General features: G+C 67.7%; 54 protein-coding genes and 1 tRNA gene (1 of these 55 only partly in view). 32 read left to right on the top strand and 23 right to left on the bottom strand.

Annotated features, from left to right (window positions below; translation table 11 throughout):
• The first annotated feature begins 24 nt into the window (after positions 1–24).
• Positions 25–1,317 carry a serine hydrolase domain-containing protein gene (locus QU603_RS15000; RefSeq protein WP_308492180.1) on the top strand — a complete coding sequence of 431 codons (1,293 nt, stop codon included), beginning with the start codon at positions 25–27 and terminating at the stop codon, positions 1,315–1,317.
• Positions 1,318–1,446: 129 nt separating this feature from the next.
• On the opposite strand, the gene QU603_RS14995 is transcribed toward QU603_RS15000, so the two are convergent.
• Genes QU603_RS14995 through QU603_RS14985 form a run of 3 tightly spaced genes read right to left on the bottom strand, consistent with a single transcriptional unit; the run spans position 1,447 to position 3,229 of the window.
• On the bottom strand, positions 1,447–2,202 hold the full coding sequence (locus QU603_RS14995; protein WP_308492179.1) for a hypothetical protein: 756 nt from the start codon (positions 2,200–2,202) through the stop codon (positions 1,447–1,449).
• Entirely contained in the window at positions 2,199–2,642 is a 444-nt protein-coding gene (locus QU603_RS14990) for a DUF6114 domain-containing protein (protein ID WP_308492178.1), read from the bottom strand. Before QU603_RS14990 ends, QU603_RS14995 begins: the two co-directional genes overlap by 4 nt.
• Positions 2,633–3,229 carry a DUF6230 family protein gene (locus QU603_RS14985; protein WP_308492177.1) on the bottom strand — a complete coding sequence of 199 codons (597 nt, stop codon included), beginning with the start codon at positions 3,227–3,229 and terminating at the stop codon, positions 2,633–2,635. The genes QU603_RS14990 and QU603_RS14985 overlap by 10 nt, the downstream gene beginning before the upstream one ends.
• A gap of 99 nt (positions 3,230–3,328) precedes the next feature.
• Here QU603_RS14985 and QU603_RS14980 point away from each other — a divergent pair, with 99 nt between their 5' ends.
• From QU603_RS14980 to QU603_RS14960, 5 genes are all read left to right on the top strand, one after another.
• Positions 3,329–3,931, top strand: a complete 603-nt coding sequence (locus QU603_RS14980; RefSeq protein ID WP_308492176.1) for a TetR/AcrR family transcriptional regulator — start codon at positions 3,329–3,331, stop codon at positions 3,929–3,931.
• A 75-nt stretch (positions 3,932–4,006) separates the two neighbouring features.
• Positions 4,007–4,213: a hypothetical protein gene (locus QU603_RS14975; protein ID WP_308492175.1), complete on the top strand. Its 207-nt coding sequence runs from the start codon at positions 4,007–4,009 to the stop codon at positions 4,211–4,213.
• Between the two features lie 87 nt (positions 4,214–4,300).
• Positions 4,301–4,819: a universal stress protein gene (locus QU603_RS14970; protein ID WP_308492174.1), complete on the top strand. Its 519-nt coding sequence runs from the start codon at positions 4,301–4,303 to the stop codon at positions 4,817–4,819.
• A 44-nt stretch (positions 4,820–4,863) separates the two neighbouring features.
• On the top strand, positions 4,864–5,235 hold the full coding sequence (locus QU603_RS14965; protein ID WP_308492173.1) for a fluoride efflux transporter FluC: 372 nt from the start codon (positions 4,864–4,866) through the stop codon (positions 5,233–5,235).
• On the top strand, positions 5,232–5,606 hold the full coding sequence (locus QU603_RS14960; protein WP_308492172.1) for a fluoride efflux transporter FluC: 375 nt from the start codon (positions 5,232–5,234) through the stop codon (positions 5,604–5,606). The genes QU603_RS14965 and QU603_RS14960 overlap by 4 nt, the downstream gene beginning before the upstream one ends.
• A 30-nt stretch (positions 5,607–5,636) precedes the next feature.
• Here the strand turns inward: QU603_RS14960 and QU603_RS14955 are convergent, their stop codons facing one another.
• The 6 genes from QU603_RS14955 to QU603_RS14930 form a co-directional block, all read right to left on the bottom strand.
• Positions 5,637–6,713: a carboxylate-amine ligase gene (locus QU603_RS14955; RefSeq protein ID WP_308492171.1), complete on the bottom strand. Its 1,077-nt coding sequence runs from the start codon at positions 6,711–6,713 to the stop codon at positions 5,637–5,639.
• Positions 6,714–6,797: 84 nt separating this feature from the next.
• Positions 6,798–6,995, bottom strand: coding sequence for a CDGSH iron-sulfur domain-containing protein (locus tag QU603_RS14950; RefSeq protein ID WP_308492170.1), 198 nt, complete (start codon positions 6,993–6,995; stop codon positions 6,798–6,800).
• Positions 6,992–8,041 (bottom strand): iron-containing redox enzyme family protein, encoded by a 1,050-nt coding sequence (locus QU603_RS14945; protein ID WP_308492169.1) that lies wholly within the window; start codon positions 8,039–8,041, stop codon positions 6,992–6,994. Before QU603_RS14945 ends, QU603_RS14950 begins: the two co-directional genes overlap by 4 nt.
• Positions 8,042–8,205: 164 nt before the next feature.
• Positions 8,206–8,691 carry a YciE/YciF ferroxidase family protein gene (locus tag QU603_RS14940; RefSeq protein ID WP_308492168.1) on the bottom strand — a complete coding sequence of 162 codons (486 nt, stop codon included), beginning with the start codon at positions 8,689–8,691 and terminating at the stop codon, positions 8,206–8,208.
• Positions 8,692–9,014: 323 nt separating this feature from the next.
• Positions 9,015–9,677, bottom strand: a complete 663-nt coding sequence (locus tag QU603_RS14935; protein WP_308492167.1) for a hypothetical protein — start codon at positions 9,675–9,677, stop codon at positions 9,015–9,017.
• A gap of 94 nt (positions 9,678–9,771) precedes the next feature.
• Positions 9,772–10,674, bottom strand: coding sequence for a DMT family transporter (locus QU603_RS14930; RefSeq protein WP_308492166.1), 903 nt, complete (start codon positions 10,672–10,674; stop codon positions 9,772–9,774).
• Between the two features lie 249 nt (positions 10,675–10,923).
• On the opposite strand from QU603_RS14930, the gene QU603_RS14925 reads away from it, so the two are divergent.
• Complete coding sequence (locus QU603_RS14925) at positions 10,924–11,745, top strand: LysR family transcriptional regulator (RefSeq protein ID WP_308492165.1); 822 nt, start codon at positions 10,924–10,926, stop codon at positions 11,743–11,745.
• Between the two features lie 124 nt (positions 11,746–11,869).
• Here QU603_RS14925 and QU603_RS14920 read toward each other — a convergent pair whose 3' ends face one another.
• From QU603_RS14920 to QU603_RS14910, 3 genes are read right to left on the bottom strand one after another with little or no spacing between them, the layout of a single operon-like run.
• Positions 11,870–12,127, bottom strand: a complete 258-nt coding sequence (locus QU603_RS14920; protein ID WP_308492164.1) for a DUF2249 domain-containing protein — start codon at positions 12,125–12,127, stop codon at positions 11,870–11,872.
• Complete coding sequence (locus QU603_RS14915; protein WP_308492163.1) at positions 12,124–12,990, bottom strand: class I SAM-dependent methyltransferase; 867 nt, start codon at positions 12,988–12,990, stop codon at positions 12,124–12,126. The genes QU603_RS14920 and QU603_RS14915 overlap by 4 nt, the downstream gene beginning before the upstream one ends.
• Before the next feature lie 9 nt (positions 12,991–12,999).
• Positions 13,000–14,241, bottom strand: coding sequence for an MFS transporter (locus tag QU603_RS14910; protein ID WP_308492162.1), 1,242 nt, complete (start codon positions 14,239–14,241; stop codon positions 13,000–13,002).
• A gap of 103 nt (positions 14,242–14,344) precedes the next feature.
• On the opposite strand from QU603_RS14910, the gene QU603_RS14905 reads away from it, so the two are divergent.
• Positions 14,345–14,938, top strand: coding sequence for a YdcF family protein (locus QU603_RS14905; RefSeq protein WP_308492161.1), 594 nt, complete (start codon positions 14,345–14,347; stop codon positions 14,936–14,938).
• 275 nt (positions 14,939–15,213) lie between these two features.
• On the opposite strand, the gene QU603_RS14900 is transcribed toward QU603_RS14905, so the two are convergent.
• Positions 15,214–18,285: a PxKF domain-containing protein gene (locus QU603_RS14900; protein ID WP_308492160.1), complete on the bottom strand. Its 3,072-nt coding sequence runs from the start codon at positions 18,283–18,285 to the stop codon at positions 15,214–15,216.
• A 420-nt stretch (positions 18,286–18,705) separates the two neighbouring features.
• On the opposite strand from QU603_RS14900, the gene QU603_RS14895 reads away from it, so the two are divergent.
• The 6 genes from QU603_RS14895 to QU603_RS14870 all read left to right on the top strand — a co-directional run bounded on the left by QU603_RS14895 (position 18,706) and on the right by QU603_RS14870 (position 25,717).
• On the top strand, positions 18,706–19,725 hold the full coding sequence (locus tag QU603_RS14895; protein WP_308492159.1) for a LacI family DNA-binding transcriptional regulator: 1,020 nt from the start codon (positions 18,706–18,708) through the stop codon (positions 19,723–19,725).
• A gap of 131 nt (positions 19,726–19,856) precedes the next feature.
• Positions 19,857–20,861, top strand: a complete 1,005-nt coding sequence (locus QU603_RS14890) for a LacI family DNA-binding transcriptional regulator (protein ID WP_308492157.1) — start codon at positions 19,857–19,859, stop codon at positions 20,859–20,861.
• A 66-nt stretch (positions 20,862–20,927) separates the two neighbouring features.
• On the top strand, positions 20,928–22,166 hold the full coding sequence (locus QU603_RS14885; RefSeq protein WP_308492155.1) for a sugar ABC transporter substrate-binding protein: 1,239 nt from the start codon (positions 20,928–20,930) through the stop codon (positions 22,164–22,166).
• Positions 22,167–22,310: 144 nt separating this feature from the next.
• Positions 22,311–23,189 (top strand): carbohydrate ABC transporter permease, encoded by an 879-nt coding sequence (locus QU603_RS14880; protein WP_308492154.1) that lies wholly within the window; start codon positions 22,311–22,313, stop codon positions 23,187–23,189.
• The gene (locus tag QU603_RS14875; RefSeq protein ID WP_308492153.1) at positions 23,186–24,001 is read left to right on the top strand and encodes a carbohydrate ABC transporter permease; all 816 of its coding nucleotides are present in this window, start codon (positions 23,186–23,188) and stop codon (positions 23,999–24,001) included. Before QU603_RS14880 ends, QU603_RS14875 begins: the two co-directional genes overlap by 4 nt.
• Positions 24,002–24,004: 3 nt before the next feature.
• On the top strand, positions 24,005–25,717 hold the full coding sequence (locus tag QU603_RS14870) for an amylo-alpha-1,6-glucosidase (protein WP_308492152.1): 1,713 nt from the start codon (positions 24,005–24,007) through the stop codon (positions 25,715–25,717).
• A 133-nt stretch (positions 25,718–25,850) separates the two neighbouring features.
• Here QU603_RS14870 and QU603_RS14865 read toward each other — a convergent pair.
• Positions 25,851–25,921: transfer RNA gene (locus QU603_RS14865), tRNA-Gly, on the bottom strand.
• Between the two features lie 113 nt (positions 25,922–26,034).
• Here QU603_RS14865 and QU603_RS14860 point away from each other — a divergent pair.
• Together QU603_RS14860 and dcd are read left to right on the top strand one after the other, a co-directional pair.
• Complete coding sequence (locus QU603_RS14860; RefSeq protein WP_308492151.1) at positions 26,035–26,928, top strand: SDR family NAD(P)-dependent oxidoreductase; 894 nt, start codon at positions 26,035–26,037, stop codon at positions 26,926–26,928.
• Positions 26,929–26,937: 9 nt separating this feature from the next.
• Complete coding sequence (gene dcd, locus QU603_RS14855; protein WP_308492150.1) at positions 26,938–27,543, top strand: dCTP deaminase; 606 nt, start codon at positions 26,938–26,940, stop codon at positions 27,541–27,543.
• A 78-nt stretch (positions 27,544–27,621) separates the two neighbouring features.
• Here the strand turns inward: dcd and QU603_RS14850 are convergent, their stop codons facing one another.
• Entirely contained in the window at positions 27,622–28,464 is an 843-nt protein-coding gene (locus tag QU603_RS14850) for a winged helix DNA-binding protein (protein WP_308492149.1), read from the bottom strand.
• Between the two features lie 106 nt (positions 28,465–28,570).
• On the opposite strand from QU603_RS14850, the gene QU603_RS14845 reads away from it, so the two are divergent.
• Complete coding sequence (locus QU603_RS14845; RefSeq protein ID WP_308492148.1) at positions 28,571–29,170, top strand: MarR family winged helix-turn-helix transcriptional regulator; 600 nt, start codon at positions 28,571–28,573, stop codon at positions 29,168–29,170.
• A 143-nt stretch (positions 29,171–29,313) separates the two neighbouring features.
• Here the strand turns inward: QU603_RS14845 and QU603_RS14840 are convergent, their stop codons facing one another.
• From QU603_RS14840 to QU603_RS14830, 3 genes are read right to left on the bottom strand one after another with little or no spacing between them, the layout of a single operon-like run.
• The gene (locus tag QU603_RS14840; protein ID WP_441295474.1) at positions 29,314–31,266 is read right to left on the bottom strand and encodes a primary-amine oxidase; all 1,953 of its coding nucleotides are present in this window, start codon (positions 31,264–31,266) and stop codon (positions 29,314–29,316) included.
• A gap of 28 nt (positions 31,267–31,294) precedes the next feature.
• Positions 31,295–32,749, bottom strand: a complete 1,455-nt coding sequence (locus QU603_RS14835; RefSeq protein ID WP_308492146.1) for an APC family permease — start codon at positions 32,747–32,749, stop codon at positions 31,295–31,297.
• Positions 32,750–32,756: 7 nt separating this feature from the next.
• Complete coding sequence (locus tag QU603_RS14830; RefSeq protein WP_308492145.1) at positions 32,757–34,175, bottom strand: aldehyde dehydrogenase family protein; 1,419 nt, start codon at positions 34,173–34,175, stop codon at positions 32,757–32,759.
• A 299-nt stretch (positions 34,176–34,474) separates the two neighbouring features.
• Between QU603_RS14830 and QU603_RS14825 the strand changes: the two genes are divergently transcribed.
• Entirely contained in the window at positions 34,475–35,449 is a 975-nt protein-coding gene (locus QU603_RS14825) for an AraC-like ligand-binding domain-containing protein (protein WP_308492144.1), read from the top strand.
• Positions 35,450–35,560: 111 nt separating this feature from the next.
• Here QU603_RS14825 and QU603_RS14820 read toward each other — a convergent pair whose 3' ends face one another.
• On the bottom strand, positions 35,561–36,898 hold the full coding sequence (locus QU603_RS14820; protein WP_370655361.1) for an MFS transporter: 1,338 nt from the start codon (positions 36,896–36,898) through the stop codon (positions 35,561–35,563).
• A gap of 258 nt (positions 36,899–37,156) precedes the next feature.
• Between QU603_RS14820 and dnaK the strand changes: the two genes are divergently transcribed.
• The 9 genes from dnaK (at position 37,157) to QU603_RS14775 (ending at position 46,631) form a co-directional block, all read left to right on the top strand.
• A complete protein-coding gene (gene dnaK, locus QU603_RS14815; RefSeq protein ID WP_308492142.1) occupies positions 37,157–39,025 on the top strand; it encodes a molecular chaperone DnaK in 1,869 nt (622 codons plus the stop codon).
• A gap of 2 nt (positions 39,026–39,027) precedes the next feature.
• On the top strand, positions 39,028–39,636 hold the full coding sequence (locus tag QU603_RS14810) for a nucleotide exchange factor GrpE (RefSeq protein ID WP_308492141.1): 609 nt from the start codon (positions 39,028–39,030) through the stop codon (positions 39,634–39,636).
• Positions 39,637–39,648: 12 nt separating this feature from the next.
• A complete protein-coding gene (locus tag QU603_RS14805) occupies positions 39,649–40,638 on the top strand; it encodes a DnaJ C-terminal domain-containing protein (protein ID WP_308492140.1) in 990 nt (329 codons plus the stop codon).
• A gap of 87 nt (positions 40,639–40,725) precedes the next feature.
• Positions 40,726–41,178 (top strand): heat shock protein transcriptional repressor HspR, encoded by a 453-nt coding sequence (locus QU603_RS14800; protein ID WP_308492139.1) that lies wholly within the window; start codon positions 40,726–40,728, stop codon positions 41,176–41,178.
• Positions 41,179–41,288: 110 nt separating this feature from the next.
• Positions 41,289–41,759, top strand: a complete 471-nt coding sequence (locus QU603_RS14795; RefSeq protein WP_308492138.1) for a DUF1348 family protein — start codon at positions 41,289–41,291, stop codon at positions 41,757–41,759.
• Between the two features lie 163 nt (positions 41,760–41,922).
• Positions 41,923–43,077, top strand: a complete 1,155-nt coding sequence (locus tag QU603_RS14790; RefSeq protein ID WP_308492137.1) for a glycoside hydrolase family 183 protein — start codon at positions 41,923–41,925, stop codon at positions 43,075–43,077.
• 309 nt (positions 43,078–43,386) lie between these two features.
• Positions 43,387–44,733: an ABC transporter substrate-binding protein gene (locus QU603_RS14785; protein ID WP_308492136.1), complete on the top strand. Its 1,347-nt coding sequence runs from the start codon at positions 43,387–43,389 to the stop codon at positions 44,731–44,733.
• A gap of 64 nt (positions 44,734–44,797) precedes the next feature.
• Positions 44,798–45,754, top strand: a complete 957-nt coding sequence (locus QU603_RS14780) for a carbohydrate ABC transporter permease (RefSeq protein WP_308492135.1) — start codon at positions 44,798–44,800, stop codon at positions 45,752–45,754.
• Between the two features lies 1 nt (position 45,755).
• Positions 45,756–46,631, top strand: a complete 876-nt coding sequence (locus tag QU603_RS14775) for a carbohydrate ABC transporter permease (protein WP_308492134.1) — start codon at positions 45,756–45,758, stop codon at positions 46,629–46,631.
• A 38-nt stretch (positions 46,632–46,669) separates the two neighbouring features.
• On the opposite strand, the gene QU603_RS14770 is transcribed toward QU603_RS14775, so the two are convergent.
• From QU603_RS14770 to QU603_RS14760, 3 genes are read right to left on the bottom strand one after another with little or no spacing between them, the layout of a single operon-like run.
• Complete coding sequence (locus QU603_RS14770) at positions 46,670–47,281, bottom strand: energy-coupling factor transporter transmembrane component T family protein (RefSeq protein ID WP_308492133.1); 612 nt, start codon at positions 47,279–47,281, stop codon at positions 46,670–46,672.
• The gene (locus QU603_RS14765) at positions 47,275–47,982 is read right to left on the bottom strand and encodes an energy-coupling factor ABC transporter ATP-binding protein (RefSeq protein ID WP_308492132.1); all 708 of its coding nucleotides are present in this window, start codon (positions 47,980–47,982) and stop codon (positions 47,275–47,277) included. Before QU603_RS14765 ends, QU603_RS14770 begins: the two co-directional genes overlap by 7 nt.
• A gap of 13 nt (positions 47,983–47,995) precedes the next feature.
• A complete protein-coding gene (locus QU603_RS14760) occupies positions 47,996–48,592 on the bottom strand; it encodes a biotin transporter BioY (protein ID WP_308492131.1) in 597 nt (198 codons plus the stop codon).
• 57 nt (positions 48,593–48,649) lie between these two features.
• On the opposite strand from QU603_RS14760, the gene QU603_RS14755 reads away from it, so the two are divergent.
• Positions 48,650–49,231 (top strand): TetR/AcrR family transcriptional regulator C-terminal domain-containing protein, encoded by a 582-nt coding sequence (locus tag QU603_RS14755; protein WP_308492130.1) that lies wholly within the window; start codon positions 48,650–48,652, stop codon positions 49,229–49,231.
• Positions 49,232–49,294: 63 nt separating this feature from the next.
• Here QU603_RS14755 and QU603_RS14750 read toward each other — a convergent pair whose 3' ends face one another.
• Positions 49,295–50,428 carry a glycoside hydrolase family 172 protein gene (locus tag QU603_RS14750; RefSeq protein WP_308492129.1) on the bottom strand — a complete coding sequence of 378 codons (1,134 nt, stop codon included), beginning with the start codon at positions 50,426–50,428 and terminating at the stop codon, positions 49,295–49,297.
• 153 nt (positions 50,429–50,581) lie between these two features.
• Between QU603_RS14750 and QU603_RS14745 the strand changes: the two genes are divergently transcribed.
• The 4 genes from QU603_RS14745 to QU603_RS14730 all read left to right on the top strand — a co-directional run.
• A complete protein-coding gene (locus QU603_RS14745; protein WP_308492128.1) occupies positions 50,582–51,571 on the top strand; it encodes a LacI family DNA-binding transcriptional regulator in 990 nt (329 codons plus the stop codon).
• Between the two features lie 106 nt (positions 51,572–51,677).
• On the top strand, positions 51,678–53,168 hold the full coding sequence (locus tag QU603_RS14740; protein ID WP_308492127.1) for an FGGY-family carbohydrate kinase: 1,491 nt from the start codon (positions 51,678–51,680) through the stop codon (positions 53,166–53,168).
• Entirely contained in the window at positions 53,165–55,759 is a 2,595-nt protein-coding gene (locus QU603_RS14735) for a GH116 family glycosyl hydrolase (protein WP_308492126.1), read from the top strand. Before QU603_RS14740 ends, QU603_RS14735 begins: the two co-directional genes overlap by 4 nt.
• Positions 55,756–56,893 carry the 5' portion of a fucose isomerase gene (locus QU603_RS14730; protein WP_308492125.1) on the top strand. The gene runs 494 nt beyond the window's last position, so 1,138 of the gene's 1,632 nt are visible here — the first part of the coding sequence; the start codon lies at positions 55,756–55,758; its stop codon lies off the right edge, out of view. The genes QU603_RS14735 and QU603_RS14730 overlap by 4 nt, the downstream gene beginning before the upstream one ends.

Below are 56,893 nucleotides of genomic sequence, written 5' to 3'. Positions count from 1 at the left end.
TGGACAGTCACCGGGGGGTGAGGGATGCCGATTCGTTCGAGGATCGCACGTGCCGTGGTCGCATCCCTCGGCGCGCTCGCCCTGGTGCTGACCGTCGTCGCATGCTCCTCGCCGGCCCACCCCAATGTGGTGGCTTCGCTCGCGCCTCACTCGCAGCTGCCCGACGCCACCCGACAGCAGCTGTCTGCAGCGGTCACCGATGCGATGGCCGCCACCGGGTCATCCGGCGCGATCGCCGGCGTGTGGGCCCCGTGGAGCGGCACGTGGGTGCAGGGCCTGGGATCGACGACGTGGGGCGGCAAGACGCCGGTCGACCCCGACATGACGTTTCGCGCCGGTCCCGTCACCCGCGCGATGACGTGCGATGTGCTCTATGAGGTGGCCGATCGAGGCACCGTCAGGCTCACCGACAGTGTCACGAAGTACGTCAGCGGCATCCCCAAGCTGTCGGAGGTGACGCTGCAGCAGCTGTGCGACGGCACCAGCGGGATCGGCTCGTATCGCGGCGTGCTCGAACCGCTGCTGCGCATGACGCCGGGCCGCACGTGGGATCCGCGCGAACTGGTGGGCTACGGCATCGGGCAGGTCGGCGAAGACCTGCAACCGGGTGTGGGCTTCCGCGACTCCGATGCGGGCTATGTGCTTCTGGGCCTGGCGCTGGAACGCGCGACGGGGAAGAGCGCGTCGGCGCTGCTCAGCGAGTACGTGTTCGACCCACTGGGCCTGTCGTCCTCGAAGCTTCCCGGGGCGACGGCGTCCGAACCCGTCGTCGGGTCATCGCAGCCGCTGCCGGGCTACTACCTGGCGTCCAGGACCAAGAGCGGCGCGTACGTCTGCGACAAGCAGACGGACATCACCGAGCAGTCGGCCAGTTTCGGGTTCACCGACTCGGGGGTCGTGTCTGACATCGAAGACGTGGCCGCGTACGCGCATGCGCTGGCCGAAGGCACGCTGGTCCCGACGAAGAAGCGCCTCGCCGCGCCGCTGGCGGTCGCACCCACCGCGCCGGCCTGGTTCACGACCGCGGGCGGCGTCGTGAAGGTCGGACCCCTGATCGGTCAGTACGGCCAGGCGTCGGGGTACCTTACAGCGGCGTTCGCCGATCCCGCCAGCGACCTGGTGGTCGCCGTGGTGCTCAACGACTCCACCGCAGGCCAAGGGCCGATCATCGACCTCGTGCGCGAACTGGCAGCCATCGCGTCGATGGCACCGGGCGTCGGGGGCAAAGCTGCGCCGGCTCTGGGATTGCCGTGGACCGCCGATCAGTTCCACGCCACGATCGCCAAGAACGCGATCTGCCCCGTCCCGCGCTCCTAGGGTGCAGGTCGACGCTCCTGGGGTGCAGGTCGGCGCTCCTGGGGTGCAGGTCGGGGCTCCTGGGGTGCAGGTCGGTGCTCCTGGGGTGCAGGTCGGCGCCGCTGGGGTGCAGGTCGGCGCCGCGACGGATCAGTCGGTCAGGCGCTGGTTCGTGTTCGTGTAGGAGATCTGGTCGGCGCGCGTGCCCACCATGCCCAGGGTGACCCGCAGCAGCCCGGGCTCGATGCCATCGGCCGGCGGGGGAGTGTGCGCGCCGAGCGTGTAGGACGTGCCATCCCGCGTGGTCGCGGTGAGTGAGTTCAGGTACACCTCGACGTGTCCGCTCAAGGTCATGCGATCGGCGGTGGTCGCCAGGATCGGCCCGGTGTCTTTGCGCACCGTCAGGGCGAAGCCGTCGATCGTGATGCGATCGGCGCGCAGGCGCAGGGCGGCGACGTGCGAGCCGTCGGCCAGGCGGACCTTGACGAGAGCGAGGCCCTGCAGGCCCGAGAATGACAGCGCGGCGGCCGACAGCTGCGCGGACGGCTGCGTGAACACCATGCTGTCATCGGCGGGAAGAAGCGCGAGGTCGATCGGCTCCGCGGCCTGCTTCGGCGCGCCGCCGTCGGTTCCGGGGGCGCCGGCGATCGGGGAGGTGCGTGCGCCGGGAGCGCCGGGCACGGTGCCCGGACCCGGCGTCGTGCCCGGATCGGGCGCGGTCGCGCTGCCGCCGGGCGTTGCCGTGGGGGTGGGCGTCGGGGTCGGCGATGGGCTCGGGCACGGCAGCAGGAGCGGAATGCACAGCTGCGCGGATGCCGCGGGGGCGGCGACCAGGCCGGCACCGGCGGTGACGCACGCCACGACGGCCGCAGCCGCGATCGTGCGTCGCGTGCGTCGAGGGGTCATGCGCCCCTGCCCGCCGTCTCGGCTGCGGCATCGATGTCGTCTGCTGCCGTGGCCCGCGACCCGGCTGCGGCTTCGTCTGCCACGGGGGCCCGCGGCATCCACGCCACCACCAGGACCCCGCCGATGCAGCCCAGCAGCATGCCCAGCACGAACCCGCCGAGGTTCACGCCGATCAGCGAGTACACCGCGACGGCGAGCGTGATCACGCCATAGAAGATGTGGTGGGCGGGCATGACCATCGCGAGCACGCCGAGGAGCACGAGAGCGATCGGGATCACCGTCGCCTGCAGTCCCTCGATGCCCAGCTGCACGCGGATGTCACCGAGGTCGAGCTGACTCGACAAGAAGATCTCGACCCCGGCCAGCACCGTGAGCAGACCGCCCAGAGCAGGTCGGCTGCGGTACCAGGCCGCGATGCGGTGTCTTTCGGTCAGAAGCACTGCTTCGATCCGTCGGTCAGCTGCAGCTTCATGCCGGTGAGCGTGAACACGGAGGCCTGCGTGCTCCACGCCGTCTGCTGCAGGTTCGTGATCTTCACCGTGTCGGCATCCTGCGCGAAGTCGCCCGCCATGCCCTTGGCCTGCGTGTTCACGGTCGAGGCATCCACGCCGATGCGGATGTGCTCGAACGACGAGTCGCCCTTCAGCCCCGTCATCCCGATCTGCAGGTCGGATGCCGACGCCGGCCGGTCTCCGCCTCCTGCCGTGATCAGCACTCCCACCTTGCCCAGCGGGGTCTCGCTCACCACGGACTGGCACAGATCGTGCAGCGTCGCCGATGCGATGTTCGCGATCGCGACGGGGTGGGACTTTCCTGCGGTGTCTTTGGCGACGCCGGCGTACTGCGAGAACCCGGTGCCCTCCAGGCTCGAGGCGGCGATCTGGAACTGGCTGCCCGACACCGAGAACGAGACGGGCACGGCGCCCTGTGCGACACCGGCGCCCAGCAGCGACACGGCGAGGGCGACGGGGATCGCGGTGAGGGTGACGCGGCCTGCATGAGAGCGGACGAAGGAACGGAACGACATCGGGCCTCCTGGGGTGTTGGCGCGACGTCGTCGACGCGCCGGGTCGAGCCTACAACCAATTGACTGCCGGTCAATAAGGCCGCGGATTAGGCTTCTTTCATGACAGGCGACCACCGACGACGGATGACGCCGGACGAGCGCCGCGCACAGCTGGTCGCCCTCGGCGTCAACTTCCTTGCCGATCGTTCGCTCGATGAGCTCTCGGTGGAATGGGTGGCCGATCATGCCGAGGTTTCGCGGGCCCTCGTCTTCCACTACTTCGGCACACGTCAGGGTCTGCACCGCGAAGTCATGCGCACCGCCGGCGACAGTCTGCTGCGCGCGGGTGAACCGCGGCCCGAACTGCCGCCGGCTGAACGGCTGCGCGACACACTGACCCGTATCGTGGTGTTCGTGCGCGAGCATCGCGGCACGTTCTATTCGCTCGTGCGCGGCGTCGCCAGCGGTGACACCGCCGTGCGCGTGGTCACCGACGAGTCACGGGCCGAGAATGCCCGGCGTCTGCTCGAGGTGTTCCTCGAACTGGGTGTGCCCGACAGCGACCTGCTGCGGGTCGCCCTGCGTTCGTGGGTCGGATTCGCCGAAGAGGTCCTGGTCGAACTCGCCGTCGACGCGGGCCGTCCGGTCGAGGAGATCGTCGCCTTCCTCGAGCGCACGGTGCACGGTGTGGTGTCGGCGGTGGGAGCCCGCGACGCCGGCTGAGCCGGTCGTGTCGTACCCGTTGCCGGCGCCGCCGGCGCCGGCATCGGGCTGGCTGAGACTGCCGAGTCGGCGCTGGTGGCCGGCATCCTGCCCGACCGGCTGCGCGGCAGCGGCTACGGCATGCTCGGGGGCATCCAGGCGGTGGGGGATGTCGTGGCCACTGTCGTCGCCGGGTTCCTCTACGCGTTCGTGGGTGCGGCGGCCGCGTTCGGCTACGCCGCCGGGTGGATGCTGCTGGCGCTTCTGACATCCGTCCTCATCGGCTCGCACGCGGCGGCATAGCGTGGCACGCGGGTGCGCTGTGTGCGGCGGCGCGGGCGAGCACAATGGAATGTGACGGTGGAACGTGACGGTGGAGGAGGGCGCGACATGGCTGCGAACGACGATCCGGTGCCGGGCGTGATCCTGGTCGGGGTGCAGAAGGGGTTGCCCGACGCGGTGCTGCACGAGGCGGCGCGGCTGGCCCGGGACCTCGGCGAAGACCTGGTCTGCGCGCACGTCGATCTGGAGCGCTACACCGTGGGTGAGAAGCTCGACGGCGGCGTGACGTCGGCGTCGATCGATCCCGACACCGATACCGACGACGATGTCGAAGGCGACTTCGACGCCGCTCTGGCCGCGCACATCGACAACGTACTGGCCGGCACCGGCGTCGAATGGACCGGTCGGGAACTGGCGGGCGATCCCGCCCGCGCGCTGGGCCGGCTCGCCGACGTCGTGCACGCCCGGTACATCGTCGTGGGGACGCGCGAGGCATCCGTGCGTGAGACCCTGCGCGAATTCTTCCAGGGCTCGGTGGCCAGCCACCTCGCTCACCGGCAGCATCGACCCGTGCTGGTCGTGCCGTTGAGCCCCGTGACCGACGGTCGGGCGCTGCCGTGGGAGTGAGTGCGCACAGACCTCTTCATCTGCGTTGGCAAGCGATCGCGCTCGTGATCGCCGGCGGTGCCGTGGGCACCCTGATCCGTTACGTGCTGCTGCTCGTGCTGCCCGAATGGGGTGGGATGCCGTGGCCCGTCTTCCTGATCAACCTCGCCGGTGCCTTCATTCTGGGATGGCTGCTGGAGGCCCTCGCCCGCAGGGGGCCCGATGCGGGGCGGCGGCGCGTGGTGCGCCTGTTCGCCGGCACCGGCATGCTCGGCGGCTTCACCACGTATTCGACGTTCGCCGTCGGCACCGACGGACTGTTCCTGACCGACGCTCCATGGGTCGGGATCGCCTATGCCGTGGCGACGGTGCTCGTCGGGGCCGCGGCATCCATCGCCGGAATCGTGCTGGCCGCACGGCGCGGAGTGCGCGCATGACCGGGGTGTGGCTCGCGCTGGCGGTCGCACTCGCCGGCGGTGTGGGTGCGGCGGGTCGCATGGTGCTGGACGGCGTCGTCAAAGCGCGGGTGAACATCCCCTATCCACTGGGGACGACGGTGATCAACGTGACCGGATCGTTCCTGCTGGGGGTGGTGACGGGCCTTGCCGCAGGCCTCGGGCCGTGGGCGGCGGTGCTGGGCACGGGCCTGCTCGGCGGGTACACGACGTTCTCGACCGCCAGCTACGAGACCGTGCGCCTCGCGCAGGCCGGCCGGTGGCGCGCCGCAGTCGTCAATGGATTCGGGATGCTGGTGGCCGCGCTGCTGGCCGCGCTGCTCGGCCTGTGGGTCGGCGGGCTCGGGCACTGAGCCAGCACTCGCGCCGTCGAAGAGCAGTGGTCAACCTGCCGTCGCACCCTCCCGCAGAGTTGTGAGGCTCTCCCCGAAGAGAAGAGCAAGGGCAGGGGTGCCGGATGCCGCGGCTCGGCGCTGGAAGGCGGCTCCGTTCACGGCCCGACGGAGGAACGCGTCGACGGCGGCGCGCTCGTTGTCTTCGCGCAGCAACGGGGCTGTGCGGTCATGAAGCACTCGGAGCACTTCGCGGGATGGTGCCGGTCGTCCGGTGAGCGGATGCACCAAGGTCGTGCCGAGACCGAAGCGAGCAGCGTGCCACAGCGCCGCATCCGCGGGCGCGTCGGGTGTTCGATCCGGCTCATGCATCGCCGCGGTGCCGACGAGTGCGCGGATGATCGCCGCGAGCGCCACCGACGCCGATGGGTCGAGCTGAGCGTCGCAGACCCGCACTTCGAGCGTCGGGTATTTGCTGGAGAGCCGGACGGTCCAGTTGATCGTGCCCTCATCGGACGTCGCGCCTACGCCGATCAACTTCGCCACCGTCCGGTCGTAGTCGTCCGCATCACGGAACCGAGGCGGGACACCGTAGGTGGTCCACCGCCGCGAGTGGATGGCCCGCCAGCTGTCGTACCCTGTTTCGGCCCCATCCCAGAATGGCGAGTTGGCCGAGAGCGCGAGCAGCACCGGCAACCAGGGGCGGAGCGTGTTCGATGCCTGGACTCCCGTGTCCCGATCCGGGATCCCAACGTGGACGTGGAGTCCGTTGATCTGGTGGTCGTCGGCCAGCGCGCCGACATCCGTCGCGACCCGCGCGTATCTCTCGCCGGAGCTGACTGCCGGATGCCGGGCGGCCTGGATCGGTGTCCCTGTCCCTGCGGCCACCACGCCGGCGTCGGCAGCCCATTGCGCGAGACGCCGACGGAAGCCCAGGAGCGCGTCCTCCGCGTCAGCGACCGTCTCGCAGACAGGGGTGGCGTATTCGATCTGCGAGCAGAAGAACTCTCGCGCAACCTCCCCTGCGCCATCGCCGCGTAGGTCGTCGACGACTCGACGACCCAGGTCTACCGGGGTGAGACGGCGGGGATCGAGAAGCATGAACTCCTCTTCGATTCCGAATGTCACCGGCACGCTGTACCTCCCGCGCTCATGATGGGGCCGTGCGGCTGCCGGGAGCATCCCCTGCTGTCAGTGTTGACGCTGACTGAGTCAGTCTGCTCTGAACCCTGTCGCCTTGTGGGTTCCATCGCAGAATGGCTTGATCGTCGACAGCCCGCATCGGCACAGTGCCATCGTGCGTCTGCGGGACGGGATCACCTTGCCGTCGGCGGTGACGAGTTCCACGTCACCGCGCACGATCAACGGGCCGTCAGGGTAGGGGCTGATGGTGGTGGGCCGGTCGTTCATCGCCGAGCTCCGGTCAGGGTTGTCAGCAGCGCGGAGCGGTCATCCTGCCAGCAGTCGAGCACGTGCTCCGCGATAAGGCCGTCGACGGCGAGGCAGGCGGCCGCGCCGAAGATGATGTCGGGGAGTAGCTCGGGATGGTCCTCCGCGAGCGTGCCCGCGAGGTCTCGCCCGGCGATCTGCTCGTGCACGGCGTCCGCCTCGACATGCTCATCGAAGTAGTCGGTGACATCCTCCCCGAACCCCAGGCGGCGCAGCCCGTCTCCGTAGAGGCGGTTCGGAATCGATGAGGTCATCTCGAACGCGGCGAGGTGGCCGACGATCGCCCCGACCAGCCGACGGTTCAGCCCGAACATCGACATCATGTTCAGAGCCGTCAGGGTGACGGCGGGCACGACGTCCGCGTACGCCCCGTAGCCATCGTTCAGGCCTGCTCCACGCATCGACTTCGCGAAGATCTCCGCGTGGATACGGTCTGCGCGTCCGCCGCCGTATTCGTCTGCTTGGATCTCCACCAGGGCGGCCTTGGCTCGCCCGGTCAAGCGGGGGATCGCCCATGAGTGCGGGTCGGCCTCGCGCAGCGTGTAGATCGACCGCAGGATCAGGAACTCCAGTGCCTGTTCCCGTGTCGCCTTCTTCGCCAGGAATCGAGTGAGGCTCGGTCCGCCGTCCCCGGCGGTCAGAGCGAACAGCGTGGTCGCGACGCCCCGAACTGATGGCTCCGGCAGAGGGTGGTGCGGGACGATGCTGCGGATCGCCGTCTCAAATGGACGCTCCAGGGTGGAACGAACAGCGAGCAGATCCGCGTCCCATTCGCGTCGCGGATCGAGCCCTGACAGCGACCCGTACGCGAGCGCATACAGGACGAACAGCGCGAGCTGGATATCACCCTCAACGAGGATCTCGTCGGTATCGGCGATCGACCGCTTCGCGGCCGCCACAAGGTCGACGTCATTCCGTCCGCTGAGGTTCTGAAGGATCGCAGAACTCAGCGGCCCTCGTGGCCGGAGCAGTCTGAAATCGACGGGGCCGGATCGTGTCGTGTCCATTTCGGTCCTTTCAACTCAGCGCGAACATGGCAGGAGCCAGGGGAGAACAGCAGGCCCTTGACGCGAACCTCCGCACGGGCTATCGCGGCAAGCGACCGGGATCGATGGGGGAGAGAGCCAGATCGGAGGCCCTGCCGAGCGGGTGCTGGGCAGGGCCCGGGCGATCAGGCTGCGGCCGCGAATTGCTTCGCCTTGGCGACGAGCTCCTCGCTGGTGTGCTTCTCCTGGTCGAGGTTGGCACGGAGGAGATTCACCACCATCGGGTGGCCCATGCCCTCGGCAGCCGCGATGAGAGCCTCGTATGTGGCGATCTCGTAATGCTCGGTCCCGAGAGCAGCCGCGACGGCGACCGAGTCGAGGAGTCCATCGGCGCTCTTGCGCAGCAGCGAGCTGCTCTCCTTCGCGATTCCCTTGGTCGTCTGGCTGGGCTCCCTGTCCGTGGACAGGCCCAGCTCTGCACACACGGTATGCAGATTCTCGATCTGCTGACGCGTCTCGCCCGCGTGGTGCCGGAACATCTCCTTCAGCTCCGGCGATCGTGCTGCCGACTCGAGCTCGCCCAGCATCTGGAGAGAGTCGTCCTCCATGCTCAGTGCGGATCCGAGACGGTACTCGAACAGTTCCTGTGGGGTATCGAAGTGCTCGAACATTCAACCGCCGCCTTTCTTGTTGAGTTCGGGTACTGTGACATGCCGCGCAGGGATGATCTTCCCCCTTGACAAGTCGCGATCCGCGCCGTTGTCGCCGGCTCAGCTTCGGGATGCTGCTGGCCGCGCTGCTCGGCCTGTGGGTCGGCGGGCTCGGGCACTGAGCCAGCCGCGGTGCGCCGGGTCCGCGCGCGATCGCTGGTATCGCCGCGCGCGTCGGATCAGGCGGGGAAGTGCTCTCAGCGACCCTCGGAGATCATGTCGACGCACCCCGTCAGACAACGATCAGGAGCGCCGACCGCGGGTCGCGGATGGTCGTGTCGCTCTCATGCCGGCGTCTGCTCGGTGCGCGTCGCGGCCGTGCCCCGTCGCCGCAGGTGCTGAACCGCGCGGATGATCACTCCCATCGCAAGACCCAGGAGGATCGCAGGGCCGTGCTCATTGCCGAGCACCGTCAGCGCGATGCCGATCAGGGTGAGCAGACCGAAGCCGATCACCGTCGACGGGCGCGGGCGGCGCGCGAGCACGAGAACGACGGTGGCCGCCAGCAGCGCGAGGGTCGCCATCGAGTTGCCGGCACCGGGATGAGAAAGCTGCAGCATCATGCTGCCGATGCCTCCGACGATGTAGATCGGCACGGCGAGAGCCGCCGACAGCGCCCGCCCGACGATCAGCAGCGTGACCGCCAGGATCGACAGGTTGCTCAGTGTGCCGGCGACTCCGCCGTCCTGCAGCACGTTCGCCGTGGCGAGGCGCCACCATTGGCCGTGCTCGAGGATGGCGTCGTCGCGCATGCCGAGTTCGAGAAGGTCGGGGACGGCCATCTGAACCAGCGACGGGATCGCCACGATGAGCCAGAGGATCAGCCCCCACCAGGTGAAGCGCACCGGTGCGCGCGACGGTTCACGCATCAGCATTGCGCTGGCGATCGCCAGCCACCCGGCGGCGAACGCGACCCAGAGCACGAGCGACTCGGTCACAGGGTTCATGTCGAAGACCTCCTGACGTCTCCCGTGGACAGGATGCGGCATCCCGCCTCTCTTCATCCTCTCGACCGACCGCGTCAGCCGGCTACGACGAACGTCATGTTCTCGAGGTGACGATCGCCACCTGCGCGGCCGTGAATCGTGCGGCCTTGACCTGTGCGAGGCATGCCAGCGCGCCGAAGGCGAGTCCGATCAGCGTCGACACTCCCAGGTCGGTGCCCAGCAGTGCCCACGAGCCCACGGCCGCAACCGCGGGGATCACCGCGAAGAGCGCCGACGCCTGTCGCGCGCCGGACCGCTGCACGCAGGCGGCGTAGAAGACGGTGCCCAGGGCCGATGTGACCACGAGCACGACCAGGAGCGTGAGGGCTTCGCGCACATCGGACACGTGCTCCGGCTCGGTGAGCGCGAGGATGATCGCGGGCGGGATCGATGCCGTCGTGCCGATGGCAGTGAACGCGGCCGGTGTGACGCCGGTCAGGTGCCGGCTCTGCAGGAAGGAGCCGACGGCCAGCCCGGCGAGGGCCAGCAGCACGGCGAGCAGACCCGGACCCAGTCGCGGGTCGGACAGCACCATCGGCAGGCATGCGCTCACGACTCCGACCACACCCGCCGCCAGCGCGAGATAGCCCCAGCGGTTCTCGCTCCTGCCGCCCAGAAGTCGGGCCAGGCCGGCCGTGGCGACGGGGTTCATCGCAATCACCAGGGCGCACATTCCCGGACTCACGCCGTGGGCGATCGCCCAGTATGCGGCCAGGATCTGCACCCCCTGCACCAGGATGCCTGCCGTCACAGCCCACCACCACTGCACGCCGCGGGGCAGAAGCGCGCGCTGCGGACACGCCAGGTGCTGCAGCAGCAGCCCGCACCACAGCAGGACGGCGATGACCGTGAAGCGCAACGCGATCGGCAGGAACGGGCTGACCACCGACATGGCGAGCGCACCGATCGGGAAGCTGATCGCGACGAAGAAGACGGCGCCGAGGGAGATGAATCTCATTTCAGTGGCCCATTCGAAGCGAAGGCGTGCAGCGGCGCGCGCACCCCCGTACGAAGGCGAGCAGGCGGCGGTGTTCGGCCTCGCACAGCAGCTCGGCCCGCTTGGCCTGAACGAGTTCGCGTGCGAGCGGTGAAGACAACAGCATGAAGTGACCTCCCTTTTGTGGCTCTGCCAGCCTCGGCGCGCGCGTAGGCTGAAGGCTTGATCGATCACCGAACGTGATCGATTATGGGAGGAGGTGAGGGCGGCGTGACAACCCTCGACATCACCGCACTGCGGAGTCTGATCGCGGTCGCCTCGCTGGCCGGGGTGCGCCGGGCGGCCGACGCGCTGCATCTGTCGCAGCCGGCCGTGAGCGGACATCTGCGCAAGCTCGAAGACGAGTTGGGCTTCGAGATCGTCTTCCGTCAGGGGCGGTCGATCGCCTTCACTGCGCGGGGTGAGGACCTGCTGCGCGAGGCGTACGCGCTCGTGGCCGCGCACGATGCCGCGCTTGCACGCCTGGGCGGTGGGTACGACCACGACATCGTGGTCGCCTCGACCGAGCATGCGTCGGCGCCGATGCTGCAGGCCGTGGCGCGCCTGTTGCGTGAGGAGTTCCCGCACCGCGGCATCCGGTTCGAGTTCCATCGCAGCGCACGGCTGCGGGAGTTCGTGCACAAGCGCACCGCGACCGTCGCGATCGGCTTCGGCGATCTGGGCCGTGGCGTCGAACATGTCGCCGACGTTCCCCTGGAGTGGATCGGCTCCGATCGCGCACCCGTGGCTGCGCATCGGCTCGTGGCATTCGCGCGCCCGTGCGTCATCCGCGATCGCATGCTCGCACTCGGTGAGGACTTCTCGATCGAACGGGAATGCGTCGACATGGCGAGTCTCGTGAACGCGGTGCGATCAGGGGTGGGGGTCACCGCCCTGCCGTCACGCACTCGGCTCGCGCCGGGCCTGCACCCGCTGCAGGGGCTGCCCGCCCTTGGCACAGTGCCCATGACCGTCGTCGTGGGCGCCGAGGTCACGGACCGGGTGCGCCAGGGCATCCATCAGGAGCTTCGAGAGGTGTGGGCGGCTCTGTGAGCGCGGCACGACCTTCGCGGTGACCGCGATCGTTCGCCGGATGCGCATGACAATCGACACCACGGTTGCGATGTCGTGACGTCGTTTTCCGCGCGCGCAGCGCCTGCGGGTCAGGCGGTGCGGGTCAGGCGGTGCGGGTCACGCGCGCCTGCCATACCTCGGGGCCGGACTCCAGCTCATCCCAGGCAGACGCGCCGGGGCGCTCGGCCTGCAGCATGTAGCGGATGCCGCGCGGGTCGTGGTCGGCCACGAGCACGAAGCTCGCCTTGTCCGCGAGCGCATCGAACGCGCCCATGGCCATGTCGGCGCAGCTCATCGTGCCGCGCTCGCGCGCGTCGACGACCTGCTCGCCGGAGTGGTTCTGCACGGTGCTCTCGGTCATGATGACTCCTCGGGGGTGGGTGTCGCGGGGGTGGATGCCGCAGTGGATGCCGCAGCCCTGCGCGCGACGATCGCGATGGCGGCGATGTGCTTCTCATTGCGCCGGAACGAGGCGCGCATGGTGTTCACGCGGTGGCGGACGTCGGCATCCCTCAGATAATTGCCCGCGATGCGCAGCGTGCCGCGTACTCCCTCGTCGGCCAGCAGCCGCCGGAAGTGCAGCAGCCGCATCGGGGCGTGCTCGACCTTCTCGACGACGAAGCCGTGTTCGGCGAACAGCGAACGCCACTCCGGGGTGGTCAGCGGACGGGTGTTGACCTTCTGCGAGCGCACCAGCGACAGGCGCACGTCTTCGGCTGTGCCGGTCAGGATGTCATCGGGCACGAGCGCCAGCTCGTGCACCGCATAGCACCCGCCCGGGCGCAGGATGCGTGCCACCTCGTCGAGGATCTGCCCCTTGTGCGCGTTCGTGTTCATGGTGAGCATGGCCTCGTTCAGCACGACGTCGCACGACGCGTCGGCAAGCCCTGTCTTCTTCGCGTCGCCGACGGTCACGGTGCCGCGATCGCCGATGGACTGTGCGGCGATGGCCGCGGCATCCGCATCGTCTTCGACGCCCGTGTACGACGCAGGCTGGGCATCCAGCAGCAGGCGGGCGGTCAGACCCAGGCCCGGTGCCAACTCGACGACGTCGGCGCCGCGCAGCGGCAGCATGCCCACCAGCCGTGTGGTCAACTGCCGGCCACCGGGCCGCAGCACCTTCTTTCCCAGACGCGCGAGCAGCCAGTGGGCGGGCACATCATCTGCGCGGCGGTCGGCCAGGGGGACCTCGGGGGAGTTCCGGTCTGCCGCAGCGTCGGTCATGATTCCACGCTACAAGCGCCGCGCGGGGGTGGGGCCGCGGCGCAGCACCAAAGCGGCCACGAGCATCGCCAGCGCCACCAACGCCATGATCATCGTGACCGAACCGCCCCAGCCCGCCATCGCGAAGAACACTCCGCCCAGCCACCCGAAGACGCTGGAGCCGACGTAATAGAAGAGGTTGTAGAGCGAGGATGCCTGCGCCCGCCCGGTCGAGGCATCCGCCCCCGTCCAGCCTGAGGCGACAGCGTGGGCGCCGAAGAACCCGGCCGTGGCGATCACGAGCCCGGCGATGACCACCGGCAGCGAATTGACCAGCGTGATCAGGACGCCGACCGCCATCAGCAGCGCCGAGGCCAGCAGCACGGGCATGCGACGGTAACGGCTGGCCAGGGCCCCGGCGCGCTGCGACGACCACGTGCCGGCGAGGTAGGCGAGGAAGATGAGCGCCGTCACGCCGGCCGGCAGTCCGAAGGGGGATGCCTCGAGCCGGAACGTGAGGAAGTTGTACATCGCCACGAACCCGCCCATCAGGGCGAATGCCTGGAAGTACAGCGCGAGCTGGCGCGGCGAACTCAGGTGCACGGCCAGGCGCGTGAGCAGCGCCCGGGTCGCGGCGGCGCCGCGGGCGCTGGTCGGGGTGAACCCGCGCGGGCGCGGGGCCAGGGCGATGAAGGCGACAGCGGCGCCCGCGCACACGAGCGCGACGGAGAACACTCCCATGCGCCAGCCGATCCACTCGGCGACCGGGCCGGCGATCAGTCGCCCGCTCAGACCTCCGATCGTCGTGCCGGCCACGTACGTGCCGGCCGCGCGGGCGGCGCTGCGCGGGTCGACCTCTTCGGTCAGGTACGCGATCGCCACGGCCGGGACCCCGCCGATCATGAGGCCCTCGAAGAAGCGCCCGGTGAGCATCACGCCGAACCACGGGAGGAACGGCACGGCCAGGCCGAACACCGTCGCCGCGCTGACGGCGATCGCCATGGCCCGCACGCGTCCGAGGCGATCGGCGACGGCCGACCACGGGATCACACCCACGGCCAGCCCCAGCGTCGCCGCCGAGATCGTGAGGGCGGAGGACGCGGCATCCACGTCGAATTCTGCGGCGATCTCGGGCAGCGTCGCCTGCGGCGAGTACAGCTGCGCGAACGTGGCGATGCCCGCGAAGAACAGGGCGGCCAGCAGGCGTCGGTAGGCGCGGCTGCCGCGGGCGTGGCCGGTGAACGGGGAGTTGTGTTCCACGGGACCGTCCACCCTCCTACGGTAGACGCGGGTCGCCCTGCCGTTCAGCGAGAGCAGCGAGTCGAAGCGCCCCTCGCGCCTCCCGTCCTGGCCCCCGTCCGCCTACGCTGGCATCGTGCGCGCCCGCCTCCTCGCCGTTCCGCTGCTGGCCCTGGCCGGGCTGCTCGCGTGGGGCGAGTTCGTGAACGCGCAGGCGAGCCGCCGCGAGCTCGGCCCCGGGGTCGCAGCTCCTCGCAGCGAAGCGGTCGTCGTGCTCGGCTTCGGCAACCGCCGCAGGCGTGCAAACCTCGTGAATCGATATCGCGTGCGTGCCGGCATCCGGTCTCTTGACGCGAGGGTGCCCGACCGCGTGCTCGTGCTGTGCGGCGGGGCGGTCGAATCCTTCCTGCCCGAGGCCGACATCATGGCGGCGTATGCGCGTGAGCGCGGCCACCGCGGGCGCATGCTGCTCGAACGGGCGAGCACCACGACGTGGGAGAACATCGTCGACGTGATCCCGCTGATCGAGCACGCCGAGGCGATCAAGATCGTCTCCGATCCGGTGCACGCCGAGAAGGGGCGACTGTATCTGAGGATGCTGCGGCCCGACCTGGCCGCACGGCTCGTGCGCGGTCGCGACTACCGGTTCGGCGAGCTGGTGCTGCTCAAGCCGGTGGCTGCGGTGGCGGGACTCGTCGGGCTGCGCCGCGCGCGGCGCGGTGACGTCTGATCCGAACGGAGGGACTCCGTCTCGTGAGGATCGCGCGTTCATCGTCGTCGAGTTGCTCGGCGATGGCCTGCCTGTGAGATCGGGTCGCCCTTCCTGCAGAAGCGTGCGTCGCCATCGCGCGGTCAATCGGGTGACGGATGCGCGAGCGTCGGATGGGCTAGCCGCCGCGTGACGAGCTTCATCCGCTCGAGCTGCTCAAGGGTGTCGATTCAAGGAGTGGAAGAGGATGCCGCGTGCCACTCCGAGAGGGAGGCGGCACGCGGCATCCCGGTGCGCTACTTCACGAAGGAGAACACCGCGGTGTGCGTCGTTCCGTCGTCGAGTGTCAACGAGAGGGTCGCGCACGTGCCTGACCAGGACTTGTTCGTCTTCCAGACGTAGGTGTACTGGTCCGAGGCGGGGTCGTATTGCAGGCCGCTGGCACCGGCCGTGACAGTCTGCTCGATCGTGTCGACCGGTGCCGACGGCGAGCATGCACCGAAGACGACGGACGGCGAACCGGCCGCGAGCACGGCCGTGCCCTGGTCACCGGCGAGGCTGAACCCCACCGGAACCGCGCTGCCGGCCTTGACCGAGTTCACCACGTCGCCCGTGTTCACCGGCGCGGTGAGGCCAGACCAGGCGTACACGACCGAGTAGGTGCAGCTCACTGCCACTGAGGTGTTGCCTGTGTTGTCGAGGGCGGTGCCTGCCGGGGCGACCACCGTCTTGGACCCCACGCTGGAGGTGTCCAAGGCGATCGAACCACTCGCCGGCGTCGCCAGACCCGAACCGTCCGTTTCGTCCGTCGCCGTCCACGTCGCACCGGCTGATGCCCCGAGCACAACTGCGTCACTCGGGCACGTCAGTGCCACCACCGGAGCGGTGACATCGACGCGCGTCAGCGTCCAGAAATGATCGGCGGTCGCAGCATCCGTCGCCGTCGTGGTCCCGGACGATCCGGTCGCTGCCACGATGGTGCCATTGCGCCCCGCGCCCGACGAATCGACGAGCGTGGAGCCGCCGGGCTCATCGAAGGCGTAGTGCACGACGTTCCCGGCTCCCGGCTGACCCGTTGCAAGCGTCGCGATCTCAGCGGGCGACAAGGCCCTGTTGTAGATGTTGAAGTCGTCGAGGGCTCCGTTGAGAGCAGGATCGTTGTACTGCGACTTGCCGAGGTAGTTCCTTGTGCTCTGACCGAACGCCGACGGGTGCACGGTCATGGCCGTGTTGGTCGCGACGACCTGGCCATTCACGTACATCGTCCCCGTCGTGCCCGCGACTGTGATGGTCACGAGGGACCACTGGCCGAGCGGCAGCGTCTTCGGGTTCGTGCTGTTCAGTCGCTGCTCGCCGCCGGCGCCGCTGGTCGTGATCGCGTAGCGAAGCTCCGTCCCGTCGTTGACCGTAAGGAACATGCTCGCGTTGCTGCTCGAGCCGATGTCGAACACGCGCTGCCACGAGGCGTTGCTGGCGGGGTTCACCCAGGTGGAGACCGTGTAGTCGCCGGTCAGGCTGCTCACAGCACCGGTCGGCAGCGTCGCGTAGGCGTTGCTGTTGCAGAACGACAGCGCCGAGCCGATCTTCCCGGGCTGGCGCGGGCCGGTGGCCGTGCATCCGGAGGTGATCGAGCCGTCCGTCCACTGGATGACCTGAGCTCCGTCTGTCTTGCTCATGTCGTTCACGGCGAGTACGAGACCCGTGCCGTAGTTGGCCAGGCGGTCGTGCCCCTTCCCATCGGGCATGAGCTGCCACCGCTGGCTGTCGGCGCCGCTGTCGGCGCCGAGTACCGCGGACGCCCCGTTGGCCGTCGAGGCGCCCTGCACGTCCAGGACCCGGCCGTCGATCATGCTCACGATCTTGTAGAGTCCCGAACCGGCGGGGACCAGCTTCCACGTCTGGTCGGTCACGCCGATGCTCGTCTGCGCGACCTGCTGGTGAACCGAGTCACCTGCGGTCAGCTGCAGTCCACTGTTCAGGTTTGCGATGGTGTAAGTGCCGGACAGCGACGCGGGGTGCCCCGCGGGAGTGACGACCACGTGGTAGCCGTAGGCCGGGTTCATGGCGATCGGCACATTGATAGAGCCGTCGTCGGCGACATGGTAGGTGGTGTTCGAGATCGTGATCGGCGCGGCGACGGCGACGGTACGACCGTACGTGGGCGTGTACTCGACCTTGACGTTCACGTGGGAGCCGAGAGCCAGCTTGTCGAGGCCGGTGACCTTGATCGCTGCCGGGCCGGACGTGCCGCCGGTGATGACGTCGAGTTCCTCCTTATCCGAGGTCACGGATGCGGCCGCATCGAAGTTGTTGTTGCCGGGCGGCGTGGTGGTGACCATGTCGCCGGCCATGTCGGCATACCACTTGTAGAGCCAATACGCACCGTTCGGGCTGCCGCCCTGGCCCGTCAACAGGTCGCCTAGCGCGCCCGACTGGTTCCAGAAGGGGAGTTCGGCGGTGTGGATGCCGAGGCGCTCGAACTTCGCGATGTAGCCGACGAGTGATCCGGGGATGCCGACTTCGGCGGGCGCCGCGTACTCCTCGATGTCGATCGGACGCCGCGCAATGCCGAGCGCGTCCTCCATCGCCTCCACCTTTGCGACGTCGCCGGCGATCTTCGAGGACGTGATCAGCTCGTGCCACGCGAGGATGTCGGGCACTGTGTTGGTAGCGACGGCGTGCTGCAGAAAGTTCTGCATGTCGCCGATGTTGTCCGAGAAGCTCGGTCCCTGGATCGGGGTGGTGGAATCGAGGCTGCGGATGAGGCGGTAGGTGTGCGTCCAGAAGTCCTCGAACGTGCCATTCTCGGACTTCCACGTGCCGTCCGGCTCGTTCCAAATGGCGTATGACGCAAGGTTCGTCATCCCGGTCGCCTGCACCTGCTGGATCTGCTGCGTGACGACCTGATCCCAGTTGCTCGCGTCGTACCGGTACGGCCAGCCCGGATAGTAGTCGGAGAGCCGATCAACCACCGTGGCGCCGGCGTTGGCCGCTTTCTGCCACGTCTGCCCGATGTCCCCGGTCGGCTGCTGCGTGCCACCGATCGGCTTCATGACGAACTCGCTCGGCTTGATCGCCTGAACGAGGTCGTCCGACGGGGTCGTCGCGTTGGCCAGGCCGTACAGCGAGCCCGACGCGACATGCGAGACCGAGCGGAACGGCTGATCCGCGTGAACGACGATCGTGTTCGCCGCGGTCGGCGCCGCCGCGGCGGGCGTGGCGGTCGCGGCCAAGCCCGCAATTGCCAGTCCGGCGACGGCGGCGAAAGCCGTAGTGGTGCGTACGGCATGTGACGCCGTGCGGCCGGCGCGCGGCGGTGCGGACGGACGCGACGTGCGCCGGCCCGCAGATCCAGTCTTCGATGACATGAGATTCGACTCCGAACTCGACAGGGATGTGAGTGTGATCAGTCGTCGAACCGGTTCGCCTTCGAAGCGGTCGGAGGGCCATCCGAGGGAAAGTGGGGACGAAGACTGCTCGCGGGTGCACGCTAACAGCGCGTCTGGGTCAACGTCAAGGCAAAATATCGAACCGGTTCGAATTCGGTGTGTATCATCTGCGCGCATCTGACCCTCCTCTATCTCGTGTGCACGCCGTCGCTGCAGGCCAACATCGAACCGGTTCGGTCTTGGTCTGGTTAAATCGGAGAGAGCGACAACATCGTGTCAAGGGGTTGGCCGGCCGGATCGGTTTCCGGGCGCCGAAGCAGATGGCCTCCTTCGGAACGGCTCGGGATGGCGCAGGCCTCGACGCGGTCGTGGAACAATGTTGCGAACGCGGGAGGTGCGATGGCAGCGACGATTGGTGATGTCGCCCGTGCTGCGGGAGTCTCCCGAAGCACGGTGTCGTACGTTCTGTCAGGCAAGCGGCCGATCTCCGACGAGACCCGCATCCGCATCCAGGCAGCAATCGAAGAGCTCGGCTTCACGCCAAATGCCGGAGCGCGGGCGCTCGCCACGGCGCAGACGAATGTCCTCGGCCTGTACCTGCAGTTCCAGGAGGACGAGTTCGCGCCCGCGATGCTCCAGTACGTGTTGCCGGTCTCCGCAGCTGCGCGTGAGCACGGCTACGACCTGCTCATGGTGACCGACCGCGACCTTGAGGGCGCCGTCCGCCGGACGACGTCCTCCGCGATGGTCGACGGGGTCGTGCTCCTCGACGTCACCGACGACGACCCTCGGCTTGCGCCGCTGCGCCACGCGACGCAGCCGGCCGTGCTCATCGGGTACGCACGCAACGGAGAGGGCTTCGACTCGTTTGATCTCGACTTCGGCGAAGCGGCCAGGATGGCGGTCGACCATCTCGCCGGGCTCGGCCACCGCGACGTCGCGCTCATCACGCCGCCCTGCCACGTATACGACCGTGGTGGATCATACGCCTGGCGATTCCGCGACGCAGCCGTCGAGCGGGCTGCGCGACACGGTATCCGAGTCATCGCGTACGACGGCGACTCTCGGCACCCTGGCATCGAGGCCGTCCTCGACCAGGCGTTCGATGCTTCGCCGGGCATCACGGCGCTGATCGTCCACAACGACGCGACGATCGCCGCGCTCCCCGCCTACCTGAACGCGCGGGGAATGAGCGCGCCCAGGGACGTTTCGGTCGTCGGGTTGTTCTCGCAAGAGTTCGGGCAGGCCTTCTCGCTCCCGTTCACGTCGATCGAGACGTCGCCCGACCGCCTCGGGCGACAGGCGGTCACCCAGCTGATCAGGCGGATCGTCGATCCCCTGGGGGCGGGAGAGCCTCGTCCCCGCTTCATCGAGCCGGTGCTCGTCGATCGCGAAAGCACCGGGCCTCTCACGGCATAGCGCGGCCTGTCGTCCCCGGACCCCGGCTCGGAGTCTCAATTCGATAACGGTCGAACCGGTTCGACTTGATTTCTCAAAATCAACACGCTACCGTGATCGAACCGGTTCGACGAAGAGACGAGGAAGACGCGATGGCGACCATAGGCGACGTGGCGCGGCATGCGGGTGTATCCCGCAGCACGGTGTCCTACGCGCTTTCGGGCAAGCGCTCGATCTCCGAGTCAACGCGGGCCCGCATCGAGGAGGCGATCGCATCTCTCGGCTTCACAGCGCACGCCGGGGCGCGGGCTCTCGCAACGTCGCAGACGATGGTCATCGGGCTTCTCACTCAGTTCCATCAGGACGAGTTCGCGCCGGCGATGCTGCAATACGTGCTGCCCGTGTCCGACACGGCACGTGAACTCGGCTACGACATCCTCCTCGTCACGGAACTGGATGCGACCGCGGCACTGCGCCGGGTCACGAGCGCCGGCATGGTCGACGGCGTCGTCCTTCTCGACGTGGTTCACGATGACCCGCGCCTGGAGACTCTGCGCGCGGCGCCGCAGCCGGGGGCGCTGGTCGGGCTGTCTCGGCATACCGAAGGGCTTGATGTCTTCGACCTCGATTTCGGTGAGGCCGCCCGCATCCTCGTCGACCACCTGTTCGGGCTCGGTCATCGCGAGATCGTCGTCGTCTCGCCGCCGAAGCACGTGTTCGAACGCGGCGGCGCGTATGGCTGGCGGTTCCGGGATGCCGCGCTCGAGCGCGGCGCCCGCTACGGGCTCCAGATGCACCCCTACTACGGGGAGGCGCAGCAGCCGGCGATCGGGCACAGCATCAACGCGATCCTGGATGCACGACCGAACGCCACCGCGTTGATCGTGCACAACGATGCGACGATCGCGGCCCTACCGTCGATCCTCGCAGCGCGTGGCACCCGCGTGCCGGATGCCCTGTCCGTCGTCAGTCTGTACTCGAAAGACTTCGGGCGATCGTTCTCGCTGCCGTACACGGCTGTGGAGAGCTCTCCCGATCAGCTGGGCCAGCAAGCGGTCCGGCAACTGGTGCAGCGGATCACCGCGCCGGAGCTCGCAGGAGCCCCGGTCACGAGATTCATCGCACCGGAACTCGCAATCCGCGGGAGCACGGCCTGAGCCGAACCGGTCCGACTGGGACTGAGCGGACCACCCCAACACCATCCACGATTCAAGGAGGAAACTGTGATCGACAGCAAGAAGGCCCGATACCTCGGCGCCGCCGTCGTCGCGGCAGCCGTCATCGGAGGCGCGACCGCGTGCTCCGGCACAAGCCTCGGCACAAGCTCCGGCTCGACCGGCGCCGCGGGCGACACATACACCCTGTGGGACCCGTACCCCGACCGCGCTGCATCGAGCGACTGGGCCAAGGCCATCGACGAGTGCGCGAGCGATCTCGGCATCACGATCAAGCGCACCGCCAGCAACACCGGCGACACGGTCAAGGACCTGGCCACGGCCGCGCCGAACCTGCCCGACATCGCGCTCGTGGACAACCCCAAGGTACCCACCCTCGCCGCAGCGGGCCTGCTCACCACGACGAAGGACAACGGGCTGGATGTCTCCAACATCCAGGCGAACATCCTCACTGCCGGCCAGGTCGACGGAAAGACGTACGGTGTCCCGGTCGGCGCGAACACCCTCGGTCTCTACTACAATCCGACGGTGCTCCAGGCGGCGGGCGTCGACATCTCGACGGTGAAGGATGCCGCGAGCCTGACCGCTGCGCTCAAGAAGGTGGTCGCAGCAGGCAAGAAGGGCATCACCTTCTCGGCCGTGGGTACGGAGGAGGGGACGTTCCAGTTCCTGCCGTGGTTCTGGGGCGCGGGCGCGAACCTCACCAAGCTCGACTCGCCGGAGGCTACTGCGGCTCTCACGACGTGGACGGACTGGGTCAAGCAGGGTCTCGCCCCCAACTCGGTGCTGCAGAACACGCAGGGCACGAGCTGGCAGGAGTTCATGACCGGCTCGTTCGGTTTCGCCGAGAACGGTTCGTGGTTCAAGGCCGATGCCGACAAGGCCGGCTACAAGGTCATCCAGATCCCCGGTGAGAACGGTGAGGCCGCTCCGGCTCCGACCGGCGGCGAGTTCATCACGATCCCGGTGCAGAAGGACGCATCGCGCTACGCCACGTCGATCAAGATCTCCAAGTGCCTGACCGACGGTGACACCGGCGCGAATGCGCTCGGCTATATCGCGCCGACCAAGGCAGGCCAGGACGCGCAGCTGAAGGTTGACCCGACACTGCAGTTCTGGGTCACGGCAGCCGCCTCGGCGAAGCCGCGCACGGCCGACAACCTGGGCGCGAAGTACGGCACGATCTCGACCGCGCTGTACACGGCCGTCCAGAATGCGCTGTCGAACGGCAGCTCGCCCGCCGACGCTCTCGCCACGGCTCAGAAGGCTGCGGCAGCAGCCAAGTAGGTCTCGGCAGACCCCGCCCACACCGCTCCCGAAAGGATCCATCGCATGTCCGCGACGCGAGTCGACTCGAGAGCCCGTGCGGGCGGGGTCTCCCGCACGCAGGACGAGGATGTGTCGCCCAGGCGACCGCATCGAGCAGCACGCGTGCGCAGCCAGCTGGTTGCGTGGGCGTTTATCGCACCGGTAGTCGTCTATTTCCTCGTCTTCTACGCGTACCCGTTGCTGCGCAACCTCGACCTGAGCTTCCGCGACTACAGCCTGGCGTCGTTCATCACCGGGAATGCGCCGTGGGCGTGGTTCGAGAACTACGTACAGGTGGTCCAGAGCGCCACTTTCGCTCCGGCGATCGTCAACACAGCGCTCTTCACATTCGGCTCGATCCTGTTCCAATTCGCTTTCGGGCTCGCGCTCGCGGTCTTCTTCTTCCGCAGGTTCCCGCTCGCCGGCACCCTGCGAGCTCTCTTCCTCGTCCCCTGGCTTCTCCCGCTGCTGGTCTCGGCTTCCGTTTGGTCGTGGATGCTCAACAGCGAATCGGGCGTCGTTAACGCCGCGATCAAGGCCGTCGGAGGAGAGCAGATCAACTGGCTCACCTCTCCCCAGTGGTCGCTGATCTCCGTGCTCATCGCGAACATCTGGATCGGCATCCCGTTCAACCTCGTCATCCTGTACAGCGGTCTCCAGAACATCCCGGTCGACGTCTACGAGGCGGCATCGCTAGACGGCGCGAACGCCTGGCAGACGTTCTGGCGCATCACCTTCCCGCTGCTGCGGCCGGTCTCCGCGATCACGATCCTGCTCGGACTCGTCTACACCCTGAAGGTGTTCGACATCATCTGGATCATGACGCGCGGCGGCCCTGGCGACTCGTCGGCGACGCTCGCGATCTGGTCGTACCGTCTCGGCTTCGGCGGCGGGACGCCCCAGCTGAGCCCCGCGGCGGCGGTTGGCAACATCCTCATCCTCGTGGCCTTCGTCTTCGGTCTCATCTATATTCGCGCGCAGCGGCGGACGGAGCAGTCATGAACCCCCACAAGGCGATCAACATGACGGTCGGGGTCATCCTCACCGCGATCATGCTCTTCCCGCTCTACTGGATGATCAACGTCTCCCTCACCCAGCCGCAGAACCTGCGGAAGGATCCGCCCGATCTTTTCCCGGTGAGCCCCACCTTCACCGGTTATGAGCGGGTGCTGAGCGACCAGGTCCCCTACCTCGGAACGAGCCTGATCATCGGGCTCGGCACGGTCGTGCTGACACTTGCGCTCTCGGCGCCTGCCGCGTATGCGCTCGCGAAGCTGCGCCCCCGCGGGCGCACCGTGATCAACTTCGTACTCCTCATCGCGCAGATGGTCCCGAGCATCATCATGGCGATGGGCTTCTACCTCATCTTCTACAACTGGGGCATCCTCAACACGGTCGCTGGGCTCGTCCTCGCCGATTCGACCCTCGCCGTTCCGTTCGGTGTGCTCATCTTCACCGCCTTCATGGCGGGCATCCCCGACGAGCTCATCTCGGCCGCCAAGATCGACGGGGCCGGCGCATGGCGCACCTTCCAGTCGATCGTGCTGCCCGTCAGCCGCAACTCCGTCGTGACGGTGTCGCTGTTCACCTTCCTCTGGGCGTGGTCCGACTTCATTTTCGCGTCAACGGTCAACCGGGGCGGCGACCTCCAGCCCATCACGATCGGCATCTACCGATACATCGGCAACAACACCCAGGACTGGAACGCGATCATGGCCACGGCGGTCGTGGCATCCATCCCCGCCGCTGTCCTCGTCGTCGTCGCCCAGAAGTACGTGGCGGCAGGTGTCACCGCCGGTGCCGTGAAGGACTGAGCCGTGGACTTCACTTTCGACATCACCGAGATTCCGTTCTCCGCCCGCGGCTCATGGCTAGATCTGTCGCCGGTCGTCGGCCTTCACACGGTGTCCGATGACATCCACCTGGTGACGCACACGGGTGGAATGCATCCGGTCTTCCGGCTCGTGCCGGACGGCGTAGGGGATGTTGCGGCCCCTGCTGTGCGTGTGACGCCGGCCTCTCTCGCATGGGTGATGGACGGCGGGAACGTGGAAGTGACGTTCGCGCACGAGAGCGGCGTCCGCTTTCGCGGGCGCGGACTCGGCCTGCGCTTCGTCGCACCAGATGAGCTCACCCCGTTCACGGGGGGATATCTCTTCGTGGATCCATCGGATGGCGCCATCACCCTAACGAGCTACGAGACCGGCCGGCGCTACCGGTTCACGGTGATCGCCGGGACGCCCACGGTCCTTGGGGAACAGCTGCTGGGCGCGGGGGCGCGGTCTGTGGCGTTCGGGGCAGAGGAAGGCTGGGAGGTTCTCGTCGAAGAGATCGAGACCGGAGCCGTCCATAGGCAAGTGAAGCGCGACTTCGACGCCGAGGTCGAATACCGCCATCGTGAGTTCGACGAATACCACGAGTCGATCCGTGGTCGTGCTCCCGCGACGGTCGCGAGCGCTCGGGCCGCGTACGTGCTGTGGTCTGCGACCGTAGCGCCCGCAGGATTCGTCCAGCGGGAGGCCATCCTGATGTCGAAGCACTGGATGGACAAGGTGTGGAGCTGGGACCACTGCTTCAACGCGATCGCGCTCGCGGAATCCGACCCGCAGGCCGCGCTCGACCAGTTCCTGCTGCCGTTTGACCACCAGGACGCGGTCGGTGCTCTCCCCGATTCCCTCACGCACTCCGAAGTGCTCTACAACTTCGTAAAGCCCCCGATCCACGGATGGGCGTTCGCGCAGCTCCGGAAGCGCTCGAGCCGCGCGTTCACGGACATCGAACTCGCTACGGTCTACGACCGTCTCGCAGCCTGGACTCGATTCTGGCTCGACCACCGGGTCAGTCCGGGGAGCGACCTCCCCTACTACCAGCACGGCAACGACAGCGGCTGGGACAACTCGACGATGTTCGACCACGCGAGAGTAGTCGAGGCGCCTGACCTCGCCGCGTTCCTGCTCCTGCAACTCGACGAACTTCGCCTCCTTGCCGAGCACCTGGGCCGGCCCGCCCTCGAATGGGATGTCGCGGCGCAGAGTCTGGAGCGCGCGCTGTTCGATCGACTGTGGACAGGCGAACACTTCATCGCTCGGTCCGTTGCGACCGGCGAGGCGTCTTCGCATTCGAGTCTGCTCACCGCGATGCCCATCATCCTGGGTGAACGGCTGCCCGTCGATGTTGCGGACGCGCTCGCCGCATCCATCGCGGAGCACCTGACACCGTGGGGTCCCGCGACCGAGCCCCCTGGCTCCGCCGCCTACGAGGACGACGGTTACTGGCGCGGGCCGATCTGGGCGCCCTCCACGTTCCTCATCGAGAACGGGCTGCGGCGAGCTGGCCACGGCGCGCTCGCCGATGACGTCAGTCGAGCCTTCCGTGCCGCGTGCGAGAAGTCGGGTTTCGCGGAGAACTTCGATGCGGTTAGCGGAGCAGGTCTCCGTGACCGGGCGTACACGTGGACGGCCAGCACCTATCTCATCCTCGCCGCAGATGCCGCGGCGCGCGGCTCAGCCACATCCTCAGGAGCAGAGTAACCCCCCATCGCACAGATCGCCGCGTCTGGATGGAATGCAGCGGATCGAGCGAGCTTCGATCGTGCGGCGGACTGCACAGTGTCCCAGCATGGTGCGCTGTGTCGCTACTCGCCGGAATCTCGCGGAATGTCGGAGGGGCTGACGGGAATCGAACCCGCGCTGTCTGCTTGGGAAGCAGAAGTTCTGCCATTGAACTACAGCCCCGTGCACGCGAACGCGCCCGGCTAGCATAACAGGCTCGCTCGACGCGACCGGCCTCGGACGCCGTGCGGCCGGCGCCCGAGCGACACCCACCCCCGCCGCGTCAGAATGGGCGCATGGCTACCGCGGGCGACGCATTCTCGGCACCCGAACTCGACCTCTCCGGCCGCACCGCGCTGATCACCGGTGCCAGCGGCGGCCTGGGCCTGGAGATCGCGCGCGGGATCGCCGCAGCCGGCGCCCGCGTCATCATGCCGGTGCGCAATCGCGGCAAGGGGGAGCGGGCGATCGCGCGCATCGCCGAGACCGTGTCCCACGCGCAGCTCGAATTGCGCGACCTCGACCTCGCCCGACTGGACAGTGTGCGTGCACTCGCGCAGAGCCTTGCCGACGAGCCGGTGCACGCCTTCGTCGCCAACGCCGGGGTCGCGCTCGTCGGCGACCGGCACCGGCACCTCACCGTCGACGGGTACGAGCTGCAATGGCAGACGAACATGCTCGGACACGCGGTGCTGACCCTCTGTCTGCTGCCCGCGCTGAGGGCCGGACACGCCAGAGTGGTCGCGCAGCTGAGCCTGGCGGCCGCGCTCGCGTGGGGCGGTGGCCGGCGGTACCGACCGTTCCGCGAGTACGCGCGATCGAAGGCCGCGCTGGGTCTGTTCGCACTGGAACTCGGACGCCGCGAACCCGCCCTGCGCGTGAGTCTGTGCCATCCCGGCATCTCGGCAGCGACGGCGATCGCCCCGGCGCTGCGCGCCAAGGTGCCCGACGGTCTCTTGCGCGCGGTCGCCCCGCGGCTGGGCGACTCGCCCGCGCAGGCGGCGCAGGTCGCGTTGCACGCGTTGCGGGTGGATGCCGCATCCACCGCGTTCTATGGACCCTCCGGCCCGCTGCAGATAGCCGGGCCGCCGCGCGCGCTGTCGCTGTATCGCTCGCTGACCGATCGTGCGCGGGCGGCCCAGGTGTGGGCGCCGGCCGCGCAGGCGCTCGCCGCAGGGGCGCGCGGGTAGGCTGGCCTCGTGCTGCTCAGCGACCGAGACATCCGCCGTCAGATCGCCGATGCGCGCATCGGCCTCGCTCCGTGGGACCCCGAGATGGTCCAGCCCTCGAGCGTCGATGTGCGCCTGGACCGCTACTTTCGGCTGTTCGACAACCACAAGTATCCGTTCATCGATCCGGCCGCCGACCAGCCCGATCTGACGCACCTCATCGACGTCGCACCCGACGAGCCGTTCGTGCTGCACCCGGGCGAGTTCGCCCTGGGCTCGACGTTCGAACAGGTCAGCCTGCCCGACGACATCGCCGCGCGGCTGGAGGGCAAATCCTCGCTCGGCCGGCTCGGTCTGCTCACGCATTCCACCGCGGGCTTCATCGATCCGGGCTTCACCGGGCACGTCACGCTCGAACTGTCGAACGTCGCCACCCTCCCGATCAAGCTGTGGCCGGGCATGAAGATCGGACAGCTCTGCTTCTTTCAGCTGTCGTCGGCCGCCGAGACGCCGTACGGCGCCGGGGCGAACGGCAGCCGGTATCAGGGCCAGCGCGGGCCCACGGCATCCCGCTCGTTCCAGAACTTCCACGTCGTGGATGTCGGAACCAGCGAGGCAGGCTCACTCGGGCGCTGAGCCTGCGCGGACGCCGGCCGGATGAAGGGGGAGGGGCCGAGCGCACGTGTGTGCGCTCGGCCCCTCCCCCTTGGTGAGTCAGTCGGACTCGGATGCGCCGGCGGGCTGAGCGCCGCTGCCTGAGGCCGCGAAGCCGGCGGCGAACCCGCGCTCGTAGGCGCGCTCTGCTCCGTGCTTTCCGCCCTTTCCGCGCCCGTGGTGGCGGTGCTCGAACTCGGCGCGCATGTACTCGTGGTGGCCGGGCCCGAATCCGCGGTGGCCGGGCCCGAATCCGCGGTCGTGGCCGTACTCGAGGTCATGGTCGTGGTGGCACCCGTCGTGCCCGGCGCCCGCGGCGCGGTGGTCGCCGTGGGCGAACTCGCCGGGGCCATACCCCGGGCCGAACCCGCGGCCGAAGCCCGGGCCGAACCCGCGGCCGAAGCCCGGCCGACCGAGTCCGTGCCGGCCGAACCCGGGGCCCCGGCGGGGCATCGGCTGGGATTCGTCCCAACCGAACTCGCGCGCGATCTTCTCGAGGGCGTCGGTGAGTGCCGTGTATCCCTCGGGTGAGACGGCGGCGGCGACCTTCGAGCGGACCGCGTCGACCTTCTCGGTCAGGCGGCTCTGGGCTGCTCGGCCCTCGTCGGTCAGTGTCCAGGCGCCGTCCTCGTCCTGTGCGATCCATCCGATCTCGGCGAGGCGATTGACGTGCTTGCCGCCCCGCGAGAGTTTGTGAGCCACCCAGGGCGCGTCGACCGTGCCCGAGATCACATTGAGGATCATCCAGTCGCGGCGCGAGACATACTCGCCTTCGAAGGCAGCGGCGAACTCGCGGGTGATGAGGCCGTCGACCAAGCGCAGCCACGCACCCAGCGGGCGGCGATCGGTCGGCGTTGACGCGCCCTCGTCGGGCGCATCGGGGGTGAAGTCATCGGTGTTCATGCGAACTCCTTTCGTGTTCTTCCGAAGAAGTCCATGTCATGTGGCATGTGTATGTAGTGTGACATGGACTGGCAATGTATGTCAAGTCACATGTAAATTGGATGCTGTGACCAGCCACTCCGATTCCGACGACGTCGAGGCCATCGCGGCGGCGCTTGCGCGACTGCGCCCAGGTCGTGGTCCGCGAGCGGGCGGCGACGGTCCGCCGTGGACGCGGGGCGGACCTTTCGGCGCGGGCGGCCATGGGGGACCCTTCGGTGCCGGCGCGCACGGCGCGGCCGGTGACCCGCACGCCATGCACGATCACGGGCATCACGGCGGGCACGGGGGTCCACCGATGCCGCCCTGGGCGGGAGGGCACGGGCGCTTCGCGGGGCCGGCGCGGCTGCGGCTGCTCGCGGCGCTGGCTGCGGCATCCACTCCTTTGTCGGTGAGTGAGCTGGCCGACGGCATCGGCGTCGATCAGCCGCGCGCGTCGCGTCTCGTGCAGCAGTGCGTCGAGCTCGGGCTCGTGCGGCGCGAGGCCGATCCCGACGATGCGCGGCGCACTCGCATCGTGCTGACCGACAAAGGGCAGGCGATCCTGCGTCGGTTCCGCGGCGACCGCCGTGAGTCGATCGAACAGGCCCTCGCGCAGTTCACCGCCGCCGAGCGGAGCGAACTCGCCAGGCTGCTGGCCAAGCTCGCCGACGGCTGGCCGCGCTGACGCTGCCGCCTGTCAGCGAAGGGGGCGCGCTCCACGGCGGGATCGCGCTCGACGATCTCAGGCAGAAATTGGTCCTCCCAGATGTGCGGACCGCTGTTCGTCCAAGGTTCTGCACCGAGGACGGCGACCTTCGGCCTGGCGGGTCACCGGTGGTGCGCGCTGTGATCTGGCGAGCAGTGATCCGACGGGGCGGCGGGCACGTCGAGTGTGGGGTTGCGATCGAAGAACCCGTTGGGCTTCATCGTGAAGCCGCACGTGTCCACGGGCATGATCGGCCAGTCCTCCGGGCGCGGGAAGTGGGCGAGTCCGAAAGTGTGCCAGAGCACGATGTCTTCCCCGTCGATGCCGCGGTCCTGCGCGGCGAACGCAGGGAGCCCGTCGACTCCCGGCTGCTGGTTGACGAAGTCGCCGGCTGCGTAACGTTCTTCCGGCGCGTAGCGAGTCACCCACAGGTCCTTGGTCGCGAAGCGGGCACGACGAGTGATCGAGGCTGTGTCGTCGGCCAGCAGGCGTGGCTCGCCTTGCGGATAGAGCACGTACGAGACGGGCTGCCCGAGGCGGCTTACGACGTTCGGGTTGCTGATCTGCCAGACCCGCCCGACGGCCTTGTCGGCCACGCGCTGGCCGTCGGACTCGCGGCGCAGCCGGGTGGCGCGCCGTGTGAATGCGTTGCCGTACGGATTGTCGGGGCCGACGGGTACCCGCACGGCGTCCAGTTCGTCGACCGCATTCTGGACGCCGTCCACGGTCATGTCCAGGCGCGCGCTGAACAGATGCTGGTGGTACGGTGCGCCCAGCCCCGGACCGACCTGACTCGCCCACCGGTAGCCATCGCCCGGGTACGACGACGTGAACAGCACGCCGGTGGCCTTGGCCTCGAGCTGGATAGTGCCGTCCAGATACAGATACCAGTAGAAGCCGTAGTCGTAGTTGCCGACCGTGATGAAGAACGAGATCACGAGGCGGCGCTGACGGCGGGTCTCACTCGATCCGGTGTACACGTCGGTGTGTTTCCACAGCACGCCTACGTCTTCTTCGTGCAGGCAGATGGCGTTGACGATCTGCTGCGGATTGCCGTGATCGTCGGCGACCCACCCGTCGAAGTAATGGATCTCTCCCAGGCAGTCGCAGCCGAGCACGAGAGAGTTCGTCCACTTGCCCATGAGGTACTCGCCGGCATCGAAGTAGTTCTGCCAGAACCGCACCGGACTCGGGTCGCCGTACGGCACGACCATCTCGGACACGGACGCGCGATACACGATCGGTCGTTGGCGGCCATGGTCGTCGAACGATATCTGGTGCAGCACGAGCCCCTCGCGTGCATCGAAGCCGACGCGGAACCGCCAGTTCTGCCACTGAACGACGTTCCCGTCGACGTGGAACGAGGGGCCTTCGGGCTGGGTGATCTCCAGAGGCTTGAGCGATGTGCGCGCGGGGCCGGTCGCCGCAGGGTCGTCGAAGTTGCCCTCTTCCTCGGGGATCGGCATGACCGCGTCGTCGATGACGTCGATGACTTCGTTGCGGATGAGGTCGATGTAGGCGACGACACCGTCGATGGGGTGCGCCCACGGGTGGTCCGCCTTCCGGTGCTGCAGGAAAGACAGCACGCGCAGCATCCGTCGGCCCTCTTCGCCAGGGATGTCGTAGGTGCCCGCCGACAGTGGGCAGGTGCATACGAGGTCCAGGTCGGTGACACCGCGCCGGGCCATGGCGTCGCGCCATCGCTGGTCGGACTTGACGATCTCGTCCACGCTTTCGAAATCCTCCAGCAGGACCGGTGGCTGGCCGTCCGAGGCATCCAGCGTGCGACGCGACACGATCTGTCTGGTTGTGAGGGATGCCACGACATCTTGAGCGAGCCCGGTCGACCGGTCCAGCAGGAACACCCTCACCTGCCGGTCGGGCGGGTCGGTGGGGTCGTAGTCCAGGACGTCCTGCTTGGCCGGCTCTTCGAGCCCCAGATACGCGAATCGCGTCTCGTCGGTGACGACGCCGGCGTCGTCGAACACGGCGCGGGCGGTTGCGATCTCGGTTTCGGTCAGTCGGTCCAGGGGATGCGGGACGGTGCCTGTGACGGGCGTGGATTGGTCGCTGATGGTCACGATCTCCTTCTTTCTGATCCGGTCAGCCGCTGAAGCTGCCCAGTTGCGCGTAGGTGGCGGGACGGGAAGTGCGCCATCGGGCGGCCAGCCAGACGCCGAGCACGAAGGCGAGGACGAGGATCGCTTCGAAGATGAGAGCCAGAAGCAGCGAGCCCCCGATCAGCGTGGTGAAGTTCCACACCACGAGCACCAGGAGGAATAGCAGGCCGGCCAGGCCCAGCACGGGGGCGATGACCGTGTTCCAGGGCCTGGTGTCCAGACGTGTGCGACGGAAGAACACGATCACCCCTGCGGAGGTCAGAGCCATCAAAGCGATGAGTCCGAGGGTCGCCAGCCCCGACATCCACGAGAACACGGCGCTGACAGGGTCCAGCCCCGCGACGGCGAAGACCACGAGCAGGACCAGTGCCGACGCGGTCTGCGTCAGCGAGCCCAGGTGCGGCGATCCGTGTCGCGCGTGCGAGCGGCCGAACCGTTCCGAGATCACCGACTCGCGGCCCAGCGAGAACAAGTAGCGTGCGACGGCGTTGTGGAATGCGAGCAGCACGGCGAACAGGCTGGTGACCAGCAGGATGTTCATGACCTCCTGCGCCCAGGCTCCTACGTAGGTCTCCGCGGCTGCGAATGCGAGCCCGGCCGTGTTCGCCTGCGCGGCGCCGACGACCTTCGTGGGCCCGTAGGCGAGCACGAGCGCCCACGCGGCGAACGCGTAGAACACACCGATGAGGATCACCGCCACATAGGTCGCCACCGGCACGGTGCGCTTGGAGTCGCGCGCCTCTTCGCCGTAGATCGCGGTGGCCTCGAAGCCCATGAACGACGCGATGGCGAACATGACCGCGATGCCCGGGCTGCCGCTGAAGAATGTGGCAGGAGCGAAGGAGGTCAGTGAGATGCCCTCGGCGCCGCCTTGTGCCAGTACCCCGACGCACATGATGGTGATGATCGCGACCTCGCACAGCATCAGGACGCCCAGCACTCGGACACTCAGGTCGATGTTGCGGTAACCGAGCACGCCGACGATCGCCATCGCGACGAGTGCGCACAGCCACCACGGGATGTCGGCGACACCCCACGAGGCCAGCAGGCCGGACAAGGTCGCCCCGAACAGCCCGTACACGGCGGCTTGGATGGCCGTGTACGACACCAGCGCGACGAATGCCGCTCCCAGCCCCGCCGGTTTGCTGATTCCGCGGGTGATGTACGAGTAGAAGGCCCCCGCATTTGTGACGTGCCGGCTCATCAGGCTGTACCCGACGGAGAACAGAAGCAGGATCACCGCCACGAGAAGATAGGCGGCCGGAAGGCCGGCGCCGTTGCCGATCGCCAGCGCGACCGGCATTGCGCCACCGACGACGGTCAGCGGCGACGACGCGGCCACGACCATGAAGACGATGCCGGCCACGCCCAGCGTGCCGTGCAGCCGCTCCTGTGCCACGGGGCGCTGAGCGGAATGTGCCGGATTCAGTGCGCTCATGATCGGCTCACGCGAACGATCCTGCGGGGCCTTTGACAGACACCGCTTGTGCGCATTCCAGCAGACCCTCGCGTCCGAATTCCACGCCGTAGCCCGACCCCTTCGCGCCTCCGAACGGCACCCGGGGATCGATCGCCCCGTGCTCGTTGACCCACACGGTCCCGGCGTTCAGTTGCATGGCCACCTCGCGTGCCCGCTGAGGGGACGGCGACCAGACGGATGCGCCCAGCCCCACCTCCAGCCCGTTGGCCCAGGCGATGGCTTGCTGGAGGTTCGTGTAGCGGATGATCGGCAGAGCGGGCCCGAACTGCTCCTGTGCGACCAGAGGATTGTCGTTGTCGATGTCGGCCACCAGCGTGGTCGGATAGAAGTTGCCGACCGCCTGCGGATCGGGGTCGCCTCCGAGCAGCACGCGCGCGCCCGAATCTTTCGCCTGCTCGACCAACGATGCGACGATGTCGTACTGCTTGCGGTTCTGCACCGGGCCGAGCAGGTTCTCTTCCGACAGCCCGACGCCCATGGGGGTCGCCGCTGCCACCTTCGTCAGTTCTTCGCACACGGCGTCGTAGAGGCTGTCGGGCACATACAGCCTCTTCAACGCCGCGCAGGTCTGGCCGGTGTTGATGAAGGCGCCCCAGAACAGGTCCTGGGCGATCGCGGCGGGGTCTGCGTCGTCGAGCACGATGCCGGCGTCGTTGCCGCCCAGCTCCATCGTCACCCGCTTGACCGTGTCGGCCGAGGAGCGGATGATCGCCTTCCCGGTCGGGATCGACCCCGTGAACATGATCTTGTCGATTCCCGGATGCGCCGCCATCGCCTCGCCGACGTCCCGTCCGCCGGGCACGGCGATCAGCACGTCTGGAGGCAGCACCGTGTTCAGCACCGAGACCAGCGCCAGGACTGACAGCGGAGTGAACTCGCTCGGCTTGACCACAACGGTGTTGCCCATCCGCAGGTTCGGTGCGATCTGCCAGATCGAGATCATCATCGGCCAGTTCCACGGACCGATCGCGCCGACCACTCCCAGCGGGCGGTAGTGGATCTCTGCGCGGATCTGTCCGTCGTCCACGAGAACCTGGGGTGATACGTCCGGTGCCGTCGATGCCCGCAGCCATGCTTCGCAGGCGCCGACCTCGAATCGCGCGTTCGGGCCGTTCAGCGGCTTCCCCTGCTCCCGCGACAGCAGCACCGCGAGTTCTTCGGCGTGCTCCTGCAGCGCGTCGGCCGCGGCGTTGAGCAGGTCCACACGCCGTGCGTCGCCGAGCTGCGCCCACGAGGGCTGCGCCGCGCGCGCAGCGGCGATCGCGGCATCCAGGTCGGCCGTGGTCGCGATCGGAACGCGGCCCACCTCGTCTCCGGTGGCTGGATCGGTTATGACACGCCCGGCACCCGCCGGGGCCTGGATCTCGTCCAGAACAGTGCTCATCTCGGGTTCTCCTTTGTTGTGTCCGCCAGCTGCCGGCCGGCGATGCCGGGCTGTCGCGAGCGGCCGCGCCGGCAGGGCCGGAACACGAAGGAGGCGGGAGACTCCGTCGTGTCCTGTGTGGGCACCACTGTGGCCCGTGCGCCCGCGTCGCGCATCGGCACAGGACGCACACCGATGTGCACCACGCGCACGGGCGGTGCGCGTGACCGCCGATTGTGGTGGACTGATCTCTGCGGGCGGCGCCAGGTCGGACACTGACGCTGGTTGCAGGTGGATGTCGTGAGCAAGGAGGCTCAGCGATGGGCGTGGCCGGGCGCGAGGTGCAGGTATTCGACGCGAGCGCCGTCGAACCCGCCGACCGGTTCGATGCGTGGCGCGAGGCGGTGGATGCGGCATTCGTCCCGTTGCGCGCCTCGGCGCACTCGGTCAGCGGGTACCAGGGCGCACTGCTCGCGCAGGACCTGGGCGAGACGGTCACCGCCACCCAGGTCGGCGGATCTCCGGTCACGGTGTGGCGGGATCGCGCCACGATCGCCCTGTCTGATCCCGGCATCTACAAGCTCGGTCTGCAACTGCACGGCTATTGCGTGCTGTCGCAGGATGGGAGAGAGGCGGCGCTCACCCCTGGTGATCTCGCGATCTACGACACGACGCGGCCCTATGTTCTGGACTTCGCTGAGTCTTACCAGATGTTCGTTCTGCTGATCCCCCACGACCGACTTGGGCTCACGGTCCGTCAGGTGAGCCATCTGACCGCTGAACGCATTTCTGGTCGGAAGGGGTTGGGCGCCCTGACTTCGGGCCTGCTCACGCAGCTCGGTGCGCAGATGCGTGAAGGTGGCGCGGATGCCGCTCCACGCGCCGTCGACGCCATTGTCGAGCTCGTTCACGCGACCCTCAGCGAGCGACTGGGAGCCTCGGACACGCTCGCCGGCGCGTCCACGATCATGTCGGCGACCACTGCGTGGATCGATCAACATCTGCGGGATCCCGACCTCACTGTGGAAGAGGTCGCACTGGCGCAACACGTCTCCGTGCGCTACTTGCAGAAGCTCTTCGCCGACCACGAGACCACGCCGAGTGCGTGGATCCGCCACCGGCGTCTGCAACGCTGCCAGACCGACCTGCTCGATCCCGCGCTGTCGACGCATCCCGCCGCAGCCATCGGTGCACGCTGGGGGTTCACCGACGCTTCCGCGTTCACTCGCACGTTCAAGGCGAACACGGGCGCGACCCCCGGACAATACCGGGTCGCCGGTGCGAGCCGCAGTTGACGCGTGCGCAGGTGCGTCAGGCCGGCGCAGGGCCACCGGCTGCATGCACGTCCGAAAGGTGAACGCGCGGTTGCCGCCGCGCTTACGCGCTTGCCGCGCGCTTGCTGCGCACTACGCGCGCACGTGCTTGGGCAGGCGGACGAACAGCAGCATGATCAGGCCGGCCAGCAGCACCAGGAGGATGCCGAGGATGCCCCAGTACGTCGCTCCGAACCACGCGATGAACAGGGCCCACAGCCCGGGGGCGAGGAAGCTGGCGACCCGGCCGGTCGTGGCGTACAGGCCGAAGATCTCGCCCTGCATCTCCTCGGGCGAGACGCGGGCCAGCAATGAGCGTGACGCCGCTTGAGCGGGGCCGACGCACGCCGACAGGATCAGTCCGCCGATCCAGAACGGCAGCTTGCCGGCGTCGTGCAGGAAGAAGACCGCCAGCACCATGACCACGAGGATGCTCAAGGCCGTGACGATCACCGCCCTTGCCCCGTACCGATCGTCCAGACGTCCGGCGAAGATCGTCGCGATGCCGGCCACGACGTTCGCGGCGATGCCGAAGATCATGACCTCGGTGGTGCTGAAGCCGTAGACGACCGCGGCCAGCACACCGCCGAAGGCGAACACTCCGGCCAGTCCGTCGCGGTACACGGCACTGGCCAGCAGGAACCAGAAGGTCGGCCGGTGCGTGCGGAACAGCGCCACGATGTCTTTGACCAGCTCGGCGTAGCTCGCGAAGAACCCCACCCGCTTCATGCCCAGCGCCGGCGGCGGCTCCGGGACGTTCAGGAACAGGGGGATGGAGAACACGACCGTCCAGACCGCGCAGCCGGCCGCGATCAGGCGGTAGGCCAGGCCGTCCGAGGTGTCCATGCCGAACCAGTTCGCGAACGTGAGCACGACGACGATGCTCAGCGCGATGATGCCGCCGATGTAGCCCATGCCCCAGCCGAGGCCGCTGACCTTGCCGATGGTGCGGGGCGTGGAGACACTGACCAGCAGTGCGTTGTAGTTCACGCCGGCGATCTCGGAGACCACCGAACCGAGGGCCACCGTGATGGCGCCGAACCAGAAGTAGGCGGGGTCGGCGTGCACGAAGAACAGCGCGAACTGCACCAGTGCGAGAGCGGCGGTGGCCACCAGCAGCCATCGCTTCTTGCGTCCTGCCCGGTCGGCGTTCTGCCCCAGCACGGGCGCCAGCAGCAGGATCGCAATGCCCGCCCAGAACGCGACGAATCCGTACCCGCTGGTCAGTTCGGCCAGGGCGTGCTCTTTGACCGGGTCGCCGGCCGGCAGAGCGGCGATGTCCGTCGGCAGGAAGCGGTCCGAGACCAGGTACAGCGATACGAAGACGAACGTCAGGATGACGGAGTTGAACGGCTGCGTCGCCCAGTCCCACATCGCCCACGACCACACGCGTCGTAGGGCCACCCGCCGCTGGGTGGGCGTGGTGCTCATTGCAGCGGTGGAGAAGCGCGGGTCAGGGGCGTCGGTGCCGGTCACGCTCTTACCGTAGGCGAGCAGAGGGGTGGATGTCACAGGGGCAAAAGTTGAGTGAGTGCGTATCAACTTTATTGACACGCAGAAGCGATCGTCGTACACTTGAGTCATCACGGCTCAAGATCCGGATTTCTCCCGGTTCTCGGGCCGTTCAGGACTTCACAGACAGACCGGGCCGCGGCATCCACCGCGACCCCCGGACAGAAAGAGAAACACATGGCACGTGCAGTGGGTATCGACCTCGGGACGACCAACTCGGTCGTCTCCGTCCTTGAGGGCGGCGAGCCGAAGGTCATCGCGAACGCCGAAGGCTTCCGCACCACTCCGTCGGTCGTCGCGTTCACCAAGGACGGCGAGGTGCTGGTCGGCGAGACCGCCAAGCGCCAGGCCGTCACGAACGTCGACCGCACCATCACCTCCGTCAAGCGTCACATGGGCACCGACTGGAAGACCCAGGACATCGACGGCAAGCAGTACACGCCGCAGGAGATCTCGGCGCGCATCCTGCAGAAGCTCAAGCGCGACGCCGAGCAGTACCTCGGCGACACGGTGACGGATGCCGTCATCACGGTGCCCGCGTACTTCAACGACTCCGAGCGCCAGGCCACGAAGGAGGCCGGCGAGATCGCGGGTCTGAACGTGCTGCGCATCATCAACGAGCCGACCGCTGCCGCGCTCGCCTACGGCCTGGACAAGGGCAAGGAAGACGAGCTCATCCTGGTGTTCGACCTGGGTGGCGGCACGTTCGACGTGTCCCTGCTCGAAGTGGGCAAGGATGACGACTTCTCGACCATCCAGGTGCGCTCCACCGCCGGTGACAACCGCCTCGGCGGCGACGACTGGGACCAGCGCGTCGTGGACTGGCTGATCAAGCAGTTCAAAGACACCACCGGTGTGGACGTCTCGGGTGACAAGATCGCACTGCAGCGCCTGAAGGAGGCTGCGGAGCAGGCGAAGAAGGAACTGTCCAGCTCGACGTCGACCTCGATCTCGCTGCCGTACCTGTCGCTGACCGAGTCCGGGCCCGCGAACCTGCAGGAGAGCCTGACGCGCGCCAAGTTCGAGGACCTGACCAAGGACCTGCTCGACCGCACCCGCAAGCCGTTCGCGGACGTCATCCGCGAGGCGAACATCAAGGTCGGCGACATCGACCACGTCGTGCTCGTGGGTGGTTCGACCCGCATGCCCGCCGTGAGCGAGCTCGTCAAGAGCGAGACCGGCAAGGAGCCCAACAAGGGCGTGAACCCGGACGAGGTCGTCGCCGTCGGCGCCGCCCTGCAGGCCGGTGTCCTCAAGGGCGAGCGCAAGGATGTGCTGCTGATCGATGTGACTCCGCTGAGCCTCGGCATCGAGACCAAGGGTGGCATCATGACCAAGCTCATCGAGCGCAACACGGCCATCCCGACCAAGCGCAGCGAGACCTTCACGACCGCCGACGACAACCAGCCGTCGGTGGCGATCCAGGTGTTCCAGGGTGAGCGCGAGTTCACCCGGGACAACAAGCCGCTGGGCACGTTCGAGCTGACCGGCATCGCGCCGGCTCCGCGCGGCATCCCGCAGGTGGAGGTCACCTTCGACATCGACGCCAACGGCATCGTCCACGTGTCCGCCAAAGACAAGGGCACCGGCAAGGAGCAGTCGATGACCATCACCGGCGGCTCGTCGCTGCCCAAGGAGGACATCGAGCGCATGGTGCGCGAGGCCGAGGAGCACGCAGCCGAAGACAAGCAGCGTCGTGAGTCCGCCGAGACCCGCAACCAGGCCGAGACCCTGTCGTACTCGATCGAGAAGCTGATCAAGGACAACGACGACAAGCTGCCCGCCGACGTCAAGGAGAGCGTGCAGGCCGATGTCGACGCACTCAAGACCGCGCTGGCCGGCGATGACGACGACGCGGTCAAGACCGCGTACGACACGCTGAACCAGTCGCAGCAGAAGCTGGGCGAGGCGATCTACCAGGCCGCGCAGTCCGAGGGAGCCCAGGGCGACCCGAACGCGACCGACCCGGGCGACGGCTCCGCGCCGAACCCCGAAGAGGACGTGGTGGACGCTGAGGTCGTCGACGACGAGGACGAGAAGAAGTAACCATGACCGGCAAGGACTTCGACGATGACGAGGTCCGTCCGGGCGAGGGGCCGGAGGAGCAGTCCTCCGGCCCCGACGCGCAGGACGGGACCCGTGACGGTGAGAACGAGAACGCAGACGAACTGACCGTCGATGACATTCTGGGCACGGCCCAGAACCCGGATGCCGCAGCCGAGGACGCGAAGCTCGCCGACCTCGAGTCGACGCTGCTGAACGACCTCAAACGGCTGCAGGCGGAGTACGCGAACTACCGCCGGCGCACCGAGGAGCAGCGCGGGGTCGAGATCGATCGCGCCAGGGGCGAGGTGGCCAAGGGCATGCTCCCTGTGCTCGACGACCTCGATCGGGCAGCCAAGCACGGCGACCTCGAAGAGGGCAGCGCCTTCTCGGTGATCGCCGAGAAGATCCGCGGCGTCGTGGATCGACTCGGCGTGGTCTCCTACGGCGAGGCCGGGGATGCGTTCGATCCGCAGCACCACGAGGCGGTCTTCCAGCAGCCGACGCCCGGCGTGACAGAGCCCACGGTGCTCGAGGTCGTCGAGACGGGCTACCGGCTCGGCGAGGTCGAGCTGCGGCCTGCGAAGGTCGTCGTCGCCGTCCCCGCGGAATAGCCAGGAGGCGCGATGGCCAGTCAGGACTGGTTCGACAAGGACTTCTACAAGACGCTCGGGGTGTCCAAGGACGTCGGCGACGCCGATCTGAAGAAGACGTACCGCAAGCTCGCGCGCAAGTACCACCCGGACTCGAACCCGGGTGATGCCGCGGCCGAGGCGAAGTTCAAGGAGATCAGCGAGGCATACGCCGTGCTGAGCGACAAAGAGCAGCGCGCGGAGTACGACCAGATCCGTGCGATGGGCTCGGGCGCCCGCTTCACGGCGGGCGGCCAGGGCGCTGGTGGCTTCGAAGACGTCTTCAGCGCATTCGGTCAGGGCCGTGGCGGGCGGTACCAGTCCGCCGGCAACTTCGAGGACATCTTCTCGATGTTCGGGCAGCAGCCCGGCGGCTTCGGGTCGGGGCGCTTCGGCGAGTCGACCGGTGGCTACCGCGGCTTCGGCGGCCCGCAGCGCGGGGCGGACGTCACGGCCCGCACGACGCTCGATTTCACGACGGCCGTCAGGGGCGAGACGATCTCGCTGGCCGGCGAAGACGGAAAGTCGTTCAAGGTGAAGATCCCCGCCGGTGTCTCCGACGGCCAGAAGGTGCGCCTGCGCGGCCGCGGACGTCCGTCCCCGGACGGCGGCGAGAACGGCGACATCGTCGTGACGGTGAGCGTGCGGCCGCATCCTGTCTTCACCCGTGACGGGCTGAACCTGCGCCTGACGGTGCCGGTGACCTTCACCGAGGCGACCCTCGGAGCCACGATCGAAGTGCCGACCCTGGGCGGCGACCCGGTGCGGCTGCGCGTGGCCCCCGGCACCCCGTCCGGACGCGTGCTGCGGGTCAAGGGACGCGGAGTGGTCACCAAGAAGGGCACCGGCGACCTGCTTGCCGAGGTCCAGGTGGTCGTGCCCGCGCATCTGGACGACGCGGCCCGCACGGCGCTCGAACAGTTCGCCGCGGTCGAGCCGAAAGAGAATCCGCGGGCAGACATGATGGCCAAGTCCCGCGCGTGATCCGCGATCGTTGAGCGAGCGAAGCGGGTAGAAGCGGGCACGGAGCCCACAGTGAGCAACGAGAAGAGAGGCAGGAGGTGATTCCAGATGGCCCAGCGCAAGCCTGAGCACGAGATCGACGAGGACTCTCCCGTCTTCGCGATCGCGGCGGCCGCCGAGCTGTCCGGAATGCACCCCCAGACGCTGCGCCAGTACGACCGGATCGGTCTGGTCGTGCCGGCGCGCACGCAGGGCGGCTCTCGCCGGTACTCCATCCGGCACATCGAGCAGCTGCGCGAGGTCGCGCGCATGTCGGCGGACGGCATGAGCCTGCCGGCGATCGTGCGCATCCTCGAGCTCGAGAGCCGGGTGCGCGAACTGCACGTGCGCGTTCAGGCCCTCGAGGCGCGGGTGCGCGTCGAGGTCGAGAACCGGCCCGGCGCTCGCGTGTTCGCCGCCGGGGCGACGGGCGCGGTCGTCTCCCTGCGGCACGGGCGGCGTGTGCGCCGCTCGACCGACATCGTCCTGTGGCGTCCGCGTCATCCCGACGACGACGAGTGAGCCGCGGCCTCGCAGACGGGCCTACCCTGGGCGTAGGGCTGTCGCACGCCGACGAGCGGCCGCATCGGCGCGGCCGCGGACGCGCGCAGCCGCCGACGAAGGAGATGACGATGGCAGGCACGCCGATCGTCCCACCGTTCAGTGAAGCCGATGCCGTGGCCAAGGTGCGCGCGGCGGAGGACCTGTGGAACACCCGCGACCCGGAGCGGGTGGCTGCCGCGTACGCTCCCGACAGCCGATGGCGCAATCGCACCACGTGGGTGCGCGGACATGACGAGATCGTTGCATTCCTCACGCAGAAGTGGGATCGCGAGCGCGACTACCGGCTGATCAAAGAGATGTGGTCGTACGGCGGCAATCGCATCGCGGTGCGGTTCGCGTCGGAGTCGCAGGGCAAGGATGGGCTTTGGTATCGCTCTTACGGCAATGAGCAGTGGGAGTTCGACGAGAACGGCCGCTGCCTGTTCCGGCACGCGAGCATCAATGACCTGCAGATCGCCGAAGGCGACCGGCTGTACCGGTGGGATGCTCCGGGCCCGCGGCCCGAAGGGCACGCCGGACTGACCGAGCTCGGTCTGTAGCTGCAGCGCTCGATGGCAGCGCACGCACCGTTCACCTACCGCATCACCAAGGCGGGCGAGGTCTTGATCTCGCGTAGGGGTCGACCGGTGACGAGGATGCGGGGCGCCGCCGCCTGGTGCTGAAATCGATTTCGTGATGTGATGGGCGAGATCAAGGAGGGTCATGCCCCGTGAACATCACCGTCGTCTGCGCGCGCTCGCCGCTGCCGCGGCATCCATCATCGTCGCGAGCTCGCTCGCGGGCTGCACGACCAGCGGTGACGCAATGAGGCTGCACATCGACCCGCACAAGCCGTTCGTGCTCGCTGGTGTCGATGACCTGACACAGATCGCGAAGCTCACCGGCCCCGGCGCGATCAATGACACCGCGAGCGTGGGCGTGGCGGGCACGGACCTCGGGTCCATGACCACCATCGGAGACAAGACGTTCTTCTTGTTCGGCGACACGTTCGGCGATCGCGACCCTGATAGCTACGGCGGTCAGGGCGGGTTCTGGCGGTCGAACGTGTCGGCGTACAGCACCGACGACGATCCGTCCGACGGCATCACCTTCGATGGCTGGGCGCCATCGGACGACATCGGCCTCGCAGTGGCGATGGTCGAAGGCAAGCACGAGCCCGACGATACTGGCGAAGTGACGAAGATCCCGACCTACGGCTTCAGCGTCGACGGCGCCCTCTACATCTTCTACATGTCGGTGCGGCATTGGGGCGATGCCGGGGTGTGGGATGCGAACTACTCGAGCCTGGCGAAGTCTGCCGACGAAGGTCGCACGTGGAGCGAGCTGACGCCGCGGTGGCCCGGGGGCTCGAACTTCATCCAGGTCGCGACCGCGCACGTCGAGGACGGCGGCACGGAGTTCGTCTATTTCTGGGCTATACCGGCCGGCCGATTCGGTGGTGTGCAGCTCATGCGCGTGCCTGCCACGACGCGCGATGTCGAGGACCAGAGCGCGTACACGTACTTCGTGGGGACGTCACCGGGTGGTGCGCCGCGCTGGAGTTCCGACATGGATGCCGCGGCCACGGTCGTCGACGGCACGGTCGGCGAACTCTCCGTGATGTGGTCGACGTATCTTGATCGCTGGGTCATGACATACTCGGACGCCGGGAACGCATACATCCGCGAGGGAATTACGCCGTGGGGACCCTGGGGTGAACCGATCGAGCTGGCTGCGGCATCCGAATATCCGGGGCTGTACGCACCATTCATGAACCCGCGCTACGTCGCTGACGGTGGGCGCACCATCTACTTCGCGATGTCGCTGTGGGGTCCCTACAACGTGTTCTGGTACTCGGTGCACCTCGATAAGGCGTGATGACAGCGGATCTCAGGTGGTCCGTTGTGAAATCGATATATGGCGAGACGCGGCGCCGTTCATAGCCTGCTCGGGCAGAGACAGGCGGAGTCGCGGCATTCTGCAGACCCGACGGTCAGGGGGCGTGAAGCTCGCTGGTGGACTCAGAGCGAGTTTGGCCATTGCTTATGAAATCGATTTCGTCTACTCTGGCCAGCGACGAGATCAACGGTGACTTACGGGAAGCCAGGGTCACCCCTCGCCCCACATCCGGTCGCAGGCCGGGCACAGCGACGGCTCGCAGGCGAGTCGTGTTCCTGAGGAGGACGAATGCACAAGAGTAAGGGCAGGCTGATTGCGGTCGGCGCCGCGGTCATCGTGGCGGGGCTCGCACTCGCGGGATGCTCGGGTGGCGGAAGCAACAGCGCCGACAACGGCGGCGTCACCACCATCACTTTCTGGCATCGCACGTTCACTCCACCCGAGAACGCCTGGTACAAGGACATCGTCAAGAAGTTCAATGACTCCCAGACGAAGATCAAGGTCGTCGACACGGAGGTGCCCGCCGACGCCTGGGATCAGAAGATGAAGGCTGCCCAGGCGGCGGGCAAGGCGCCCGACATCTACACGCACTCTGGGCCGATCCAGGACGCTGTCAACGCGGGTCAGCTGTACGACCTCGGCAAGGTGGTCGACCAGAAGGCGCTCGATGAGATCATGCCGTTCGCCCAGTCGGTCTCCAAGCTCGACGGCAAGTTCTATGCTTATCCGCTGCTGATGGAGGCGCAGACGGTCCTGTTCTGGAATAAGGACATGCTCTCGGCCGCCGGTGTGGACGCGTCGGCGGGCCCCGCGACCTGGGACGACCTGATGGCAGCGTGCGCGAAGATCAAGCCGACCTTGAAGGCAGGACAGTACTGCATCTCGCCTGCCAGCGACGCTGCGACGTTCGCATGGTCCACAGTGGGCCAGCAGTTCAACTTCGCGGGGCACACGGCGCTCACCACCGACTGGACCAAGCCTGACATCGACAATCAGGGTTACCGGGACCTGATGAACGAGTACAAGCAGCTGTGGGACAAGGGCTACATGCCCAAGCAGGCCTTGGCCGCGTACGTCGAAGGCAAGGACTTCGGCCAGCAGAAGGTCGCCTTCAAGGTGTCAGGATCGTGGATGATGTCCGAGATCGGCTCGGACTACAAAGACATGCTGACCAAGACGGGCGTCGGGGCATTCCCGAACGCGCCGCAGGCCGATGGCCGCACGGCCACTACGCTCGGCAACTTCAAGTGGGTCATCGACGCGAAGACCAAGCACGCGAAGGCGGCGGGCCAATTCCTGCAGTGGTCAATCGCCGGCGACCCGGCGAATGTCGTGCCGTTCTTCGTGAACACGCAGTTCACCAAGATTCCGGTGCGCCAGTCGGTTCAGGATGCCGTCGCGAAGGACGAGCACGCTGCTGACGCGCCATGGTCGAACATCGTGATCAAGGACATCGCCCCCACGGCGATCCCCGAGCCCACCTATCCCTGGGATGTCTCGTTGGCCGTGGGCACCGCGATGGAGTCGGTCATGAAGGGTGCAGCTTCGCCGGATGCGGCCATCAAGACCGCGGACGCGGCCATCGCGAAGGTCATCCAGCAGAACGATCTGCCCAGCAAGGCGCCCAAGAACTGAGGCGCGGACTGTTCGGGGGCCGGGCGCTACCGGCCCCCGAAGAGCGCCCGGAAGAGGTGAGAGCATGACCGTTATGCATCCGACGATGACCGACACCGAGATCGTGACGGCGCCGAACGCGCGAGAAGCGCGCCAGCGGCATCGTCGCTATCTGTACCGCGACGGCAAGATCGCCTACTGGCTGTTGCTGCCAGCCGTGGTGCTTCTGGGGATCTTCGTGATCTGGCCCGCGATCTATGCGGCGTTCCTCTCGTTTCAGGACTGGAGCTTCTACAAGGCGCCGGAATTCGTCGGGTGGCGCAACTACATCAACGTTCTGACGGACCCGCTGTTCTGGGCCGCGATCGGACGAGGCTTCGTGTTCGTTGCGATGACGGTACCGCCGATGCTTCTGCTCGCCTTCGCCTTCTCGAGCCTGGTCGTCGCCGTCTCTCGACGATTCGCCAGCATCCTCAAGGTCTCGATCTATCTTCCGACGATCATCTCGACAGTCATCACGTCCATCATCTTCGTGATCATCTACGACTACTCGGGCGGCCTGCTCAACGCGTTCCTCGGGTTGTTCGGCATCGACCCCATCGCATGGCTGGGTGACCCCAAATGGGCACTGCTGGCGATCGCCATTCCGGCGGTCTGGCTTGGGATGGGGCTTACCTCGCTCATCATGGTGGCCGCGATGATCGACATCCCGACCGAGTACTACGAAGCCGCCGCGATGGAAGGCGCCAATTGGTGGCAGCGGACCTTCTTCATCACCATCCCGCAGATGAAGAACATCATCCTCTACCTGCTGGTCACCGGTTTCGTCGCGGCAATCCAGCAGTTGGACCTGCCATTGGTCATGACGCAGGGTGGGCCCCTCGATTCGACCACGCTGCCGAACCTCTTCATCTTCAACCACTTCACCAACGACGTGAACGTCGGCTACTCGATCGCCGCCGCCTTGCTGCTGTTCGTGGTGCTCGGCACCGTCTCGGCGCTCATCTTCAAGTTCGTCAACTCAGAGAGGCTGGTGGACTGACATGGCCACCCTCGCACAGCAGATCGCGCCGGCCCGTCGACGCTCGAAGCACTCGACGGCGTGGTGGTTCTACACCATCGGCAAGGCGATCGTCGGGGTCGTCTTCGTGCTGGCCGCGCTCTTCCCTCTGCTCTGGCTGTTCATCGCCGGCTTCAAGTCGAAGACGGAAGTCATCTCCACGCCGTTCCAGTTCTTCCCGGATGTATGGAAGTGGCAGAACTATGTGCAGATCCTCGGTGATCCGACCTTCCTCGTGACGATGGGATGGACGTTCCTCGGAGCGGTCCTGTTCACCGTGCTCGCGCTGACCGTCAACTCGTTGGCAGCATATGCCTTCGCTCGGCTCGACTTCCGGTTCAAGCGCACGCTGTGGGTCATCGTCATCACCACGATGTTCATCCCCGGCATGACGATCCTGCTCACGAGCTTCATCGTCGTGACCGACCTCGGCATGCTCGACAGTCTGTCGGTGCTGGTCATCCCGGGAGCCGCTACTGCGGCGATGATCTTCTTCATCCGGCAGTTCTATCTGAGCATCCCTTCGAGTCTCGAAGAAGCGGCGATGCTGGACGGCTGCGGGCGCCTGCGCATCTTCTACTTCCTTTTCTTGCCCCTGTCCAAACCACCGTTCGTGGTCATGGGCATCACTGCGTTCCTCGCGTACTGGAACTCCTACGTCTGGCCGATCCTGACGATCACCAGCCCTGAGAAGTTCGTCGTGCAGCAGTACCTCGCGACGTTCCGCACCGGGCGAGGCAGTTCCGAGCTCGGCTTGCTCATGGCGGGATCGGTCCTTGCTGCGGCCCCCGTGATCATCCTGTTCCTCATCTTCCAGCGGCAGATCATCGGCAACATCAAAATGGCCGGTCTGAAATGACACGCGCGGCGTGACGTCGGGCTGACGAGCGGAGGCGGCTACCGCACGCCTCGGGCAGCCAGCGCGTCGCCCAGCTCGTCGGCGTGCTTGAGCGACATCACCAGATAGGGCACGGCGAAGTGGCGCAGGCTCGCTCGGGCACCGCGCGCCCGCTGTGCGTCGCGCACGTCGCGGGCGATCCGGCCCATCACCGGCAGGGTGCTCAAAGCGACCGTGAGCATGAGCGCGATGCGTGCCGGGTCGAGCCGCACGACCGCCAGCGGGCTGAGTCCTCGCTCGATCGCGTTCAGCAGATCGCTCACGCGCGTGGTCAGGGCGAGAAGTCCCGCCAGCGCGAGCGCAGCGACCACGCGGCCCGTGTTCGCCAGCGCGAGGACCGGTCCGAGAAAGATCAGCTGCCCTACCAGCATCAGTACGAGCACCCATCGCAGCGACCACAGCTGCGCTGCGAGAACGCGCAGCCCCAGCATCCCGTCGCCCAGGCCTGCCGCAGCGAACATCACGACCACGAGTGCAAGGGCTGCGCCGGCCGCCCACAGCGTCGATGGCAGCAGCGAGACCGTCAGCACCAGTGCGGCGATGCCCAGCAGTTTCGGTCCTGCCGGCAGGCGATGCAGGATGCCGGTCCCCGGCCGGTAAAGCGTCAGCATCGCAGGCTCGCTTCGTACTCGGCGACGACCTCTGCCGGCTCGCCGATCGCGCGCACCGTGCCTCCGGCGAACAGCACAGCAGTGTCGCACCGGCGGGCGAGGGCGAGATCGTGGGTGGCGAGTATGAGCCGATGGCCGGCGTCTTCGAAAAGATGATCCGCGATCAGCCGCGCGTTGCGTGCGTCGAGATAGGCCGTCGGCTCATCGGCGATCACCAGATCAGGCTTGCGCACGAACGCCCCGGCGAGGGCGAGCAGCTGCTTCTGCCCGCCGGACAGATCGTGGGAGGGGCGTTCGGTCAGGGGTGTGAGGCCGAACCGGTCGAGCGCCTCGGCGACGCGCTCTGCGATGGCCGCAGCATCCCTCCGGCTTTTCCGCATGCCGCGGGCCCGCCGCTGCGGGCGCAGCGAGAAGGCGACGTCCTCGGCGACGGTGGGCATCACGATCTGCGCGTCGGGGTTGCTGAAGACGACGGCGACCCGCCGGCGCAGCTCGTCGGCGTCGCGCGTCGGGTCCAGCCCGAGCACCTCGACCGTACCGGTCGCTGCGGGCACGAGTCCGGCCAGCAGCCGCGCGAACGTCGACTTGCCCGAGCCGTTCTCTCCGATCACGGCGACTGTGTGTGCGTCGGTTTCGAGCGTCACGTCGTGCAGCGCCTCGACATCGCCGAGGCGCACCGTGACATGCTGCAGACGGATCACAACCGCTGCCGAATCACGCCCACGTGCGGCGGAAGGCCCGCGGATACGCCCTTACGAGCGTCATCGTGATGGCGGTGGCCAGCACGGCTTTGATGAGGTCGCCGGGCAGGAAGACGAGACTGGTGAGGAACGTCTCGGGCAGGGGCAGACGCGTGATGAGTGCCTGCAGCGGAATGCCGAACGCGTAGACGACGGCGATGCCTCCGACGATGATCCCGGTCGCCGTGCGCCACAGCGTCGGCTTGCGCAGACCCGCGTGCACGATCAGGCCGATGACGAACGCGCCGACGACGAACCCGATCAGGTAGCCGGCCGACGGGCCGACGAACACGCCCAGGCCTCCGCGTCCGCCGCTGAGCAGCGGCAAGCCGACGGCGACCAGGCCCAGGAACACGGTCATGGACAACGCGCCGAGCCAGGGACCCAGGATCACGCCGGCCAGCATCACGCCGAAGGTCTGTGCCGTGATGGGCACGGCGCCGAAGATCGTGACGGCACCGGGCAGCCCGAGCACGGCGATGATGCCCGCGAACACGGCGACGCGGGCGATGTCGGTCGCGTCGAGTCGGCGGCGTGCGGTGGCGTGCACGGCGGGGAAGATGTCTGTCATGGGGGATGCCTCTACCTGAACGTTGTTCACCTGAACGGTGTTCACTATAGTGGCGGAGTGCCCCCTATCGACAACCCGCGACGACACTCGCACGATGACGTGGTGCGCACGGCGCTGCGCCTGCTCGACGATGTAGGGCTGCCCGATCTGACCATGCGCCGGCTCGCCGCCGAGCTGGGCGTGCAGCCCAGCGCCCTGTACCACCACTTCGCGAACAAGCAGACATTGCTGGCCGAGGTCGCCGACCGCATCGTGACCGCGCGGCCGGCGGCTGAGGCATCCGGCGATTGGTCGCAGGACGTGCACCGCGCGGCCGGTGCGCTGCGCGACAGCCTGCTCGCGTATCGCGACGGCGCGGAGGTCGTCTCGAGTGCACTGAGCATGGGCCTCGGCGCCGAGGTCGCACGCGAGCGGTTGGCTTCGGCGATCGCGGCCGGTGGTTTCGATGCCCCCACCGTCGGACGCGCGTCGACCGTGGTGCTGCACTTCGTGCTGGGGCACGTGTCGCATGAGCAGCAGCGGCTGCAATTCGACAGCCTCGGCGTGGTCGCCACAGACGCGGTCGGTGATGCGGCTGATGGCTTCGCATTCGGCGTCGACCTGCTCGTCGCCGGGCTGCGCGAGCGCGTATCGGCCTGACATCGGCGACGACGCCCCTCGCGTCTTCGGAGCGAAGGTTGCAGACGGCGGCGGCCGACCGCGTCAGCTCTGCGGCTCGCGCGGCGGAGTTGCGCCGATGTCGGGGACCGGAGCGCTCCCTAGGTGCACCTCCAGGTCGTCGGCCGACGGAGATTTCGGTCGACGGGCCGTGGGCCGATCGAGATAGAACATCGCGGTGGAGGCGATGTCGTCGCGCAACGGCAGGTAACGCCATCCGCTGCGCCAGCCGAGCGCCTGGATGTCGACCTTCGGCAGACCCGTCGTGAAATGGATCGGATCGGCGACGTGCCAGCGATACATGCCGAACCGCTGCTGCGAGACGTAGAGCCCGTCAGGGTGAATGACCTGCGGCATGCCCAGGTACGCAGTGGAGAACGACGTGTAGCCCTGGCCAGGGATGTCGAAGTTCCACGCACCGCCGAAGTAGTCCTCTGTGCCGGTGCCGCAGATGGTCGGGAATTCGGTGTCGTCGTCGAGGTAGAACTTGATCTCACCTTCGCCCCACCAGCCGTTCGAGTTCACGCCCCACGCGAGATAGGTGCCGACATACTGTCCCCGTCCTTCGATGCCCTCGAGGATCGTGTGCGGCACGAGTTCGCCGAGGGGGTTCGAGCGGCGCCACTGTGCGTGGAAGTAGCCTTCGCCTGAGTAGTCGCCGCCGATCTCGTAGGTGATCTGGTAGTAGACGCGCACATCGACGGCCGAGGTGTTCTCGACCGTGAGTCGGGCACCGTCACGGAACGGCATCGGCCAGTACGAGTTGAACCCGCCGTGCGGATTGGCCGCCACCATCTGCGAGTTCACTTGGGCGAACACACCCCAGCCGTTGCAGAAGAAGTCGCCGTATGGCACCTCGACGGCAGGTTCGGCCGCGCCGTCCCAGTACGCGCGCAACACCAGCGTGCGCCAGTTGTCGGTGTGGGTCGTGATCCAGATGTGGGTGATCTTGCCGGCGCCGGTGATGTTCGCAAGGTCGAACGTCTCGCCTGCCTTGATGTCAACGCTGGGCGAGATCTTCCAGCCTGGCCCGAGGTCGCGCGCGCACGATTCGCCGGTGCCGGAGGTGGCACGTCCGCCGCCGCCGGCCGAGCCGTCGAAGTTCTCCGGGGAGATGGATCGGGTCTGCGCCGAGCTCAGGGCACTCAGCGAAGGGAGACCGGGCGACATCGTCGTCATGGCGAGCACTCTTCTTTCATCGAGGGCGGCGGTCGGCTCCCTCGGATCTGTTTGTGAGCCGTATTGGACGACCCACTGTTGCAATCGATTTCATCACTGTATTCTGGACGGGATGCGCTGTCAACGGGCGCAGAACTGCATAGGCGGGGGACCATGGCCACGATCTACGAGGTCGCGAAACTCGCCGGCGTCTCGCCCGCGACGGTCTCTCGGGTGTTCAACGGCATGGGGGTTTCCGCCGAGAAGGTCACTGCCGTGCGCGATGCCGCGCGGCAGCTGAAGTTCAGTCCGAATCGCACGGCGCGGTCGTTACGCCGACAGGAGTCCGAGGTCATCGCGCTGGTGATCCCCGACATCGAGAACCCGTATTTCACCGAGCTCGCTCGAGGTGTCGAGGACGTCGCGCAGAAGGCCGGCTACTCCGTCGTGCTGTGCAACACGGACGCACAGACAGAGAAAGAAGCGCGATATCTGCAGATCGCCATCGCCGAACACATGGCCGGGGTGATCCTCGCCGCAGCCGCCGATCACACGAACCTCGACGACATCATCGCGACCGGGCGGCCTGTCGTCGCGGTCGACCGCGGCACCGGATACGACATCGACGGTGTCGTCATGGCCAACCGGACGGCCGGCCAGGCTGCGACCGAGAGTCTGCTGCAGGCGGGCTATCGCCGCATCGCCTTCATCGCCGGTCCTGCGCACATCGAGACGGCGCAGGAGCGCGCGCAGGGGTGGCGGGCGGTGCTCGCTCGCGAAGGGCTCGACGGCGACGCCGACGAGCTGCTGCGCTTCTCGACGTTCCAGGTGGACGGCGGACGTGAGGCGATGGAAGAACTGCTGCGACTGCCCGCGCCGCCCGACGCCGTCGTGGCCGGCAACAACCTCATCGGCGTGGGAGCGATCCAGGTGCTCACTGAGCACGGCCTCACCCCGCCCGAACTGGGTGTGGCAGTGGTCGGCTCGCTGCCGTTCACGACGCTGTCACCGAGCCTGGTCACGATCGTCCGCCTGCCGGCGCGGCACATGGGCGTGACCGCCGCCACGCTGTTGCTCGAGCGGATCGGCGGCGACCACCAGCCGGCGCGCACCGTCGTCTTGCGCAACGAGGTCCAGCCGGCAACCGTCGCACGCGCGATCTGAGCCCGGTGCGCCCGGTCCCCTCTGTTTCGTCGATTGTGCATGAAATCGATTTCGTGTAGCGTGATCGGCGATCCGGCGCAGACGAGGATCGGTCCAGGAGGTCACGATGCGGTGCACGCTCGGTGTCGACGTCGGCACGTCCACGAGCAAGGGCGTGCTCGTCGACGAGCACGGTGGCATCGTCGCCACAGCCGTCGTCGCGCATGACGTGCAGCGCCCGCGCCCGGGCTGGGTCGAGATGGACGGCGAGATCTGGTGGGACGAGTTCGCCGCCCTCGCCCGCGACCTGCTCGGGCAGCGCCCCGAGGCTGAGGTCGCAGCCGTCGGTGTGAGCGGCATGGGGCCGTGCGTTCTGCTGGCCGATGACCGCGATCTGCCGGTACGGCCCGCGATCCTGTACGGCGTCGACACCCGTTCGGGCGACGAGATCGCCCGCATGACCGCCGAGCTCGGCGAAGACGAGATCACCCGCATCGGCGGTTCACGACTCACGTCCCAGGCGGCGGGACCCAAGATCGCCTGGGTCTTCGACCACGAGCCGGATGCCGCGGCGCGCGCACGGCGACTGTTCATGCCGGCATCGTTCCTCGCGCTGAAGCTCACCGGTGAGTACGTGCTCGATCACCAATCGGCCAGCCAGACCTCTCCCCTCTACGACGTCGAGAACGGGGGCTGGCACGAGCCATGGTGGGACCGATATGCCACGGGCATTGAGCGGCCGAGGCTGCTGTGGGCCGGTGACATCGCGGGTGCCGTGACCGACGCTGCCGCACACGTCACCGGCATCGCGACGGGCACGCCCGTGATCGCCGGCACGATCGATGCGTGGAGCGAGGCGGTCAGTGTGGGTGCGCACGGATCCGGCGACCTGATGCTCATGTACGGCACGACGATGTTCCTCATCGCGACCGATGAGAGCACCCTGCGCACGCCGTCTATGTGGACCACCGTCGGCGCCTTCGCGGGCACGCGCAACCTCGCCGGGGGGCTGGCCACGTCGGGTGCCATCACGGCATGGCTGAAAGATCTCACCGAGGCCGATTACCCGACGCTGCTGGCCGAGGCCGAAGCATCCGGGCCCGGTGCGCACGGCCTCGTGATGCTGCCGTACTTCGCCGGCGAGCGCACCCCGATCCTCGACCCCGATGCCCGCGGTGTGATCGCGGGTCTCACCCTCACCCACACGCGCGGCGACCTCTATCGTGCGGCGCTGGAGGCGACCGCCCTCGGCGTGCGCCACAACGTTGAGACGATGCGCGCCGCGGGCGCCGACATCCGGCGCATCGTCGCGGTGGGCGGCGGCACGCAGGGCGCGCTCTGGCTTCGGATCGTGTCGGATGCCACGGGCCTGACCCAGCAGGTGCCTCGCACGACGATCGGCGCGAGCTATGGCGCCGCATTCCTCGCCGCTACTGCGATTGCGGAGTCGGATGCCACACCGTCGATCGCCGAATGGAATCCGGTCGCCGAGACCATCGTGCCCGACCCCGAGGCATCCCGCGTCTATGACGCCCTGTTCGACCGCTACCTGCGTCTGTACGCCGGCACGAAGGACGTCATGCACGAGCTGGCAGCGCAGCAGCGGGGTGTCGCATGATGCGCCGAGCTCGCGGCATCCCGCATACCTCGGCTCGCGCCGCCTTTCCCCTCGGCGGCATCGGCACCGGCACGGTGTCGCTCGGCGCGCGCGGAGAGCTGCGCGACTGGGAGCTCGAGAATCTGCCCGACAAGGGCCGCCGCAACCCGAATTCGTTCTTCGCGATACATGTGCGTCCGGCAGGCGACATGGGGCCGGCAGCGGTCACGCGCGTGCTCGAGGCGCGGCTGAACGGTCCGTTCGATTGGGATGCCGGTGCCCCGTTCGACGCCCTTGCGGGCCTGCCGCGGCTGGCGGCGGCGACGATGCACGGTGAGTATCCCGTCGTCGACATCGACTTCACCGACGACGTCCTGCCGGTCGAGGTCTCGCTGCGGGCTTTCACGCCGCTCGTGCCGCTGGATCCTGACGCCTCGGGCATTCCCGCCGCGGTCCTGCGCTACACCGTCACGAACACCGCGTCGGTCCCCCTGCGTGTCACCGTCGCCGGCTCGATGAGCCACACGGCCGGTCGGGGCGAAGGCCCGTTCGGCATGCGCGGCACGCAGAGCGTGCGCTGGCGCGACGGCGGCCCTGCCGGCGCCGGAGTGCGCGGTCTCGACTTCGGAATCGACCTGCCGGACGATGACGTCGGGTACGGCACGCTGGCGCTGACTACGACAGACGAATCGACGACCGTCAAGACGCAGTGGGTCACGGGGTTCTGGCCTGACGGTGCGCGCCTGTTCTGGAACGATCTGATCGACGACGGCCTGCTCGGCGACGAGCCGCGTCTCACGCTCGAGGATCGTCCCCGTGGTCTGTTCGCAGAGGGGGACACCGGAACGCCGATGAGCGAGTCCGAGCTGTTCGAGAGGCTCCCCCGCCTGCGTACGGGTTCGCTGGGTATCGTCCACGAGCTCGCCGTCGGCGAGAGCCGCAACTTCGAGTTCGTCCTGAGCTGGTCGTTCCCGAACCGGCGGCGGGGCTGGGGCGGGCACATCATCCTCCACGATCTGCACGGCGACCAGATGGTGCGCAACCACTATGCGACGCTCTGGCCGGACGCGTGGGCGGCGGCGACACACCTGCATGCGAACCTGGCCGACCTCGAGCAGACGACGACGGCGTTCGTCGACGCCCTCTACGGCGGCAGCCTTGACCCCGTCGTGGCCGACGCGGCGGGTGCGAACATCGCCGCGCTGCGATCGACGACGTGCCTCGTGGTGGAGACGCCGAACCCTGATCTGGGCGAAGGGCCGGTGTTCGCCGCCTGGGAGGGCTCATTCGACCATGCCGGTTCGTGCGAGGGCACCTGCACGCACGTGTGGTCGTATGCGCAGACCGTCGCCTGGCTGTTCCCCACGCTGGAACGCAGTGCACGGCGCGTCGAGTACCTTCTCGAGACCGATGCCGAGGGTGCACAGAAGTTCCGCTCGAACCGTGTCTTCGGCTCGCCCGCCTGGTTCATGACTCCCGCCGTCGACGGCCAGCTGGGCACGTTCCTGCGCCTGCACCGGGAATGGCGGTATTCGGGCGATGACGCATTCCTGCGCGAACTCTGGGCGCCGGCGGCGCGCACCCTGGACCACGCCATCCGCGAGTGGGACCGCGATGGCGACGGACTGCTCGACGGCGAGTTGCACAACACCTATGACATCGAGTTCCACGGGATCGATCCGCTTGCCAACTCGATGTTCGTGGCTGCGCTGCGCGCGGGGGCCCAGATGGCTGCGCACCTCGGCGAGAGCGAGCGAGCCGTCGACTGGACCGCGCGAGCCGACCGGGCCGCGGCCGGAATGGACGCCGTGCTGTGGAACGGCGAGTACTACCGTCAGGTGATCGACGATGTCGACGAGCACCGGTATCAGTATGGCGACGGCGTGCTCTCGGACCAGCTCCTCGGCCAATTCCACGCGTTCGTGGGCGGGCTCGGCTCGATCCTGCCGCCCGACCACGTGCGCAGCGCGCTCGGGGCGATCGTGGCCCACAACTTCCGTGCCGACCTCACCGCGCACGAGAGCACTCAGCGCGTATATGCGCTGAACGGCGAGGGCGGCCTTCTGCTGGCCTCGTGGCCGCGCGACGGCGAACCGGCGATCCCGTTCGTCTACTCCGACGAGGTCTGGACCGGCATCGAGCATCAGGTGGCGGCATCCCTCGTCTACACCGGTCGCGTCGAGGACGCGCTGCGCATCGAACGAACGCTCCGCGCACGCTACGACGGCATCGTGCGCAACCCGTGGAACGAGATCGAATGCGGCAATCACTATGCCCGATCGATGGCGTCGTGGGCACTGCTGCTCGCCTTCACCGGGCAGCAGTGGGATGCCGCGACCCGCACCCTGGAATTCGCACCCGCCGTCGGCGTGCCTCTGCGTGCCCTGTTCATCACCGCCACCGGGTGGGGCCGTGTCGAGACCGACCTGAACGGTTTCACACTGCACCTGGAACGGGGTGTGCTCGCCATCGACGAATTGCGCTTCGACGGCACCGTCGTCGGACGCGAGATCCGACTGACCGCCGGCGAACAGCACCGAGGTCGTTTCGACTCACCGCGCTCGCTCAATGGTCGAGCCCAAACTGACCACACACCAACGGAGAAACCATGAGCTACACACTCCCCACCCCGGCCACGCGCCCGGTCGTCGCACCGAACACGGTCTACCTGATCACGTCCGGTGACCTGCGCGAATCGGCCAATGTCGCCGGCTGGCCGGTGCAGGCGGCGACCGAAGCGGCCGTGACGGCCGCGTTCGAGCACCTGGGGTGGAGCGTCGTGCGCGCGTTCGGAGTGGATGCCGAGCGGGGCCACGGCTACATCCGCAGTCAGCGGATGGGCATGGAGGTGTTCAAGAACATCCCCGAGGACGCACCCTTGGTCGTCGCGATCGCCAACTGGCAGTACTCGCATCACGTGCTCGCAGGGTTGCGCACGCACCGCGGACCGATCCTGACGACGGCGAACTTCGCCCCCGACTGGCCTGGGCTGGTGGGCCTGCTCGGCCTGAACGCCGGCCTGACCAAGATGGGCAAGCCCTATTCGACGATCTGGTCGGTCGACTTCACCGACGACTGGTTCCGGGCGGGCCTCAAAGAGTGGATCGAGACCGGACACATCACCCACGACGCATCGCACGTGCGGGATCTGCCGGCCCTGCCGCAGAGTCCCGAGGTCGAGTTGGGCCGGGCCCTCGGCGATCAGATGCTCGCCGACAAGGCCATCATCGGCGTGTTCGATGAGGGATGCATGGGCATGTACAACGCGATCTTCGACGACGAACTGCTCAATCGCACGGGCATCTACAAAGAGCGGCTCTCGCAGTCCGCGCTGTATGCCGAGATGCTCGAGGTCGGCGACGACGAGGCGAACGACGTGTACGACTGGTTGATCGAGCACGGCATGAGGTTCGAGTACGGGCAGGATGCCGCGACCGAGCTGACCCGCGACCAGGTGCAATGGCAGCTCAAGATGTATATCGCGGCTCTGCGGATTGCCGACGACTTCGGTCTGGACGCGGTCGGCATCCAGTACCAGCAGGGTCTGAAAGACCTCGTGCCCGCATCGGATCTGGCCGAGGGCATCCTGAACTCCACGGACCGTCCGCCGGTGCTGTCGCGCGACGGGGCGCGAGAGCTGCACGCGGGTCGGGCGTTCCCCCACTTCAACGAGGCGGACGAAGGCGTCGCAGTGGACGCGCTGATCACCAACCGCGTCTGGACCGCGATGGGGCTCGTGCCCGACA

The organism is Microbacterium terrisoli (assembly GCF_030866805.1).
Taxonomy (GTDB): Bacteria; Actinomycetota; Actinomycetes; order Actinomycetales; family Microbacteriaceae; genus Microbacterium; species Microbacterium terrisoli.
The sequence above is the reverse complement of the archived record's forward strand: the minus strand, read 5'-3'. Positions and strand labels throughout refer to the sequence as shown.

Bases quoted from the DNA above. Each gene is read 5' to 3' on its own strand.
- QU603_RS15000 (WP_308492180.1), top strand. From the start codon at position 25: ATGCCGATTCGTTCGAGGATCGCACGTGCCGTGGTCGCATCCCTCGGC.
- QU603_RS14995 (WP_308492179.1), bottom strand. From the start codon at position 2,202: ATGACCCCTCGACGCACGCGACGCACGATCGCGGCTGCGGCCGTCGTG.
- QU603_RS14985 (WP_308492177.1), bottom strand. From the start codon at position 3,229: ATGTCGTTCCGTTCCTTCGTCCGCTCTCATGCAGGCCGCGTCACCCTC.
- QU603_RS14980 (WP_308492176.1), top strand. From the start codon at position 3,329: ATGACAGGCGACCACCGACGACGGATGACGCCGGACGAGCGCCGCGCA.
- QU603_RS14970 (WP_308492174.1), top strand. From the start codon at position 4,301: ATGGCTGCGAACGACGATCCGGTGCCGGGCGTGATCCTGGTCGGGGTG.
- QU603_RS14960 (WP_308492172.1), top strand. From the start codon at position 5,232: ATGACCGGGGTGTGGCTCGCGCTGGCGGTCGCACTCGCCGGCGGTGTG.
- QU603_RS14950 (WP_308492170.1), bottom strand. From the start codon at position 6,995: ATGAACGACCGGCCCACCACCATCAGCCCCTACCCTGACGGCCCGTTG.
- QU603_RS14945 (WP_308492169.1), bottom strand. From the start codon at position 8,041: ATGGACACGACACGATCCGGCCCCGTCGATTTCAGACTGCTCCGGCCA.
- QU603_RS14940 (WP_308492168.1), bottom strand. From the start codon at position 8,691: ATGTTCGAGCACTTCGATACCCCACAGGAACTGTTCGAGTACCGTCTC.
- QU603_RS14935 (WP_308492167.1), bottom strand. From the start codon at position 9,677: ATGAACCCTGTGACCGAGTCGCTCGTGCTCTGGGTCGCGTTCGCCGCC.
- QU603_RS14930 (WP_308492166.1), bottom strand. From the start codon at position 10,674: ATGAGATTCATCTCCCTCGGCGCCGTCTTCTTCGTCGCGATCAGCTTC.
- QU603_RS14920 (WP_308492164.1), bottom strand. From the start codon at position 12,127: ATGACCGAGAGCACCGTGCAGAACCACTCCGGCGAGCAGGTCGTCGAC.
- QU603_RS14915 (WP_308492163.1), bottom strand. From the start codon at position 12,990: ATGACCGACGCTGCGGCAGACCGGAACTCCCCCGAGGTCCCCCTGGCC.
- QU603_RS14900 (WP_308492160.1), bottom strand. From the start codon at position 18,285: ATGTCATCGAAGACTGGATCTGCGGGCCGGCGCACGTCGCGTCCGTCC.
- QU603_RS14895 (WP_308492159.1), top strand. From the start codon at position 18,706: ATGGCAGCGACGATTGGTGATGTCGCCCGTGCTGCGGGAGTCTCCCGA.
- QU603_RS14890 (WP_308492157.1), top strand. From the start codon at position 19,857: ATGGCGACCATAGGCGACGTGGCGCGGCATGCGGGTGTATCCCGCAGC.
- QU603_RS14875 (WP_308492153.1), top strand. From the start codon at position 23,186: ATGAACCCCCACAAGGCGATCAACATGACGGTCGGGGTCATCCTCACC.
- QU603_RS14860 (WP_308492151.1), top strand. From the start codon at position 26,035: ATGGCTACCGCGGGCGACGCATTCTCGGCACCCGAACTCGACCTCTCC.
- QU603_RS14850 (WP_308492149.1), bottom strand. From the start codon at position 28,464: ATGAACACCGATGACTTCACCCCCGATGCGCCCGACGAGGGCGCGTCA.
- QU603_RS14835 (WP_308492146.1), bottom strand. From the start codon at position 32,749: ATGAGCGCACTGAATCCGGCACATTCCGCTCAGCGCCCCGTGGCACAG.
- QU603_RS14830 (WP_308492145.1), bottom strand. From the start codon at position 34,175: ATGAGCACTGTTCTGGACGAGATCCAGGCCCCGGCGGGTGCCGGGCGT.
- QU603_RS14825 (WP_308492144.1), top strand. From the start codon at position 34,475: ATGGGCGTGGCCGGGCGCGAGGTGCAGGTATTCGACGCGAGCGCCGTC.
- QU603_RS14820 (WP_370655361.1), bottom strand. From the start codon at position 36,898: ATGAGCACCACGCCCACCCAGCGGCGGGTGGCCCTACGACGCGTGTGG.
- dnaK (WP_308492142.1), top strand. From the start codon at position 37,157: ATGGCACGTGCAGTGGGTATCGACCTCGGGACGACCAACTCGGTCGTC.
- QU603_RS14810 (WP_308492141.1), top strand. From the start codon at position 39,028: ATGACCGGCAAGGACTTCGACGATGACGAGGTCCGTCCGGGCGAGGGG.
- QU603_RS14805 (WP_308492140.1), top strand. From the start codon at position 39,649: ATGGCCAGTCAGGACTGGTTCGACAAGGACTTCTACAAGACGCTCGGG.
- QU603_RS14800 (WP_308492139.1), top strand. From the start codon at position 40,726: ATGGCCCAGCGCAAGCCTGAGCACGAGATCGACGAGGACTCTCCCGTC.
- QU603_RS14795 (WP_308492138.1), top strand. From the start codon at position 41,289: ATGGCAGGCACGCCGATCGTCCCACCGTTCAGTGAAGCCGATGCCGTG.
- QU603_RS14790 (WP_308492137.1), top strand. From the start codon at position 41,923: ATGCCCCGTGAACATCACCGTCGTCTGCGCGCGCTCGCCGCTGCCGCG.
- QU603_RS14785 (WP_308492136.1), top strand. From the start codon at position 43,387: ATGCACAAGAGTAAGGGCAGGCTGATTGCGGTCGGCGCCGCGGTCATC.
- QU603_RS14780 (WP_308492135.1), top strand. From the start codon at position 44,798: ATGACCGTTATGCATCCGACGATGACCGACACCGAGATCGTGACGGCG.
- QU603_RS14775 (WP_308492134.1), top strand. From the start codon at position 45,756: ATGGCCACCCTCGCACAGCAGATCGCGCCGGCCCGTCGACGCTCGAAG.
- QU603_RS14770 (WP_308492133.1), bottom strand. From the start codon at position 47,281: ATGCTGACGCTTTACCGGCCGGGGACCGGCATCCTGCATCGCCTGCCG.
- QU603_RS14760 (WP_308492131.1), bottom strand. From the start codon at position 48,592: ATGACAGACATCTTCCCCGCCGTGCACGCCACCGCACGCCGCCGACTC.
- QU603_RS14750 (WP_308492129.1), bottom strand. From the start codon at position 50,428: ATGACGACGATGTCGCCCGGTCTCCCTTCGCTGAGTGCCCTGAGCTCG.
- QU603_RS14745 (WP_308492128.1), top strand. From the start codon at position 50,582: ATGGCCACGATCTACGAGGTCGCGAAACTCGCCGGCGTCTCGCCCGCG.
- QU603_RS14740 (WP_308492127.1), top strand. From the start codon at position 51,678: ATGCGGTGCACGCTCGGTGTCGACGTCGGCACGTCCACGAGCAAGGGC.
- QU603_RS14735 (WP_308492126.1), top strand. From the start codon at position 53,165: ATGATGCGCCGAGCTCGCGGCATCCCGCATACCTCGGCTCGCGCCGCC.